Here is a 55681-nt window from a genome sequence, read left to right as displayed (position 1 = left end):
GCAGATGTTGCCTTTGGTCGGTCCGGACGAACGTAAACTGGCCGAAGCGCGCATAGCATTGCAGAAACGCCAACCCGGTGTGGACACCAAGGTGGCAGCAGTTCCAAAGTCTCTGGCGGATGCGCCCGGGCTGGCCTTCGATCGTTTTGTCTGGCGCGACAAGAAAGAACTGGATGACAGCGCCGTCGATCTGATGCTGGCACGCTCTACCGGGCCTGACGCCCTGGGTGAGCCTGACAAATGGGCCGAGGGACGGCGCCGTCTTGCACGGCTTGAGATGCGATCGGGCCATGCGGCGCGCGCATATGACGTGGCCGCCAATCATCACATGACCCCCGAAATGGGTTACGGCTATGCCGATCTTGAATGGCTCGCCGGTTTTCTGGCGCTTCGCAAACTGAACGATCCTGCCACCGCCGTTCGCCACTTCCAGAACTTTTCGGACGCCGTGAAATCTCCGATCTCGAAAGGCCGTGGTGGCTATTGGCTTGGGCGCGCTTACGCGGCATTGGGTGACGCGGACAAGGCGTATGACGCCTATGCAATGGGGGCCGATTACCAGACCTCATTCTACGGTCTGTTGGCCGCAGAACGGATCGGACGACCGTTTGATGCGGAACTGGCCAATCCGCGTCGCGCGCCGCATTGGCGGCAGGCGGAGTTTGCCGATTCCAGCGTTTTGGAGGCCGGATTGCTGTTGTTGAAAGCCGAAGAAGCAAACCTGTCCGAGCGGTTCCTGACCCATCTGGTCGAAAGCCTTGATCCAGTGCAGGCCAATCAATTGGGCGACCTGGTTATCGAACTGAAACAGCCGCATCTGGCCGTGATGATCGCCAAACGGGCGGCAACCACGGGCACAGTTCTGCCCGCAGCCTATTACCCGGTCCATCCGGTGGCAGATATGCGATTGCCGATGGCCAAGGAAATGACATTGGCCATCGCGCGCCGCGAAAGCGAGTTCGACCCGGTTGTCGTAAGCGGTGCGGGCGCGCGCGGCCTGATGCAGGTAATGCCCGCCACGGCCAAGTTGGTTGCGGGCGAGCTGGGCATTCTCAGCGGCCATCAGACGGGACGTTTGACCACGGACTGGCAATACAACGCAAAGCTTGGGGCCAACTATCTTTCTGGTCTGGCGGCCGATTTCAACGGCAACGTTGTGATGATGGCGGCGGGGTACAATGCGGGGCCAAGGCGCCCGATCTCGTGGATGGAACGCTATGGTGATCCACGCACAGGCGAGGTCGATATCGTCGACTGGATCGAGACGATCCCGTTCAGCGAAACGCGGAACTACGTGATGCGCGTGACCGAAAGCCTGCCGGTCTACCGTGCCCGCCTGGGGCAACCCGCCCTTCCGATTCCGTTCTCGCAGGAGCTGATCGGATCATCTCTGGCGGCGTTCGCGCCATAAGGTGAACAAACCTGCGGCTACGACGATGGTTGCGCCCGCCACGACTTCGGGGCGCAACGTTTCGCCAAAGATCGAAATACCCAGGATCGCGCTCCAAACCAGGTGGAAATATGCAAAGGGTTGAACCGCACTGGCTTCGGCCACTTCGTAGCACTTGATCAGCAACCAATGCCCGAACACCCCACTGACGCAAAGCAGCGCCATCCAGAGCCAGTCGTCGTGCGCCATCGGCTCCCAGAACCACATGCCAAACACGGTCATCGCCACGGCACCGGCGACACCGGTCCAAAAAAAGCTGGTCGCCGCGCTGTCCTGGCGGGCGACATATCGCGTCAAAAGACCATAGATCGCAAACAGCAATGCAGAAATCAAAGGTATGACAGCCCACGGGTTGAAGACCCCGGCGCCCGGTTGCAGGATGATCAGAACGCCGATGCAGCCGACACCGATCGCAGCCCATCGCCGCCATCCAACCTTTTCGCCCAGCACCGGCCCGCTCAGCGCGGCGACAAGCAAAGGATAACAGATGAAAACCGCCATACTGTCGATCAGGCCAAGGACCGTAAAGCCGAACACCGCGATGCAGATCTCGGCCGCCAGCAACAAGCCCCGCAGGATCTGCAAACCCAACTGATTTGTCTTTGTGGCCGCCTTCAGCCCACCGGGGGCCCGCGCGGCCAGAGCGATAACAAAAGCCGCAAAGAACCAATAGCGGATCATGACCACCATGTAGGTGTTGTAGGTTCCGGCCAGATGGCGCGAGATACCGTCCTGCAACGCAAAGACAATTGTCGCGCCCACCATCAAAGCGATGCCCGCGCCGACATTGTTCTTCTGGGTCATGCTTTGTGTGCCCGTGTCATGTGCCGCTTGCGACCATAGCCGGGCATGCGGGTTACGTTGAAACCTGCACTCTCAAGTCCCCGGCGCACGAAACCCGCGGCCGTATACGTGGCCGCGGTACCGCCCGTGACAGTGTGGCTTGCCACGTCCTGCAACAGGTCCGCGCCCCACAATTCGGGGTTCTTGGCTGGTGAAAACCCGTCGAGGAACCAGGCATCTGCCATTCCGTCCCAGTTCGGCAATGTCTTGCGTGCATCGCCGATCACCACCTCAAACCGAAGCGAATCCAACATACATGTGCGCCCTGTCCAATGCGCCAAAAACCGGCTGCTCCACGGATGCAATTCGGGAAAGGCCCCAAGCGCGCGCTGCATGTCGTCCGGTGCCATGGGAAAGGCTTCGAAACTGGTAAAGCGCAATGGCCCTTTGTGACCGGATGCCTCCCATTCCGACCAGGCGGTCAGCAGGTTCAGGCCGGTGCCGAAACCCAACTCGGCAATATGAAACCCCGGTGCAAACCGCGCAGGCAAATCATTTCCCGCCAGAAACACATGGCGCGTCTCTTCCAGCCCGTTCTGCAACGAGTAATATGGGTCGTCGAAGCGGTCCGAGACCGGTATCTGATCTTCGGTCCACGTCAATTCGGCGCGCTGGTCTGCCATTGGGGAATCCTGTAGCTAAGCGGCGCGACACTGAACAAGGAAAAGGGAATTGGCAATGGTCGATGTGACGGTTCGCGGCGCAGGAATTTTCGGCCTGTCCATCGCCTGGATTTGTGCGCGCCGCGGTGCGAAAGTGCGGGTCGTCGATCCGTCCGGTCCCGGCGCCGGGTCCAGCGGAGGTCTGGTCGGCGCATTGGCCCCGCATGTGCCGGAAAACTGGAACGCCAAGAAAGCATTTCAGTTCGACAGTCTGATCATGGCTGAGCCATTCTGGCGACAGATCGAAGACACTGGCGGGGTTTCCCCCGGCTATGGCCAGCTGGGCCGCCTGCAGCCGATCCCGGACGCGCGTGGTCTGGAACTGGCCCGCCAGCGCGAAGGCACCGCAGATGAGCTTTGGCAAGGCCGGGCGGAATGGCGTGTCATCACCACGGCCCAAGCGGGTTCTTGGTGCCCACCCAGCCCCACAGGCTTTGTCATTCGCGATACGTTGACGGCACGAATGCACCCCCGGCGGGCCTGTGCCGCGCTGGTCGCAGCCCTGGAGGTCATGGGCGTTCACATTGTCAGTGAAGCCAGGGACAAGGGGCAGGTCATCCACGCCACGGGCCTTGCAGGATTGCAGGAACTGAACGACGCCTACGGCAAGACCGTCGGAAATGGTGTCAAAGGGCAGGCCGCCCTGTTGCGCTTCGACGCGGGGGAAGTGCCGCAACTATTCGCCGACGCGATTCACATTGTCCCGCATGCTGACGGAACACTTGCGATCGGATCGACCTCGGAACGGAATTATGAGAACCCGACCAGCACGGACGAAGCTCTGGACGACGTGATAGACCGCGCCACGCGCGTCCTGCCCCTGTTGCACGGGGCCGAGGTGATCGAACGCTGGGCTGGTGTGCGCCCGCGCAGCAAAAGCCGTGCGCCGATGTTGGGCGCCCATCCCCTGCATCAGGGGCAGTTCATCGCCAATGGCGGGTTCAAAATCGGTTTCGGCATGGCCCCCAAAATCGCCGAGGTCATGGCCGATCTTATGCTTGAAGATCGGGATACGATCCCTGATGAGTTCCGGCCCGAAGCCTCATTGTGACTGCGCGACGGCTTGCATGCATTGCCGCCCGTCAGGGCCGCGCACCCACATGTTTTCACCCCTCCGACACAACTGGGCAGTTTCGAAATGCATCAATGGCGAAGTCGCGCGGAACGAAAACGAGGCGAGCGGACCGATCAGGTCAACCGCGAAAAGCATCAGAAGCTGCGCCAGAAGCGGCCCGTGCACGACCAGCCCGCCATATCCTTCAACATCGCGCGCATAGTCCAGATCATAGTGAATACGGTGGCCATTGAAGGTCAGGGCCGAGTATCGAAACAACAACGTTGAATCGAACCCGACTTCGCGGGAATCGGTCTCATCAGTGCGCGCTCTGGGCGGTTGGGGCATTGCAGCATCCGGCGCAGGATCTTCGCGATAGACGAGATCCTGCCACTCTGTCACGCGCAACTGACCGTTCTGCCAGATCTCGTGCCGCAAAGTGACAAAGCCCAACGGGCCGGACCGCCCCACCTTGGCGCTTTGACTTTCAAGAACCGATTTCTTTTCGGCGGTGATCCCTGCGATCAGAGGAACGTGAAAGGTCAACCGCCCGCCGGCCCACATTCTGCGCGGCAATCCCATATCCGGGATCAGGCCCCCAACCTTGGGATGCCCATCCCGACCCAATTCGGCGGCCGGTTGCGGGGTCCAGAAATAAAGCTGATGGAAGAAGGGCGGCAATTCCGAACCACTGGCGATCGTTGCCACACCGCCCAGCGCCACCTGAAATGCCGCCGCGCGGGCCGGATCCAAGAGATCGGTCTGTCGCTCTTGCGTCATTTGCCTGAACCGCGATCAGAAACCGGCCTCGGCCCGGAGTTTCTGCATCAAGTCATGCAAAGACTTTTCGTACCGGTCCGAACGCAGCTTTCCCTGATCGTCGAATTCGTTCGAACTGTTCGCCAGATGGATTTCGGGCCCTTGCAGGATGCGCGGCTGAAATGGAACCATACAGGCCCGCAGGATCATCTGCGCCCGTTCCCCGCCTGCACGACCAGCGGCCGCCGACATTACCGCAACCGGTTTGTCGGCCCATGGATTGCCTTGCGTTCGGCTGACCCAGTCCAGCGCGTTTTTCAGAACGCCTGATGGACCCTTGTTGTACTCAGGTGTCGAAATGATCACCGCATCGGCCTGTGCGATCTGATTGGCCAGCGTATGAACCGCCTCGGGAATCCCTTCTCCGTCTTCCAGATCACCATCGTAGAGGGGCAGGTTCAAATCCGCTTCGACAAAGCTTGCCGGATCGAACAACCGTGCCGCCTCGCGCAGAAGCTTACGGTTGGTCGCGTTCTGGCGCAGGGAACCGGACAGGCCAAGAAGGGTCGGTTGGGACATCGGGAAAGCTCCGTTTCTGTGTTTCCCGCAAGTTAGACCGAGATCACCCCGATCCAAACCCCATTTGACGCACAGTCATTGCGCAAACCGAGCCGCCCATCGGGCGGCCCCGCTGTTCACGCCGCGCAGTGGTTACGCGTTCCCGCTGGGCACCACGACAATCTCGACACGCCGGTTTTGCGATTTTCCTTCGGGCGTCAGGTTGGACGCGACAGGGTTGTTTTCGCCCTGCCCGATCGTGCGAATGCGGTTGTAGCTGACACCATTGGCCTGAAGGATATCGGCCACGGCATTCGCGCGACGCTCTGACAGGCCCTGATTGTAGGTTGCGTCGCCGTCGCTGTCAGTGTGCCCGATGATCTGCACGTTCGAATTCGGGTAGTTGACCAGGTTCTGGCCCACTTTCACCAGGTCAGACCGCAACGCCGGGCGCACGGTCGAACTGTCGGTGTCAAAGGTGATGTCATTCGGGACCGTCACAATCAGGCGATCGCCTGCGTTGACGATTGTAATTCCGTCATTTGCCAGTTGTTGACGCAGCTCCGCAGCCTGCTTGTCCAGTTGATTGCCGATCACGCCGCCCCCAGCAGCACCGATTGCAGCACCGGCCAGCGCGCCCAAACCGGGGTTCGAATTATTGGCAATCGCCCCGATTCCAGCGCCGACCAGCCCACCCAGAACGGCGCCCTGTTTGGCGTTCTGGTTCGGGTCGTCTTGTACTGTCAGCGTGCCCGGGTCGGTACAGGCCGCCAACACAAGGGCTGAACACAAACCTGTGGCCACGAAAAACTTGGAAATCGTCATGATATCACCTTCTGCTCCAGCACCCGTTATTCGGGCGTGCTTCGTTTTCCTCAGTATATCACTGTGCAGGCTTGGCGGCTCAAGCAACAATGCGGTGAAGTCGGCGAATACCCGCCAAACACGTATTCAAACCGCTTCAACGAACGTTTCTGCATTCTGCTGTTCCTGCCAGAGCTCGCGCAACGACCTGCTTTGTCCTGAAAAGCTATCTTCGGTGCATTCACTGGACCAGATACGGTCGGTGCGGAAATGGCGAAACCCGTTACGCAATTCGCACCAGCCTGCCAGCATCGTGCATTCGATGTGATAGATCAGCGCCAAAGGGCGCACGACCCGAACCGTGCGTTCGCCTTCGCCATCTTCATAGGTGATACGGATTTTCCGCTCTGCCCTGATGGCTTCGCGGTAATGCGCGATCGAAACGCAACCCTTGTTTGGATCATCCGCCGGGGCACCCCATGGGGCAACCTGCAACCAATCCGCTGGGCAATGCAATGCGTCGATCTTCTGGCATATCCGGCTGGCGGCCCTTTGCAGGTGACTGTCGCCGGTACGCGCAAGAAGAGACAGGCCAACCCACAAGGCCTCAACTTCTTCTGCATCGAAATTGAGCGGCGGCAGATCATAGCCGCGCCGCATCACGTACCCGATGCCGGCCTCACCTTCGATGGGCGTCCGTTGCGCCTGCAACTCGGCAATATCCCGATAAACCGTGCGCACGGACACCTCCAACCTTGCGGCCAGAGCCTCTGCCGTGACCGGAGCGCCCGCAGCCCGCAGGATCTGGATGATTTCAAACAATCGGGTCGAACGGCGCATTGCATCCTCCTGTCACCATGCTGACACCCTAGCACACCCCACTGACAAGAGGGTGTCAGGAGTGATGGGCCAGATTGGAATGGCATCGAAAGAAGGAGCACGAAAAATGCCATATCTCGACACCCATGTCATGATGACACTCAGGCTGGGGCAATGGTCTCAGGACCATACCCTGCGCGCCTTCGAGATCGAGCGCGAAATCGCCATGGCCCGGCAGTGCAAACAGCCCGTTTCAAAGAAACGATCCAGACGTTTTTCGTTGGGAAATCTGAAGATGCTCTGGACCAGCACGGCCTGAGATCAGAACTCGGGCCGGGCCCGAAACTTCAACGAAACCCCACCTTCCGGGTGTTTCAGACGCAGTTCTTCTGAATGCAGCATCAATCTGGGGAAGTCCTGCGCATCGCCTGTCGCATAGAATGGATCGCCCAGGATCGGGTGGCCCAGCGCCTGCATATGAACGCGAAGTTGATGAGACCGGCCCGTTTTGGGAAACAGACGCACGCGCGTCGTATCGCCTTCGGTCTTCACGACACGCCAGTCCGTCACGGCAGGTTTGCCCGTCGCGTGGCAAACCATCTGTCTGGGCCGGTTGGGCCAGTCCACGATCAGAGGCAAGTCTACGGTGCCGGTCTTGGGTTCCAGCTGCCCCCAGACACGGGCGATATAGGTTTTGCGGGTCTGACGCTGCTCGAATTGCATGCTCAGGTTGCGCTGTGCGTGCGGCGTCTGGGCAAAGACCATGACACCGGACGTGTCCCGGTCCAGCCGATGCACCAGTAGCGCTTGTGGAAATGCATCCTGCACCCGGGTCAACAGACAATCTGACAGATGCGCGCCCCGCCCCGGAACCGAAAGCAGGCCCGATGGTTTGTTCACCACGATCAGCTGTGCATCTTCATGCAACACATCCAGCGGGGTTTGAGGGGGTTCATAGGTGTCGCTCATGCAGGGTGCCTATCGCAGCTCGTGACCTCCCGCAACGTCGTCCTTGCATGCCCGCCCATGTTCGGGGACCTTCTCTCCAAAAGCGGAGGAGATGCCATGCACCCGACAATTGAACGCATGCAAGAGGTTGTCGCAAAGGGCGATGAGGCCTTGATCCATCAGCTCCTGGCCGAAGATGTGCAGTTCCTGCCGCCCACATACTACAGCACCTGGACAGGGCGCGCACCGGCCGCTGCCGTTCTGGGGCATGTCGGGCAGGTGTTTTCAGACTTTCGTTATCGGCGCGTCATGGGCGACGGGAAAGACTGGGCATTGGAGTTTCAATGCAAAGTCGGTGATCTGGATGGTATCGGCGTGGATCTTGTTACGTTGAACGACGATGGGTTGATCCAGGTTTTCGAGGTCGTCATGCGCCCCTACAAAACGGTAGGTGCCTTGCGCGATGCCATGATGGCGCGGGTCATGACAGACGCTCGTTTTCTGGAATTCAAAAACGCGCTGAGCTGACAATGCCTCGTTCACTGGCTGCCGATCAGATTTTGCGGGTTCCGTTGCTTCCGGTGCTTGCCGCGCAGGGCCTATCGGTGCGACGGAACGCGCAGCTGCTGCCGGAACCGACTGGCCCGCGCGAAGGCCGCACAGGGCGCGGGCCGCGTCTGCGGCTTCTGATCACCGGTGACAGCTCGGCAGCCGGAGTGGGCGCAGGCACGCAGGATCAGGCGTTATCCGGCCATCTGGTCAACCGTCTGGCCGGGCACTATGCGGTCGAATGGCGGCTGGAAGCGACAACCGGGCACACCACCCAGGACACGATCGACCGTCTTTCGCAAATGAAAGGCGAATTCGATGCTGTCGTTACGGCACTCGGAGTCAATGATGTCACCCGGGCTGTGACACGCCAGCAATTTGCGCGCCGCCAAACCCGCCTTATCCGCTTGCTTTCAGAAAACCTGGGGGCTCGTCGCATCGTCGTAACCGCAGTCCCGCAGATGAACAGGTTTCCAGCCCTGCCTCAGCCGCTGGCCTGGGTGCTTGGATGCCAGGCTGCGCGCCTGGATCAAGGGTTGCAAGAGGTTGCGGCTGCATTTTCGCATGTTCAACACCTGCCACTCGACCTGCCGGACGACCCGGCGTTGGCTGCACCGGATGGCTATCATCCCAGCCCCCGGGCGTATGCGCTTTGGGCGGATGCAGCCGCGCGCCTGTTGCTTCAGGCCTGACCGCGCGCCTGCCGGATCATAGGGATCGAGTAAACGACCAGAGCCGCCCAGATCAGTGGGAATGCAATCATCCGGCCCGTGTCTATCTTCTCGCCGAACAGGGTTATCGCTGTAATGAAGATCATGGTCGGTGCGATGTATTGCAGGATGCCCATCGTGGACAGGCGCACCAGTTTGGCGCCGTTTGCATAGACCAGCAATGGTACCGCCGTCACGACCCCTGCACAGGACAACAACAAGGTGTCCGACATCGCGACACCGAAATGACCAGTGCCCCGCACACCCAGAAAGGTGACATAGACCAGTGCCGGAATCAAAAGGATCAGGACCTCAAGCAGGAAACCCTGGTTCGGCCCAATCGGCAGCGAGCGCTTGAAGAACGCGTAGAATCCCCAGCTGATCATCAACCCAAGAGCCGCCCAAGGCAAACGACCGGCCTCCACCACAAGTACCACCACACCCAGCGCGGCCAATCCGACCGCGAACAATTGTGTCCGTGTCAGGGGCTCCCTCAACAGGATTGCCCCCAGCGCGATACTGAATAGGGGGTTGATGTAATAACCCAACGCCGCATCCAGTGCGTTGCCCGTGGAAATGGCCCATACGTAAATCGCCCAGTTCACGGAAATAAGCGCAGCGGTCAAAGCGGCCATACCCAACATCTTCGGATTGCCAAGCGCGGCCTTCAGATCCCGGGTTCGGCCCAGGACAACCAGCAACAACCCGGCCACAGGCACTGACCAGATAACCCGGTGCGCTACAACCTCAACCGCGCCCATATGATCCAGCGCTTTCATGTACAGAGGCAAGAACCCCCACAGGACATAGGCCGTGACTGCCAGCGCAAGCCCCTTTGGTGTGTCCGTGTTCTGTGAAGGTAGAAGCGTGTCTGCCACATCGGGTCTCCGGTTGATACCGGTTCGGTTTAAGGCAGAAATGAACGGGTTGGAAACTCTGAAAACAGTGAAGTGTCACATAACAATGTTTGATGAGTTGTCAGACCACGCTTTTTAGGTGAGGTCTGAAATGCGAGGCTCTGCCTCGCGCTCCGGGATATTTGTGGCCAGATGAACAAGGGACCCGCTCTTCATGTGGCCGAAAACATCCCGGGGGAGTCGCCGAAGGCGGCGGGGGCAGCGCCCCCACCAAACCCCGTGGTCACACCTTCACCCGTTCGGATTTCGGGTCATACATCGGCTTGAGCGACGCCTCGGCCCGAACTTTCGTGCCACACACGTCGATTTCGTAGGTCGAGGCCAGAACGTCGGCGGCCTTTTCACCTTCGCAGGGCACGTAACCCAGACCGATGGCTCCGCCCAGCGTGTGGCCATAGTTGCCCGAGCTGAGATAGCCTACATACTCGCCATCGCGGACGATCGGTTCATTGTGGAACAGCAGCGGCTCGGGATCGGTCAGGCGGAATTGCACAAGGCGCGATTTCGGGCCGCTTTCCTTGCGCGCAATCACCGCCTCGCGGCCGATGAAGTCGCAGCCCTTGTCCACCTTGACGGCAAAGCCCAGCCCGGCGTCCACCACGTGATCTTCGCAGGTGATGTCATGGCCGAAATGGCGGAAGCCCTTTTCGATCCGGCAGCTGTCCATCATGTGCATGCCGCACAGCTTCAGCCCCATGTCCTGCCCCGCCTCGTGCAGCGTTTCAAAGACGTGGCCCGCCATGTCGGATGAGACGTAGATCTCCCAGCCCAGCTCACCCACATAGGTGACGCGGTGGGCGCGGGCGAGGCCCATGCCGATCTCGATTTCCTGCGCGGTGCCGAAGGGGTTTGCCGCGTTCGAGAAGTCGTTGGGCGAGACTTTCTCCAGCAAGGCCCGCGCATTCGGACCCATCACCGCCAAAACGCCTTCACCCGCCGTGACGTCGGTGATGACCACGTTGAAATTGCCCGCATGGCGCAACATCCACGTCTGGTCCGCCAGGCGCGTCGCCGCCGGGGTGACCACCAGATAGGCGGTCTCGGAAAGGCGGGTGACGGTGACATCCGCCTCGATCCCGCCGGAACGGTTCAGAAACTGCGTGTAGACGATCTTGCCATTGGGCACGGCATAGTCGCCGCCACCGACATAGTTCATGAACTTCTCGGCATCGGGGCCCTCGACCCGGATCTTGCCGAACGAGGACATGTCGTACATGCCCACGTTTTCGCGCACAGCGCGGTGTTCGGCGGCCGAGTTCTCGAACCAGTTCTGGCGCTTCCAACTGTAGTTGTATTCGCGTTCCTGCCCTTCGTTGGCGAACCAATTGGCGCGCTCCCACCCGGCCAGTTCACCGAACACGGCACCGTGTTCATTCAGGTGGTGGTGGAATGGCGTCCGGCGCACGCCGCGCGCGGTGGCTTTCTGGCGATAGGGGTAGTGGTCGGCATAGAGCAGGCCCAGCGTCTCCTTGGACCGTTCGAAAAGATACTGCTTGTTGCCCTGGAAGGGCTGCATCCGGCTGATGTCCACATCGCCCAGGTCAAAGGGTTTTTCGCCTGTGTCCATCCATTCGGCCAGCGCCATGCCCGCGCCGCCCGCCGACTGGATCCCGATCGAGTTGAAGCCGGCGGCGACCCAGACATTGTCCATCTCGGGCGCGAGCCCAAGGTGATAGGCGTCGTCGGGCGTGAAGGACTCAGGGCCGTTGAAGAAGGTGTGGATGCCCGCCTCGGCCAGCATCGGCATGCGGTTGCAGGCGGCTTCGAGGATCGGTTCGAAATGGTCGAAATCCTCGGGCAGCTGGTCGAACTCGAAGCTGTCGGGAATGCCGTCCATCGCCCAGGGCTTGGCGTTGGGCTCGAAGGCGCCCAGCAGGATTTTCCCGGCGTCCTCCTTGTAATAGGCGCATTCATCCGGCACCCGCAGCACCGGCAGCTGCGTCAGGCCGTCGATGTTCTCGGTCACGATGTAGAAATGTTCGCAGGCGTGCAGCGGGATGTTTACGCCCGCCATTCGGCCAACTTCGTGCCCCCACATGCCGGCGCAGTTGACCACCATGTCACACTCGATATGGCCCGAGGCGCTGCCGTCATCGGCCACCCAGTCCACGCCGGTCACGCTGCGGCCCTGTTTGACGATATCGGTGACCTTTACCCGTTCCTTGACGATGGCGCCGCGCTGGCGGGCGCCCTTGGCCAGAGCCAGCGCGATGTTGGCCGGATCACCCTGCCCGTCCAGCGGCAGATAAACTGCACCCTTGACGCCCTCGAGATTGATATGCGGATACAGTTCCTGCACGCGCTCATTCGAGATTTCTTCGACCTCGACGCCAAACGCCCGCGCCATCGCAGCCTGACGATAGATTTCCTCTTTGCGTTCCTCGGTCAGCGCCACGGTGATCGACCCGCAGCGCTTGAAGCCCGTGGCGACACCGGTTTCCTCTTCGAGTGAGCCATACAGCTCCTGACTGTACTTCGCCAGCTTGGTCATGTTTGCGGTGGCGCGCAGCTGTGCGATCAGACCCGCTGCATGCCAGGTGGTGCCACTTGTCAGCTGCTTTCGTTCAAGCAACACGACGTCTTTCCAACCCTTCTTGGTCAAATGATAAGCGACCGAGCATCCGATGACGCCACCGCCGATGATGACCGCTCGGGCCTTGCTGGGAAGATCAACCATCCTGAAATCTCCGCTGTGTCAGGTTTGGCATAGGTTGCCACGGAAGATCGACAACAAATGCACCAAAAGCGTCACGAAATCCGCAGTTTTCACCGATGTGATGCCGCTCGCTTTTGCCGACGTACGACAAAGGGCGTGACCCCGAAGAAGCTTTTGTAAACAGACGAAAATCCGTTCGGAAAACCACAGGCCAATCCAATTTCGCGAACGCTCATCGTGGTGTTCAGCAACAGGTTATTTGCCTTGGCCAGTCGCATTTCCCGGTAGAATCCGTTGGGAGTGGTTCCAAAAAAGGTTTTGAACTTACGCTCGAGGGACCGGTTCGACAGGTGCAGCGATTCGACGATCTGATTGATCGGCAGGGGGTCTTCGATATTGGCCTGCATAAGCTTTATGCACTGATCCAGCTTCGAATCGCCTGTCGCAGTCAATTTGGCGCCCGAGAATGGCTGCATCGAAGCGAAATCGCGGATGTTCTCATGCAGCATGATGTCGGCCACGGTCATCTTCGCAGGCCCCGAGATATGGCGCCCGATCACCGCCAAGGCGATATCCGTCGTGGCCTCCATCCCGGCACATGTCACAACCGCGCCCTGTTCGGTTGCGATCGACAGTTTGGCTTCGAACCGGGCGCCGCGTTCCCGCAGGAACGATGCGTTTTCCCAATGGGTTGCCAGGTCGGCCGTTCCCTGCTCGTCGATATAGCGGCTGGCGGCTTCGGCCAGCAGGAACACCTTGGCGTCCCGGAAGGTATAGTCCGACACCACCCGCCCCAACGACAAATCCGGATGGTCCGGGTCTGAATTGCCGATTACGAACAGGTAATCCGCCCTTGGCTGTGACGGCACCGCTTCTGTTTGAACCACGGCGTCACTGCTGCTGGCAATCGGGCCACCCTTGAGCGAGCGATAGGTGAAGGTGAACGGAGGGCTTGGGCATACGCGGTTGGCCAGCCTCAACACCTCAACCAACGACGCCAGCTCCAACAGCACGAAACCCGGCGCGACAAGGATGTCGAAATGCCGGATGGCCTGTTTTGGAGCGTCCGAAGTAGATTTTGCCGCCATTTTCTTCAAACGATGTTGTGACCGGCGGCCCGCAACCGGTTCGCCAGTTCTTCGATATGATCCGGCCCGATTTCGCAGCATCCGCCCACAATCGTTGCCCCCTGATCGATCCACCGCATCACCTGATCCGCATAAGCCCTGGGGCCAAGGTCATGCCGTTCTTGCAGGGCATCCACGGTCGGCGCATCCTGAAGGAAATCATCCGAAATATGCGTAAAGCCATTGGCGTAGGCCCCATAGGGCCGACCCATGCCGGACAGAACTTCCAGCGCTGCCGGAATCGCCTCGGGGCACGAACAGTTGATCAACACGGCATCGGGCGAAAACTCTTCCACCAGCACAGCAATGTCCGCCAACGGTTCGCCGGACCTGAGAAGGCTGCCATCGTCATCATTGACCGACAGGGACAGCCAAACCGGTTTTCCGCATCCGGCCGTGCCACGCAATGCGCCCTCGGCCTCTTGCACCGAGGACACGGTCTCGATCAAAAAAAGATCGACCCGCGCGGCCATCATGGCCACAAGTTCGGCGAACTTTTCAGCCGCATCCGCAGGGTCCGGGTTGAGGTCGGGGCGATATGAAGCGAGCAATGGCCCCAGTGCACCCGCAATCCGCCCCCCGGTTGCCGCGCGGGCACGTTCGGCCTGTGTCAGGGCGGTGTCGATCAGGGTAGGCATCTGATCCTCCATCCCCACCCGCACCAGACGAGAGCGATGCACGGCATAAGTATTGGTTGTTGCGACCGTCGCACCCCGGCTGAAATAGTCGCGGTGCACTTCCGCGACCAAATCGGAGTGATCGATCATCACGCGCGTCGACCACAGCGGTGTCGCCTGATCGCCACTGCGTTTTACCAGTTCCTGCCCGATAGAGCCGTCCAAAAGAGTGATATCTGCCATGTCACTACTCCTCAGGGTACCAATACCAGTTTTCCCGGAAGGGTCTTCGACTGAAAGTCAGCCTGTGCAACGCCAATATCCTTCAACGGATAGGTCCGGGAAACCAGCGGCTTGATCCGTCCGGTGTTCACCAGTTCCACAAGACGGGCAAAGACTTCGGGCGCCTGGTGCGTGCACCCATGTATGGTGATGTCGCGCAGATATATGTCCCGCAGATCAGCTTCGACAATCGGGCCTGCTATTGCCCCCGAAACGGCATAGTGCCCGCCGGGTTTCAGGGAAAGGATCAGCGATGGCCAGGCCGGGCCACCCACAACGTCGATTACCACATCGAACATATCCTGCGGAAGCGGGTCGTTCCGGTCAAACGTATTCTCGGCCCCCTGGGATTTCACGATCTCGGCTTTCGTGCCCGCTGTTACAGCCCAAACCGACGCCCCGCGCAGCGCGGCGAGTTGCACCGCCGCCAGACCTACGCCGCCCGAGGCGCCGGTGATCAGCACCTTGTGCCCGGCCGTCACGCCTGCGCGGGTCAGCAGGTTTTCCGCAGTCCCGAAGGCGCAGGGAATGGCGGCGATTTCCACATCCGAAAGGGGCGAGGCGCTGACGTCATAGAGATCATCGGCTTCAACCAGACAATACTGCGCAAAAGCCCCGTCAATCTCGGAACCCAGCGCAATGAAGCCCTGCGGGTTTCCCGGGCGCGTGCGCGGCAGGTTTATCGGACAGGTCACGCGCTGCCCGGGTTTGAAGGCAACACCCGGCCCAACCTGTTCCACGATGCCGCAAAGATCTCCGCCCTGAATGCGGGGAAAGTGCAATGCACCGCCCCAACCGCCCGCTTCGACCTTCTGATCAACGGCATCCGTCGCGCCGGTGACGTCCGAGGAATACCAACCGACCCGTGTGTTGATATCCGTGTTGTTCACGCCTGCGGCGGCGACCCGAACCAGAACTTGCCCTGCCCCGGGTTCAGGAACCGGGATATCATCTCGCCATTCCAGAACTTCGGGGCCACCGTGACCCGTCAGATAGACACCGGACATCGTCTTTGGAGCATTCATTTCGCTGGCTTCTCAGGTCTGGTCGTCGGGATGGGGCGGAACCGGTCCCATCGGCACGATGTCATATCGGGTATTCAGGTCGGCCATCTTGGCCTCGTCCTCGAAATCCGCCGGGGTCATGGTCGCCAGTTCCGCAAGGAAACCATCAAACCCGGATGGTTGAAAGATCATGAGCATCCGTGCCGGTTTGTTGTCGGCAACCCGGCAGGCATGCGGCACACCCGCCGGAACATGCATGGTGGTGCCCGGCGTGCACAGGTGCCAGTCTCCGTCGACATAGAAGTCCACGGCGCCCTCCAGGAAATAGAACGTCTCGGCATGGCTGTCGTGGCGATGAAGGCCAAGCGCGAAGCTGGCCTTCAAGTTGTCTTCCATCAGTGTGTAGGCTCCGCCCGTGTCCTGACCGGAAACCTTCACGAAGGTATGGTCGTTTTCCCAGTCATAGTTGGGACCTTCACCAGGTCCCATCTTGGAATATCGCGGGCGCATGGGGGCCTCCTTTTTGTCAGGCGCGCAGCCGCTCATTTGCGGGATCCCACAGCGGCTGATCCTCCTGTACCACGGCGCGGCACTTCTGGCCGTAGATTTCCACCTCGAGCTCGGTACCAGGGTTTGCAAGTTCTGACTTGATCATGCCCAGCGCGATGGATTTGCCGACGCGGTACCCCCATGCGCCCGAAGTGGTCTCGCCCACGATCTGATCGCCCTGCCAGATGCACGACATGTAAGGCGCATCGCAATCACCTGCGTCGACAGTCAGGGTGACGAACGACTTTTTCACACCCTGCTGCTTTTCGTTCAGGATAGCGGCCTTTCCGGGGAAGTCCTGTGGCTTGTCCAGTTTGACAAACCGCTCCAAGCCCGCTTCCAGCAGCGAGTAGTCGGTGCTGAGGTCGCCCTTCCACGCGCGATAGCCCTTTTCGATGCGCAGAGAATTCAGCGCATACATGCCGAACGGCTTGGCCCCGGCGGCGAGGATCGCGTCATAGATCGCGGGCATGTGCTCGTTCAGCGCATGCACCTCCCAGCCCAGTTCGCCGGCGAAGGACACGCGGATCAGGTGGGCGGGCTGTCCGGCCACGGTGGCCGCCTGATGGGTCAGCCAGCCCAGCGAGAGGTCGGCATCGGTCAGGCCCGACAGGATCTCGCGCGATTTCGGCCCGGTCACGATCAGCGTGTCGCGGGTGGTGGTCACGTCCTCGACGGTGACGCCCGCGGGCATCGCGTTCACAAGGATGTCGCGGTCATGCCATTGCGCGGTGGCGGCGGTGATCATCACGAAGTCATCCTCACCCAGGCGCATGCAGGACATCTCGGTCAGGATGCGGCCGCGATCGTCGGCGATGTAGACCAGGTTGATCCGCCCCACCTTGGGCAGACCACCGGTGACCAGCCCGCGCAGCGCCTCGGCCGCGCCGTCGCCCTTGACGACGAAGCGCGAGAAACCCGGCAGGTCGAGCACGCCGCAATGGTCACGCACGGCTTCGCATTCCTCCTTGATCCGCTGCTCCCACGGGCCCGAGCGGCCCCAGGTGTGGGTGCTTTCCTCGGAGGTGTCATCGCCCGGTTGCGCGAACCAGTTGGCGCGCTCCCAGCCATTATAGGCCCCCATGACACCGCCCAGTTCCTTGACCTTGGCATGCACCGGCGACAGCTTCTTGTCACGCGCGGCAGGCCATTCGTGATGGGGGAAGTGCATGGCGTATTCGTTGCCGTAAACTTCCATGCCCTTCTGGTTGCAGTAGTCCTGATCGGTGTAGTCGGTATAGCGGCGCGGATCGACGGCCCACATATCCCATTCGGTGGCGCCATCCACGATCCATTCGGCCAGTACCTTGCCCGCGCCGCCGCCCTGGGCGATGCCAAAGGTAAAGGTATGCGCCTCGAAGGCGTTCTTGACGCCGGGCATCGGACCGATCAGCGGCAGGCCATCGGGCGCATAGGGGATCGGGCCGTTGATCACGCGGCCCACGCCCGAGGTCGCCATCAGCGGCACCCGCTCCATCGCGTCGGTGACGATGTCCTCGATCCGGTCCAGATCGTCGTTCCACAGCTGAAAGCTGAAATCCTCAGGCATCGGGTCGTCCTCGGTCATCCAGTGGCCTTTGCAGTTGGGCTCGTACGGGCCGAGGTTGAAGCCGTGCTTTTCCTGTCGCAGGTAGTAGGAGATATCCACGTCGCGCAGCAGCGGCAGCTTGCCACCGTTTTCCTTCGACCAGGCTTCGACCTCGGGGATCTCGTCGGTCAGTAGATACTGGTGGCTCATGACCATCGCCGGCACGGTGCGGCCACCATATGGCTTGAACCATTCACCCACACGCTGCGCGTAGTAGCCGGCGGCGTTGACGACATAGTCGCAGTCTATATCGCCCTTTTCGGTGTGGACGGTCCAGGTGCCGTCGTCATGCTGGCTCACGCCTGTGGCAGGGCAGAACCGGATGATCTTCTGGCCCATGTCACGCGCGCCCTTGGCCAGCGCCTGCGTCAGCTGCGCCGGGTCGATGTCACCGTCGGTCGGGTCATACAGAACTCCCTCAAGATCATGAGTTGCCAGGAAAGGGTAGCGTTCCTTGGCCTGCTCCGGCGTCCACATCTCCATCGGAATTCCCTGATAGCGGCCCATCGACATGGCCCGCTGGAACTCCTGCATCCGTTCCTTGCTGTGCGCCAGACGGATCGACCCCGAAACATGGTAGTTCATCGGATAGTCGACCTCTTCACCCAGACGCGAATACAGCTCGGTCGAATAGCGCTGCATGTTCATGATCGCCCACGAGGTCGAAAAGGTCGGAACGTTACCGGCCGCATGCCAGGTCGAGCCTGCGGTCAGTTCGTTCTTTTCCAGCAGAACGCAATCGGTCCAGCCTTTCTTGGCCAGATGATACAGCGAGGAAGCCCCCACCACACCGCCACCGATAATGACCACGCGGGCTTTTGTCGGAAAATCACTCATGTGTCTTGGTCCCTGTTACTGTGCCCGTTGGGGCAGATCGTCCGTGATGTCGTAATAGTCGCCCTTGTCAGCCACAAAGATGTGCTTCGAGAGCTTTTGGCCCGTGGGCGCGTCGAACGCGCCCATGGCAATCGAAATCGTGTCCTCTTCGGTATGTTGCCAGAAGAGAAATGAGCCGCATTTGTTGCAAAACCCGCGCCGTGCGATGTCTGATGCGCGAAACCAGTTCAGCGTGTCGCGGGCCGAGAAACTCAGATTGTCCTGATGGGTCGTGGTCGAGGCCCAGACATGGCCAGATTGCTTTCGGCACTGCCCGCAATGGCAGACCGAAGGCGGAGAAAGGTCTCCGTCGATGGTGAAAGCAACTGAACCGCAAAGGCAGGACCCTCTGTACATAAGATTACCCCCTTGCCGCAGGCGCGGTGCTGGTTCCCAACAACACGCCGTAGATTATGAAACAGGCCGCCATCACCCGGCGCACCCGGATGTTGAACACTGCGCCCAGCGCCGCCTTGCCCATCAAAGCGCCCAACACGGTAAAACCGGTATAGCTGAGCGTTGTGATGAAAAGTGCGGTTGGCATGATCACGACCATCTGCTGCCAGATCGGCACGTCCGGCTGCACGAATTGCGAAAACGCGGCCAGATAGCCCGCGACGCTTTTTGGGTTGATCGTGGCCACTGCCAGCGCGTGCAGATAAACGTGCCGGGCCGGGCGTTCCGAGACCGGAGCGGGCTTGCCGGCATTCATCCATCCCCGCACGCCCAACCAGATCAGAAAGCCCGCGCCGACCAGCTTGGCCACGAAAAACCCGGTCGGAGAAGCGGCAATCAGGGCTGTGACGCCCAGCGCGGACAGAATCAAAAACATGCTGGCCTGCGTCAGTATGGCCAATACACCCATCATGGCCTTTGGGAACGGCAGGCTCATCCCGTTCGAGATGCAGTTGACCGCGTTCGGCCCCGGTGTGGTGACGAATACCACCCAGAACAGCGCGAATATGGTCCAGGCCTCGAAGCTCATCAGTACACCGGCGGAGCAATGACCCAGATGGCCACAGCAGGCTCTTCATAGGGGTTGGCCCATTGATAAGGTTCATGTTTGATCCGAAAACTGTCGCCTGGCCCCACCAGGAATTCACGCGACCCGATCGTCAGGTTCAATCGACCTGAAATCATATAGCCCACTTCCTGGGTCGGGCGGTTGGCCGGTGTCTGCATACGTGAATTTGGCTCGAACGTGGAATGCACCATTTCGAAATCATCGGTCAGATCCGGCGACAGCAACTCTTCGATCAGCCCTTCTTCGCCCGACCCCATCGGGCGACGCGACCCGGCGCGCACGACGTAGCCCTGTTCGTCTGCTGGGGCAGCGGAATGCGCAAACAGCATCGACATTGGCACGCCAAGGCATTCTGCAATCTGGCGCAGGTCCGAGATTGAAGGCTCGGACAAATCGCGCTCTACCTGGCTCAACCAACCGACAGAGCGATCCAGCCGAGTTGCAATCTCGGTCAGGGTCAACCCTCTGGCCTTGCGCAAGGCCCTCAGGTCAGCACCAAGGGTTGCGCTTTGGGGGGCTTGGCTGTTCACAGGCCGCTCCGAATCTCGTGAAATTCTTCCTTCGTTTTTCACGATGGAGCAAGCTGGTGAAATTTCCAAGCATTTTTTCACGCTCGGTTTCATTTGGGTGTCGATCATCATCGTGTGCGAAAGATAGAATTGAGGACCAGCAGGCGCACAGGCCCCTGAAACACCAGAAAAACCGCAGGGGTGCAGCAGCCGAATTTCAGTTTTTGCCGTACAAGGACTTCATTTCAAAAAGACAGCACATATCGCTCCCCCGTGGCGCTGCGGCGACATGGGAAAACCTTCGCGACAGAGGCAGATCTGGAAAAGCCTGAATCGTGCAAAGCCCGCCTGGCTTTAGAGTTGAAGGCCGGCAAAAACCTTCACTTCATCCAACACATGTTGAGGCCAACGACGGGTGAAACTGTCGGCGATCGTTTCACGCTTTTCCGGCTCCAGCCCGGCAAGCAAGCTGGGAAAGCGGCGGCGATTTCTGGGCAGCGTCCACATTTCGATGCCGTTTTCGAAACAGTAACGGGCAAAACGCACGTCGACGAACTTCTCGCTGCCTTCCATGTATTCCAGTGTCGGGAACAGCGACCCGGACACCATGACGGTTCCGGTTCCCAGCTGGTGTACCCTGGTCGAGTAGGTCAGCCGTTGGTTCATACGCAACAACGTGCGCTGCCGTATCGACCTGGGCGTCGGGTTTGTGAACGTCGTGGCATGATAGCCGAAGACACGTTTTTCCAGTCCGACCCCCCGCGCCCGGCGTATGGTCTGACGGACATAGTTGTCCGCATATTCGATATCATCGTCGACCAGAAAAACGGTATCTGCCGGATCCGGCTGGAAAATGAACTTGCCGACATCCTTGTAATCCCGGTCAGGGATCACGGCGGTGACGTTGTCGAACTCGCCCAGAAAATCGGGAACTTCCTGATATTCGTTCAGGCAGATGAAAACTCTGTCGACCTGATGCGCGATGCTTGCCACCGAATGGGGCAATACGCCGATGCGATCCGGGAATGTCGCCATATGGGCGCGTCTGATCCCTTTTGGAGGCGCTTCATCCGCGACCGTCGGATTGATGTCAGACTCTTGCATCCCTGAGAAACACCCCAAAACGAAACTTCGCTAAGGATTTTGATAGGAGATCGCTTCGAAGCCTGCAAGACGAAGTCAGCCGGGCCGTTCAATCGCCCGGGAATCCCTTGGGTTGATGCACATCCGCAACGACCGCAACGGTCAGTGCCCGGCAAACACGGCGGTCAAAATGCCTTCCAGATTTCGCGCATCCTGTTGCGTGAAAGCATCCGGCTGGTCGCTGTCAATGTCAAAAACGGCGATGACTTTTCCCGACGAATCCCGCACGGGCAGAACCAGTTCGGACCGAGTTGAACTGGCGCAGGCGATGTGACCCGGAAACGCATCGACATCCGGCACCAGTTGCGTTTCGCCCGTTCTTGCCGCAGCACCGCAGACGCCCCGTTCGAACGGGATGACCAAACAACCATGCCCACCCTGATAGGGGCCGATCTTCAGAACGCCCGGTTCGGTGACACGGTAAAACCCGGTCCAGTCAAAACGATCGTCGGAATGGTGAACCTCGCAGGCGACTGTGGCCATAAGAGCAACCTGGTCCGTTTCGCCTTCGGTCAGGGCCGCGATGGTTTTGGCAAGCGTTTCATAATCGGCAGTCATTGATTGCAACCCCTTCGGATGGTCGGGGGCACGGCCCCCGAACCCCCCGGAGTATTTGGAAAAAGATGAAGGGTCAAACGCGTTCGATGGCAATGGCCGTGCCTTCCCCCCCGCCAATGCAGATCGCCGCGACGCCCCGTTTGAGGTTACGTTTTTCCAGCGCATTCAACAACGTAACGATGATGCGGGCACCAGAGGCACCGATGGGATGGCCCAGGGCGCAGGCGCCGCCATTCACATTCACCTTGTCACGCGGAAGGTTCATCTCGTGCATGAATGCCATCGGGACAACCGCGAAGGCCTCGTTCACTTCCCACAGGTCAACGTCATCCTTGCTCCAGCCTATGCGTGACAAGAGCTTCTGCGCCGCCGGAACCGGAGCCGTCGTGAAAAGGCCGGGCGCCTGAGCATGACTCGCATGCCCCAAAATCCGGGCCCGAACCGTCATGCCCTGCGCTTCGGCGGTTTCTGCCGACGCAAGAACCAGCGCCGCCGCGCCGTCCGAAATCGAAGACGAGTTGGCCGCCGTCACCGTACCGTCCTTGCGGAACGCAGGCTTCAGCGTCGGTATCTTCTCGGGGCGGGCGGATTTTGGCTGCTCATCTGACTCCAGCAGAATTTCACCCTTGCGCGTCCGGACGGTAACGGGCGTGATTTCCTGATCGAATGCACCATTTTCCTGCGCAGACAGCGCGTTGGACAAAGATTGCAGCGCGTATTCATCCTGTGCTTCACGGGTGAACTGATACGCCTCGGCACAGTCTTCGGCGAAAGTCCCCATCAGGCGGCCTTTGTCATAGGCATCTTCAAGGCCGTCGAGGAACATGTGATCAACCACCTGGCCGTGGCCAATGCGGGCACCGCCGCGCATCTTTGGAAGAAGATAGGGCGCGTTGGTCATGCTTTCCATGCCGCCCGCAACCATCGTATCTGCGTGACCCAATGCAATTTGGTCAAAGGACATCATAGCGGCCTTCATCCCTGAACCACACATTTTGTTCAGCGTCGTGGCGGGAACCTCTTCGCCCAATCCCGCCGCGAATCCGGCCTGCCGCGCAGGTGCCTGACCCTGCCCCGCCGGCAAAACGCAGCCCATCAGCACTTCGTCGACCGTCTGCACCCCTGCCTGCTGCAAAGCCGCGCGGATTGCTTCGCCCCCGAGGTCAGCCGCAGCAACACCGTCAAACATGCCTTGAAACCCGCCCATCGGTGTACGGGCGGCCCCTGCTATAACAACGTCTCTCATCCGGGTTTTCCTCCTGCTTTCGGGCTCTTGAATACCGAATGGTAAGAATTGCCGTCTAGCGTATTTCTACGACTCAATTTCAGTTTGGAAGGCGGCAGGATCATGGGGCTGACCAGCAAGACAACCGGCGAAACTCAGATCATCACCGTTCATGCCGACCGGATCGATGCTGCAATGGCCATTCAGTTCAAGGAAGACATGCGCGCCAATACCGAGGACAGCGCTCATCGCGTTGTGCTGGATCTGTCCGATGTCGAGTTCATTGACTCCAGCGGTCTGGGTGCAATCGTTGCCTCCATGAAACAGCTGGGCAAGGACCGGAGGCTTGATCTGGCCGGATTGCAGCCAGTGGTCGAAAAAGTTTTTCGCCTGACACGCATGGATACGGTTTTCAGGCTTTTTGAAACACTGGATGACGCGTTGTTAGAGACAGACGCCTGACGGCAGCAGGGGATAGATGGCGTGGAGCCGATTGAAAACAAGACCTGTCTGGAATTGACCTTCCCTGCGACGGAATCAGAGGCCAGCGAGGGCATTGCAAAGCTCAGCGTCGGTCTGGCGGAACGGGGATTGCCCCCGCATAAAGCCGGTGATGTGAAGATTGCTTTGGCTGAAGCCATCAACAACGTCGTGGAACACGCTTACAATGGCATCGCCGCGGCCAAGGTTCAGGTCACCTGCAGATTGGACAGGGATCTTCTGGACATCTTGATCTCGGATACAGGGCGCCCGCTGCCTGGATACCGACTTCCGGATGGCACCCCTGCTCCGATTGGAACGGATCTGCAAGACCTCCCCGAAGGTGGGTTCGGCTGGTTCCTGATTCATCGCCTCACCAGCGATATCCGATACGAGCGGCGCGGGGGATGCAATCGTCTGTCCCTGCGGTTTAACTTTGAACCCAACGGGTGATCGACCACAATTGGTCACAATAAGGTCATTTTCGAAACATTGTCGCGCCGCAAACAACCACCATACAGTGACTCGTAGCTCAGATAGCTTCCCTCGGCGCCACATATCACAGCCCCCACCCAGTGAATGGCGCCGAGGAACTTCCCATCCTGAAATCGCTGGACAATCGCTGATCAGTGAATAGCTTTCTCTTGTTCCAACGAGAGAGAATTCGCCATGCGTGATCTGCATAATCCGGGCCGATCCGAAGTTTTTGCCACGCAAGGCATGTGCGCGACGTCGCATCCGCTGGCGGCCAAAGTGGCCATCGATATCTTGGGCCAGGGCGGCAACGCGATGGATGCCGCGATTGCCGGGGCTGTTCTTTTGGGGATTTGCGAACCTCAGATGACCGGATTGGGCGGCGATTGCTTCGTTCTGTTCAATCGCGCCGGCGAAAGCAGGATACGCGCGCTCAACGGATCGGGTCGCGCACCGGCTGCCGCGCATTCCCAGGTGTTGCGGGATCAGGGCCTGTCATCCGTACCTTTGAATGGGCCGGATGCCGTGACCATTCCCGGAGCCGTCGATGCCTTCTGCCGCCTGGCCCAGACCGAGGGCCGCCTGGGGTTGGGCGCGATTTTGAAACCGGCGATTCATTATGCTGAAGCGGGTGTTCCGGTGGCTCCTCGGGTCGCTTTCGATTGGAAATCGGGTGCCGCAACACTTCAGGGCGCCGCCCGCGATCACTATCTGATTGACGGGCAAGCCCCGTCGATCGGGCAGGTTTTCCGTGCGCCGGGACAGGCGGAGGTATTGTGCCAGATCGCGGCCCACGGGCGCGACGCGTTCTATTCAGGTGAAATCGCCGACGATATGATCACCGCGCTTTCGGAAAGGGGTGGTGTCCATTCCGCTGAGGATTTTCATCACACGAGATGTACTGAAACGCAGCCGATACATGGGGCTTACAAAGGTGTGGATCTGGTGGAACATCCGCCGAACGGCCAGGGCGCAACCGCGATTTTGCTGCTGAATATCCTCAAGCATTTTGACATGGCCTCGATGGATCCATTCGGAGCGGAGCGTATTCATATCGAAGCCGAGGCCACCAAACTGGCCTATGACGCTCGAAACCGGTTCATCGCGGATCCCGACCACATGGCAAGAGTGGAGCGCTTTCTGGATCCGGATATCGCTGCCAGACTGGCTGCTTTGATCGATCCCCAAAAGGCGATGCCTGCTGCGGCGCCTCTGACCGAAGCGGTTCACAAGGACACGGTTTACATCACAGTCGTCGACCGCGACCAAATGGCTGTTTCGTTGATCTATTCGATCTTTCACAGCTTTGGGTCCGGTATCGCGTCGGAAAAATACGGCATATTGCTGCAAAACCGCGGGGCTGGATTCACATTGCAACCCGGCCACCCCAACGAACTGGGCGGCGGCAAACGCCCGATGCACACGATCATTCCGGGAATGTTGGCGCAGAACGGTCGGGTCACGATGCCGTTTGGTGTCATGGGCGGTGCCTATCAGCCAACCGGACACGCGCGTTTCGTGTCAAATCTTACCGATTTCGGGCTTGGGTTGCAGGAAAGCATCGATGCGCCGCGCGCTTTCTTCGACGGATCGGTTCTGAAACTGGAACGTGGGTACAGCGAGGCAATCGCGAAACAATTGTCCGATATCGGCCACAATATTGAAGTGCCGGAAACACCTCTTGGCGGAGCGCAAGCGATCCGAATCCGGAACGACGGCGTTTTGGAAGGCGCCAGCGACCCACGCAAGGACGGCTGTGCGCTTGGATATTGATCTGCGGCAGACCTATGCCCGCCGGTTCGGCTCTGCTAGTTCAGGTGGAAATGCAGGGGGTATGAACCATCTTCGAACGGTCCGAACATATTGGGAATATCCGGGTGCTCGACCGGTTCGCCTGAATAGTCTGCAACCAGATTTTGTTCTGAAACATAAGCAACATAGAAGGATTGGTCGTTCTCGGCCAGCAGATGGTAGAACGGTTGCTCTTTCCTTGGGCGGCTGTCTTCCGGAATGGCCTGATACCATTCTTCGGTATTCGAAAACTCGGGATCCACGTCAAAAATCACCCCTCGAAAAGGGTGTTTCTTGTGACGAACCACCTGGCCCAAGCCGTATTTTGCACGTGTCTTTAGCATTGTATCAGCCCCCAACGCTTTTTTTACCCGTTTCCGGGCGGAAAAGCCAATCATTGATGTGAAAATCAGGGAAACAGTCTGTGAACCTTATACTGACAGTGTTCGAAATCGTGGCGCCGGTTTTTCTGTTGGCGGCTGTTGGTTTTACATGGGTTAAGCTGGGTTTCGAATACCGCCTGCAATTCGTTACCCGCTTTGCAACGATGCTGGCAATGCCCAGTCTGATATTTGTTGCCCTGATGCAAACCGAGATCCCGGGCAATGATCTGTCGCGCTTCACGATGGCGACACTGGTCGCAAATCTGCTGCTGGTGGTTGTGTTCTGGCTGATCGTTCGAGGGCTGAGACTGGACCCGCGAACATATCTGTCGCCTTTGATCTTCGGCAATACCGGAAATCTGGGCCTGCCGCTGTGTATCTTTGCCTTTGGTCAGATTGGTCTGGGATATGCTGTTGTCTTTCTGTCAGTTACCGCATTGTTTTCTTTCACTTACGGGATTTATCTGGTCGCCGGGAAAGGGGCGTGGGGACAGGTTGCGCGCCAACCAATGGCCTGGGCGACGATCCTTGGCGCAGTGTTTTTGTGGCAAGGATGGCAGACGCCGACATTTCTGACCAACACGCTGGAGCTTTTGGGGCAAATGGCTGTTCCGCTGATGTTGGTCACGTTGGGTGTGGCAATCGCCCGCCTGACCTCGCACAGCTTGGGGCGGGCGCTGTGGCTGTCAGCGCTGAAACTGGCGGTGTGCTTTACGCTGGGATGGGGAATCGGACGATGGTTTGATTTGGATACGATCGCATTTGGCGTTCTGGTTCTTCAAATCTGTACGCCGGTTGCCGTGACCTCTTACCTGTTGGCCGAACGGTTTGGGGCCGATTCCGACGCCGTCGCCGGCATGGTCATGGTGTCCAAAGTGCTTTCCGTAGCGGCGTTACCGGCTGTTCTGGCTATCATTTTATAGCGATTGTGATTTCCTCAGCGCTCAATCTGCGCTAGAATACACAAAAAAGGCACGAGGCACATGAGCAGAATTCTTTTCGTACTCCTAGGGGTGCTGCTTCTGGCATCCTGTGGGGGCGGCTCTAAACAGCCGCCCAGCAGATTAAACGATGCGTGCAGTATTGCGCGTGAAAAACCCGACTATATCAAAGCCTTCAAGAACACCGAGCGCAAATGGGGCGTTCCGGTTCACGTTCAGATGGCGACCATCTATCAGGAAAGCCGCTATCGGCACGATGCGCGCACTCCGCATAGATACGTATTGGGCGTCATCCCGATGGGTCGTCAAAGCAGCGCTTACGGCTATGGTCAGGCACTGGACGGCACATGGGAACAGTACCAGCGTGAAACAGGAAAACGCCGGGCCAAGCGCGATCGCATCCGCGACGCCTCGGATTTTATCGGCTGGTACATGAACAAAAGCTACGAGCGAAACGGTATCCACCCGGCAGATACGCGCAATCAATACCTGGCCTATCACGAAGGTCACACAGGGTACGCCCGTGGCAGCTACAACAGCAAATCCTGGTTGTTGAACGTTGCCAATGACGTAGACGCACGCGCACAACTATATCAGGCACAGTTGGCAAACTGCCGGTATTGACACATACAAGCGGGTCAGCGATTGCCTGACCCGCTTCTCTTTTTGTCCGAGAACAGCTTCTGATCAAGGCGACCGCCTTCATTCATAGCGCCCAGCAATACCGTTGTCTGGCTGCCCGCATTGTCGTGAATCACCCATTTGCGCAGCTCGACCGGATTGTCCGTGAACATCAGTTCGATCCGGCCCGCTTCGGGGTTCTTGGGATCCTGCGCGGTGACGACGGTGGCCGTGCCGTCAAAGCTGTGACCTACAACCATATTCGCCTGGCTCAGGTTCACGTTGCGCGCCAGCACGATGGACAGCGGCGTGCGCTTAAGTGGGTATTGCTCGGGCGGCTGGTTCGATTTCGGATCAAAGATCTGAACGCTTCCGGATCTTGCCAGCACCACGGCATTGTTGGGCGGGTCATATTCAAACCGCATCTTGCCGGGGCGCTGCATCCACAGCTTGCCGGTGCTCAGCGAGCCATCGTCATTCACCTGGGTGAATGTCGTCTGAACCGTCTTCAACCCGTTCAGGTAATTGGAAATCTGCGAGAGCGGCAGCTTCTCCGCCGCCCATGCGGCAGGTGCGGCCAGTGTCAAAGCAAGGGCAAAAGCAATCTGTTTCATGCCGTACAGATAGGTCTTCTGCCCTTGTTATTAAATATCCTATTGCTCGGGGATGAGGATTTCGCGTTTCCCGACATGATTTGCTGACGAAACAACACCTTCGTCTTCCATTTGCTCAACAAGCCGAGCAGCTTTGTTGTAGCCAATGGCAAGTTTTCGCTGAATATACGAGGTCGAGCATTTGCGATCCTTGATCACGATTGCCACCGCCTGATCGTACAACGCGTCCTCTCCGTTCGTATTGCCGCCAGTGTTCAGGCCCAAAACGGCATCGATATTGTCAGCCTTTTCCTCGGCCGGACCTTCGACGACACCGCCAATGTAGTCCGGCGGACCGAACTGTTTCAGGTGGTTGACGACTTCCTCGACCTCTTCATCTGAGACAAAGGGTCCGTGGCAGCGGGTAATCTTGGCACCCCCAGCCATGTAAAGCATGTCGCCCTGCCCCAGCAGCTGTTCGGCCCCCATTTCACCCAGAATGGTGCGGCTGTCGACTTTCGACGTCACTTGGAAGGAAATCCGCGTTGGGAAGTTCGCCTTGATCGTACCGGTGATCACGTCGACCGAAGGGCGCTGTGTGGCCATGATCAGGTGAATGCCCGAGGCCCGCGCCATCTGCGCCAAACGCTGGATGCAGGCTTCGATTTCCTTTCCCGCCACCATCATCAGGTCGGCCATCTCATCGACGATGACGACGATATAGGGCATCGCTTCGGGCGCGAATTCTTCCGTCTCAAATGTGGGTTCGCCGGTTTCATCGTCAAACCCGGTTTGCACCGTGCGGCTGAACATCTCGCCTTTGGCCAGCGCATCCTTCACCCGGCCGTTATAGCCCGCGATGTTGCGGACACCCATTTTGGACATCTTGCGATAGCGATCTTCCATCTCACCCACGACCCATTTCAGGGCGACCACCGCCTTTTTCGGGTCGGTCACAACGGGCGACAGCAGATGCGGGATACCGTCATAGACCGACAGTTCCAGCATCTTCGGGTCGATCATGATCAGGCGGCATTCATCCGGCGTCAGCTTGTACAGCAGCGACAGGATCATGGTGTTGATCGCCACCGACTTACCGGAACCGGTTGTACCAGCAATCAGTAGGTGAGGCATCTTGGCGAGGTTTGCCACGACGGACTCGCCGCCGATATCCTTGCCCAAGGCCAACGGCAGTGCCTGGTTGCCATCGCCAAAATCGCGGCTGGCCAGGATTTCGCGCAGAACCACCATTTCGCGGTTTTCGTTCGGTAGTTCGATGCCGATCACCGAACGGCCCGGAAGGGTCGAAACCCGCGCTGACAGTGCCGACATCGAACGTGCGATGTCATCGGCCAGGCCGATCACGCGGCTTGCCTTCAGCCCCGGAGCGGGCTCCAGTTCGTACATGGTGACGACCGGGCCGGGGCGAACGCTGACGATCTCACCCTTCACGCCGTAATCATCCAGCACATTTTCCAGCATCCGCGCGTTTTCTTCCAAGGCTTCATCGCTCAGATGGTGGCGCTGAATGCTGGCCGGATTCGACAAAAGGCCCAGAGGTGGCAGTTCGAAGTCCGAGTGCCGCTCTTCAAAGGATAATGCAGGCTGTGCCTCGGCCTGTGCGCGGCGAGACGGTTGCGGTGTGCGGCGTACCGGTTGCGCGACCACGGGCTTGCGCGGCTCGGCCACCGGGATTTTCATCGCCGGGCGTGGTTGCAAAACAGCTTCTTCGGCATCCTCGAATACCTCGTCCTCCAGATCCGGCTCGGGTGCATAGTGGTTCCGCATGGGTTCGGGCGCATTTTCAAACGGCGTGGATTCTTGCCAGTCTGGCATGTCACCCGCTGTTACGGGCGGCTCGGGCGGCAGTCCTGCTGCTGTCACCGGCGGCTCCATTGGCAGGTCATCCGGCTGACTTGCGTTCAGGATCAGCGGGCCAGGGCGACGACCACGGCCCTTGGTCAGCGGAAGGTTCGGGTCGGGTTCGGGTGTCAACTCACCCGTCGCCACTTTGCGATTGCGCACAGCGGCCGAGATTTTCGAACGGATGCGATCTTCACCCGGCATTTCGTCGAAACCCGCGATTGGTCCCGGATCGACCAGCTCTGGCTCGGGCATGGGATCGGGGCGCCTGATGAGTGACGGCATGCGCGCCAACAGACCGGACTTGACCGGAGGTTCGGGACTTTCCGGTTCAGGTTCTTCAAAGATTGGATCGGCATAAGCCAGATCATCCTCGAACACGGCCTCGGCCGCTGCGGTTCGCGCAAGTTTGCGCTCTTCCCATTGCGCGCGACGATCTCGCGCTGCCTGCGCAGCCGAGGCTGCACCACGGCCCATCAGGGTCATCAGCATATCATATGCCATCACAAGCCCCAGCAAGAAGGCCCGGAAACCCCGCTTGACATCGGATTTGGTGAAACCCAGCACAAAAATACCCAGCGCAATCATCCCGACCGCCATGGCCAGCGACATCAGCTTCACCAGAAAATGTGACGAAATCGGCAGCAGCGTCAGCAACGCGCCCATGACCGTATCGCCGAACAAACCGCCCAGACCATAGCTGTGGGTCGCGCGCCAGCCTGCATCAGGAACGAGGGTTGCGGCATACACCGAGACGACGGCGATCCAGATCGGCGCAAAAATCAGACGCGCAATGGCGCGATCTTCCCCGAAATGGCCCGCAAACCGAAAACCCCAACCGATCAGAACCAATGCGATGCCCCAGCTTCCCCAGCCGACGATCATGAACAAGGGTGCGGCGATCGAGGCCCCAATCCGCCCCATCCAATTTTGCACCGGCGCGTCGGTGGACACCATCCAGTTTGGATCATCGGGCGTGTAGGACCAGATCATCGCGGCCGCAGCCAAACCCAGCAGGATCAGGGCGATGCCAATCAACTCCTTGCTGCGTCGCTCAAGGGCTGCCTGCGTTGTGCTGTCCAGCAATGGATCGCGGTTGCGCGCGTTATATGATGCCATTTTGCCCTCGTACCTCACGAATAGATGCAGTCGCGGAGTGTGATCAGACCACGCTGCAACTCTGTTTTTGGGGCCACCAATGCAGCCCGGATAAATCCTGTGCCCGGGTTTTGCCCCGGATCGCCTTGTGAAAGATATGCGCCCGGCAGGACCCGGACACCGGTTTCCTTCCAGACTTTCAATGCGGTGTCTTCACCATTCTCGACCGGCAGCCAAAGAAAGAATCCGGCCTCGGGCGGCATATAGCCCTGCACGCCTGCGAATACCTCATCCGCAATGGCGTATTTTTCCTGATACAGCGCGCGGTTTTGCCGAACGTGTTCCTCATCCGCCCAAACCTTTGCGGCGGCAGCTTGCAAGGGCAGAGGCAGAGGCGACCCTGCATAGGTGCGCAACTGCTTGACCTGTTTGATCGTCTTTGGGCCACCGGCGACAAGCCCCGACCGCAAGCCGGCCAGATTCGAACGTTTGGACAGCGAGTTGAACAGCGTGATCCGTTCAGGATCAGCGCCCAGCTCCTGCGCGACAGTCAGAATACCTGTCGGGGCTTCTTCACGGTAAATCTCGGAATAACATTCATCCGCAAAAATACGGAAATCGTACTGCTCGGCCAGACGGATCAGGTCAGCCCAATACTCGCGCGAGGCAACGGCCCCCTGCGGATTGGCGGGTGAACAGATATAGGCCACGGCGGTGCGGTTCAGCACGTCCGCAGGCAGGCCGGCATAGTCCGGCAGATGGCCTGTCGCGGCGGTGGCGGGCACAAAATAAGGCTGCGCGCCCACCGACAGCGAGGCGACCATGTAGACCTGATAAAACGGGTTCGGGCACAGGATGATCGGCTGCTGACCGTTCTTCTGTTCCGGGCACAAAGCCATGGCCGCGTTGTATAGCCCCTCGCGCGTGCCGTTCAGCGCCATCACGTTGGCATCAGGGTCCATCTGAACCCCATATCGCCGCTTGATCCAATCCGTGATCGCCGTGCGCAGGTCATCCGACCCTTCGTTCGGAGGATATCCCTGGAACCCGGCGGCGTTTTCCATGATGACATCCGTCACCCAAGCCGGAAAATCATGTGTCGGTGCACCAATGGTCATGTGAACGACATCACCGCCCGGCTGGTGGTGATCCAACAGGGCGCGCAGACGCGGGAATGCATAAGCCGGTAGGTTCGAAAACCGCTCGGGGAAAACCATGGTACTGCCTCAATATCGGGGTCATTGGCGCCCCGTTTTTTTGGCAGATTACAGTCCGTGCGCCTCTTCGTCCAGACAAAGAGGTTCCGAATCAGGGGATTGTGGCATTCAGGCCAGCACCGTTTCCGCTGCCGAACCCAGCCGCAACAACGCCTCTTCCGAGCCGGGATAGCCCAGCATCATCAACCCGCAGCCGGGCGTTCCGGTGGGCAGGCTCAGTGCCGCCAGCCCCATCAGATTGCCAATCCGCGTGTTCCGCAAGGCCAGAAGATTCTCGGTTACGTAATAGTCGTGATCGCTGAGCAAGCGCTCCAGATTGGGCGGCAAAATCGGCGCTGTCGGCGCCAGAACCGCGTCAAACCCGGCGGTTGCCGCGTCCCAGGCGCTGCGGCATGCCTTGAGTTTGGCCCAGGCCGCCACATAGTCGGGGCCCGAATAGCCCATGCCAATGCGGAAGCGTTCGAGAATCTCGGGATACATTGCCTCGGGATTGGCTTCGATGACATCGCGCCACAGCCCATAGGCCTCGGTCGTGTATACGATGCTGGTCAACGTCATGGCCTCGTTCAACTCGGGCACTTCCAACGGCACGATCTCGGCCCCTGCGTCGGCAAGTTTGGCCACGGCTTCGTCATATGCTTTGCGCGGTGTGTCGCGCAGATCGTCCTTGGCAATGTTCTGCAAATCGGCAAAACGACGCCCTTTCAGCGAAGCACCACGCAGATCGGCAGGTGTTCCCCCCTCGAGCAGAGCCAGCACATGCGCTGCGTCCTCGACCGAACGCGCCACAGGTCCAACCGTGTCGAAACGCAGGCACAGCGGCACCACACCTTCCAGGCTGAGCCGCCCCGCAGTGGTTTTCAGCCCCACCAGATCATTCCAAGCCGCCGGGATACGCACCGAACCGCCCGTGTCCGAGCCGATGCCACACGCTGCCAACCCCCAGGCGACCGAGGCCGCCGCCCCCGAAGATGACCCCCCGGGCACTGCTGCCTCGTCATGAATGCAGGGCGGGGTTTCGGTGATCGGATTCAACCCAAGGCCGGAAAAGGCCAGCTCGCTCATATGCGTCTTGCCCAGGCAAACGGTGCCCATCTGAGTCGCATTGCGCAGCACCAGCGCATCCGCATCCGGCACGCGATCCTTCAGCAGAGCCGAACCCGCCTCGGTCACGGTGCCGGCGGTGTCGAACAGATCTTTCCAACTGATCGGGACCCCGTCCAGCAGCGACCAGCGCAGGCCCAGTTGCGCGCGTTGCCGAGCGGCTTCAGCCTCAGCCCGCGCGCGGTCATGGGTGACGCGGGCATAGATGCGGTCCCGATGCGGATGAGCGTCAATAGCGGACAGGTAGGTTTCCGTCAGTTCGACGGGATCGATCTGACCCATGCCAATGCCACGGCCCAAATCACACGCGGTCATTGTCAACCAATCCTGCATCTTGCCCCTCCGGAATTTTCGGCTTTGGGTGACGGTAGCGACAGGACTGCACATGGACAATCCCGAAAGGGCGCGCATATTGCAGGGCATGACACAGGCTTCTGACATTCTGATCGTGGGCGGCGGGTTGAACGGCCCTGCTTTGGCGCTGGCACTGGCACAAACCGGTCATTCGGTCACGGTGATCGATGCGCTGGCCGAAAAGGTGCGCAAGAACGCGGCATTCGACGGGCGCGCCTATGCGCTGGCTCTGGCCTCACAGCGGTTGTTGGATGCCATCGGCATTTGGGACCGCGTCGCGCAGCACGCCCAACCGATGCTGGAAATCAAGGTCACAGATGGCCATGCCGGAACAGGGCCATCGCCTTTTTTCATGCATTTCGACCATGCCGAAATCGAAGAAGGCCCGATGGGATATATGGTCGAGGATCGCCACCTGCGCCGTGCTTTTCTGGACGCGATGGCCGAAGAACCGCGCATCACCCAGGTAAGCGGCAAATCCGTCGTTTCGCAACAGGCCGACGCGGCCCGCGTGACCGTGACGTTGGATGACGGCACAACCCTGGGCGGCAGCCTGCTGGTTGGCTGTGACGGTCGCCGCAGCGGAACCGCGTCACGGGCCGGCATCAAACGCACCGGTTGGGATTACGGCCAGACGGCATTGGTCTGCGCCATCGAACATGAGCTGCCACATAATGGCGTTGCACATCAGTTTTTCATGCCACCCGGTCCGCTGGCGATTCTGCCGTTGACCGGCAATCGCAGTTCCATCGTCTGGAGCGAACGCACCGACACCGCACAGCACATCAACGCCCTGCCCGAGGACGACTACGTGCAAGTGCTGCGCCCGCGATTTGGCGATTTTCTTGGTGAAATCAGTCTGGCGGGTGATCGTTTCACTTATCCGCTGAACCTGACCATCGCCAATTCCTTCATCAGCGATCGCATGGCGCTGGTCGGGGATGCCGCGCACGGAATGCACCCCATTGCCGGTCAGGGCCTGAACGCTGGCCTGCGCGATGTCGGCGCTCTGGCTGAGGTTCTGACTTTGGCGGGACGGCGCGGCGAGGATATCGGCTCGTTGATGGTACTGGAGCGCTATCAGGAATGGCGCCGTTTCGACACGGCCTCGCTGGCGATGGCGACGGATGTCTTCAACAAGCTGTTTTCCAACGACAACCCGCTGCTGCGGCTTGGACGTGACATTGGCATGGGGGTTGTCGGCGCTTTGCCCGGCCTCCGTCGCGGTTTCGTTCGCGAAGCGGCCGGGCTGACCGGTGATCTGCCCAAGCTGTTGCAAGGGCGCCCGATTTAATCCAGCTGCCGGGCCTCATCGACCAGCATGACCGGAATGCCGTTGCGGATGGGAAAAGCCAAACCCGCCGCTTTTGAAACAAGCTCTCGCTTTTCGGCGTCATAGTGCAGGGTCGTATGCGTCTGAGGGCAGATCATCGCCTCGAGCATGTGGCGATCAAAGGCGTGTTCAGGATCGGTCATTGCAGTTTTTCCTCGTTTGATCCGCCGCGCAAGGCGAACTCAATCAGCGTCACCAACGTTTCGCGCCGGGTGCGCAGGCAGGGGGCTTCCAGCAGGGCCTGTTTGTCCTCGGGGTCGAAATCCAGAAGCATCGACAGGGAATTCACCAAGAGTTCATCCTCTGCGTCCTTGAGCGAATCCCAGTCGGTGGACAATTGACGGGATGAAAAGAAACGCTCCAACAATGTCAGGAACGCGTTGCGGTCAAACCCGTTGTCTTTCTCGGCCTTTCCCAGATCACGGTCGAACCCGTCCCACGAGACCGCGCACCTCCGGTAGGGCGTGAACGAGTCCAGCTCTGACATGACCCTGAACCGGGATATACCGGTCAACGTGATCAGGTACCGGCCATCTTCGGTTTCCGAAAACTGCGTCACCCGCCCTGCGCAACCAATACGGTGCAGCTTGTCTTCGTCATTGACCGAAGGATTCGGCTGAACCATTGCGATCAACCGTTCCTTGGTTTTCAGCGCGTCGTCCAGCATCTGAAGATAGCGCGGCTCGAATACGTGAAGCGGCAAGCGCGAACGCGGGAGCAGCAGCGCCCCGGGCAAGGGAAAAACGGATACCGTTTCCGGCAGGTCGGCGGGATGCATCATGTTCCCGACTCTAGCTCTGATGAGAGATTAGGCAAATATCATCGAACTGAGTTTGCGACGTCCGTTCAGAACAATCGGGTCATTGGGCTTGAGCGCATCGAAGATGGTGAAAAGCTGTGTCTTGGCTGCACCTTCATTCCATTCACGATCCCGGCGGAACAGTTCCAGCAATTGTGCCACGGCTTCATCCACATTGCCGTTCGCGTGCAGCGCCTGCGCCAGATCAAAGCGGGCCTGATGGTTGTCCGGATCCGCCTCGACCGCTGCCATCAGCTCGGCGACGGGGCCGGCATCTGCCGCCTGCTTGGCAAGCTCCAGCTGCGCATGTGCGGCCTCCAGCTCGGCCGATGTGGAGATCTCGGCCGGAGCGCCGTTCAGGATCGCTTCTGCCTGCTCCAGATCACCGGTGGCGATATGCGCCCGCACAAGCCCACCGTACGCCGCGGCGTGGTTCGGATCTTCGCCCAGAATTGCGGCAAAGGTCTGAGCCGCGTCCGCAGCCGCGCCTTCGGCAAGCATTTCCTCGGCAGCCTGCACGGCATCATCCAGTTGGCCCCCCGGGCTTTCACCACCAGCGGCTTCGATCACACGGTCGACGAAAGCCTTGATTTCGGATCCCGGCAACGCGCCTTGAAACCCGTCCACAGGCTGGCCCTTGAAAAAGGCATAGACGGTCGGGATCGACTGGATGCGCATTTGCGCGGCAATTGTCTGCGCCTCATCGACATTGATCTTGACCATCTTCACCGCGCCTTTCGCGGCTGTCACGGCCTCTTCCAGCATCGGCCCAAGGGTTTTGCACGGGCCACACCAAGGTGCCCAGAAATCGACGATCACAGGTGTTTCCTGCGAGGTTTCGACCACATCGGCCATGAAAGTGGCCTCGGTCCCGTCTTTGATCAGATCGGTTGCTGGGGCGTTTCCGCCGTTCAGAAGGTCCATGGCAATCACTCTTTCGTTCGAACTTGCGCCCTATATGCAGCCGCTTGCCGCGGAAACCAAGGGCTGAGTTGCGGATCAGACGTCGAAACTGGCAAAGACCGGAGCGTGATCGCTGGGCTTTTCCCACCCACGGGCGTCCCGCAGAATGCGGCTGGAATGGCCCGCGTTCGAGATATCGGCCGTGGCCCAGATATGGTCCAGCCGGCGCCCCTTGTCCGCCGCATCCCAATCCCGGGCGCGATAGGACCACCAGCTGTAAAGCTGCCCTTCCGGGATGTCCTGACGGGTGATATCGACCCAGCCACCTGCTTCCTGTGTCTCGGCCAGATGCTCGACCTCGATGGGCGTGTGCGAGACGACCTTCAGCAGTTGTTTGTGTGACCACACATCATCCTCACGCGGAGCGATGTTCAGGTCGCCGACAAGGATGGATTTAGCCGGCTTTTCCGCACGGAACCAATCGCGCATATCAGTGAGATAGTCGAGCTTCTGGCCGAATTTCTCATTCACTTCTCGGTCCGGCACGTCGCCGCCCGCCGGGACATAAAAGTTGTGGACAGTGACACCATTTTCCAACCGCCCGGCAATATGGCGGGCATGTCCGAGACCCGCGAAATCCCTGTCGCCCACCTCTTCCATCGGCAGGCGCGACAGGATGGCGACGCCGTTGTAACCCTTCTGCCCCCGCGCGATCATGTGGGTGTAGCCCAGTTCGGAAAACCCTTCGGTCGGGATTTTCTCAACCGGTGATTTGCACTCTTGCAGGCACAATACATCAGGGGCTTCTTCTTGCAGCAATTTCAGCACGATAGGCTCGCGCAGGCGAACAGAATTGATGTTCCAGGTGGCAAGGGTGAAAGGCATATCGGGGATTCCTTTGTCGCGATTGGCGCAGGTTAGCGTGGCACAACGCCAGTTGCCACGAGAAAAGGCGGCCCGATGCCAGGACCAAAGGCCGGCAGTTAGGCGGGCGTCATATTCATGCTTTCCCTTGCCCTGATATCTCGCCTGATGCAGACTTGTCTGCGAATGAGGAATGTCTGTTTCACCGCTGGGTCTGTTCGCGAACAGACCGGCCCGGCACCATGCTTTGGGAGGAGTGTGTCATGGCATCCGAGACCGCAGGTTCCACGCCACCGGAGAATCTGACGCCGCAGCAGCGGGACATTCCGCAGGTCAACAAGATAACGACGGATGACATCAGGGCGTCGCTGAAAGCCGGGTTTTCCGACTTTCTGGCCCGCCCTGTCCTGAGCGGCTTTTTCGGTCTGTTCTATGCAGTATTCGGAATTCTGCTGGTTTGGGCTCTGATCTGGCTTGGCCAGATCTGGATGATCATTCCCGCCATTGTCGGTTTTCCGCTGGTCGCGCCTTTCGCCGCAGCGGGGCTTTATGAAATGTCGCGCCGCTTGCAGAAAGGCGAAAGCTTTGGCTGGGCTGAAATCCTCAGCGTCATGGCCAATCAACGCAAACGCGAATTGGGCTGGATGGCCTTTGTCACACTTTTCATTTTCTGGGTGTGGATCTACCAGGTCCGGCTTTGGCTGGCGATCATCCTCCAGAACGCATCCTTCTCGGATTTCGACGGGTTTTTGAACACCGTTTTCTTCACGCCGCAGGGTTGGATCTTCCTTGCCGTTGGCACCTGTATCGGCGCGTTCCTGTCAGCGGTACTGTTTTCGGTGACCGTCGTCGCCATGCCCTTGCTGCTGGACCGGGAAACCAACTTCATCTCTGCCATGTTGACCTCTTTGCGTGTCGTATCCGAAAGCCCGGCGGTCATGCTCAGCTGGGCGGCGATCATCTCGGTCACCATACTGTTGTCGCTGGTTCCAGCGTTTCTGGGCCTGATCTTTACCCTTCCGATCCTTGGTCACACCACGTGGCACCTTTACCAGCGCGCCGTTGCCCCGGCGGAAGGGTGAACGCGGCAGAACTCACCTCCATCATTGGTCGAATATCGGTCAGTGCTGCTGTCTGCCTTCTGTGGAAACCACCCCTCAGCAGCGAAAAAAAGCCGGGCCATTCGGCCCGGCAGTCCAACAGGGAGGTACATGTCATAACCCGGACATGCACGGGTTGGGAGTAACCTAATTATGAGTGCAGAGTATCACTTTGATCCACATCAATCCACAACCAGTTAAGACACGAGCCTATATCCACCCGATTCTGTGACCAAAAGGCGCGCATTGGACGGATCGGGCTCGATCTTCTGACGCAGGCGATAGATGTGGGTTTCCAGCGTGTGGGTCGTGACCCCGGCATTGTATCCCCACACTTCGTGCAACAGCACATCCCGTGCCACGACACCGTCGGTTGATCGGTACAGGAACTTGAGGATGTTGGTTTCTTTCTCGGTCAGACGGATCTTGCGGTCTTCTTCCGTGATCAGCATCTTCATCGCCGGCTTGAACGTATAGGGGCCAAGAACAAATACCGCGTCCTCGGATTGTTCGTGCTGCCGCAACTGAGCGCGGATCCGGGCCAGCAATACCGGAAATTTGAACGGTTTGGAGACATAGTCATTCGCGCCGGCGTCCAGGCCCAGGATCGTATCGGCATCGCTGTCATGACCGGTCAGCATCAGAATCGGGCTTTTGACGCCCTGTTTGCGCATCAGGCGGCACAGTTCCCGCCCGTCGGTATCCGGCAAACCCACATCAAGAATAACCAGATCATAGATCGCTTCGCGTGCGCGCTCCATCGCGGACTGGCCGTCTGAAGCTTCGAAAACGTCAAAGTCTTCGGTCATGACAAGTTGCTCGCTAAGCGCCTCGCGCAGATCCTCGTCATCGTCCACCAACAGGATTTTCTTGAGTTGAGCCATTTCCCGATCCTCCAAACGCTTTTCCATCACTTGCGCGCGGAATATGCAATCAACAAGATTTGCTGCAACGGTTTCACGCCTTCGTGTCAGAGTTGGCAGAAATGTTTCACATTTCCTTTCGAAACAGCTAGGAGAAGGGCTGAGCGTTATAGGGTAACATAGATGAGCCTCATCCCCGATATCACCGAACTTCTTGCCCGGGCCCGGGCCGATCTGCGCATGGGCGTTCCAGTGGTGCTGACCGATGACAGCGGCTTTAGCGTTTTGGCGATCTCTGCGGAAACGCTCAACCCGCAACGCCTGGCCGATCTGAAAAAGCTCGGAGACCCGGTGGTGGCCATTACCGGGCGGCGGGCCGAAACACTCAAGGCGCGGGCCTATGACGGCGATCTCGCGCGCGTTTCGATTCCCGCCGATGCAGATATCACTTGGGTGCAGGCGGTTGCTGATCCCTCTGACGATCTGAACGCGCCGATGAAAGGTCCGTTGATGACCGAGCGCCACGGCAACGCCAATTTGCACCGCATCGCGATTGCGTTGGCCAAGTCCGCGCGCATTCTTCCCGCCGCGGTCGTCGTGCCGGTCGAAGACGGTCGGGCCTTTGCCGTATCGCACGGCCTGACCTGCATTGACCACACGCGCGCCGCCCCGCATCTGGCGGACCGCAGCGCCCTGTATGAGGTGGTTGCCGCGCGTCTTCCGATGGAAGTATCCGAGGCCGGCCGCCTGCATGTTTTCCGCCCCGAAGATGGCGGAGAAGAACATTACGCAGTCGAAATAGGCCGCCCGGATCGGGACAAACCAGTGCTGGCCCGATTGCATTCCGCCTGTTTCACGGGCGATCTGATGGGCAGCCTGAAATGCGACTGCGGTCCGCAATTGCGCGGCGCGCTGGCACAAATGGGGGCCGAAGGGGCTGGCGTTCTTCTGTATCTGAACCAGGAAGGGCGTGGTATCGGGCTGGCCAACAAGATGCGTGCCTATTTTCTTCAAGATCAGGGTTTTGACACGGTAGAAGCAAACCACAGGCTGGGTTTCGAGGATGATGAGCGCGACTTCCGACTCGGGTCGGATATCCTGAAATCTCTGGGTTTCAATTCGGTGCGCCTGCTGACGAACAACCCTGCCAAGATCTCGATGATGGAACGCACGGGGATCGCCGTGACCGAGCGCGTTCCTTTGAAAGTGGGTGAAACCGCGCACAACCGCGGATACCTGGCCACGAAAGCCGCGAAATCTGGGCACCTGTTGTGACCCCAAACGATCTTGTGCTCACCCCGCGTGGCGTTCGCTTTCTCGGCAGGACGTTCCCCTGTTCGATTGGCAAAGGCGGATTGAGCAACACGAAACACGAGGGTGATGGGGCGACACCTACCGGATGCCATCGAATCGTCGGCATGCTCTACCGGCCCGACCGGCTGGTCGCCCCCAACTTCTGGGCAATCCCGATTGGGCCGCAGGACTTGTGGTCGGATGACGTCGAGGACAGCCACTACAATCACATGGTGCCGGCCCCTTATGCGTTCAGTCATGAAAAACTGCGCCGGGCTGATCCGCTTTACGATCTGGTCCTGTTGACTGATTGGAACTGGCCGAATGCCGTTCCCGGCAAGGGATCGGCTATTTTTCTGCACCAGTGGCGCAGGCCCGGCTACCCCACCGAGGGCTGCATTGCCTTCCGTCGGGACCATCTGCATTGGATTGCAGGGCGAATTTCCCTTGGAACGCGCCTAATCATCCCTGAGGTTTGACCCGCTCGCCGAAAATGGCCGACCCGATACGAACATGGGTCGCTCCCAAGGCGATGGCCTGCTCGAAATCACCGCTCATCCCCATCGACAACCCCTCAAGCCCATTGCGTGCGGCAATCTTGGCCAAGAGGGCGAAATGCAAAGTCGGTTCTTCATCGACCGGCGGGATGCACATCAACCCGCGTACCGGCAGGTCCAGCGATCGGCATTCCGCGATAAACCCGTCCGCATCCGCAGGAAGAACGCCTGCCTTCTGCGCTTCTTCACCCGTATTGACCTGAATGAACAGGTCGGGGCAGTGTCCCAACTCTTGCGCCAGCCGCGCCAGGGTTTTGGCCAGTTTGGGGCGATCGACCGAATGGATCGCATTGCACAGTTCCATCGCCTGCCTGGCCTTGTTGGTCTGCAACGGGCCGATGAGATGCAGATCGACGGCATCGAATTGCTCTTTGAAAGCGGGCCATTTGCTGGCCGCCTCCTGTACGCGATTCTCACCAAAACACCTGTGCCCCTGCTCAAGAACGGCCTGAACCCGCTCATTCGGTTGTACTTTGGATACAGCGATCAGTTTGACGGAACCGGCAGGGCGGTCCGATCTGGCTTCGGCATTTGCAATGCGTGAGGTGATTTCTTGCAACGACATGGGGCCCTCAATCTGTCTTTGGCGCAGAAAAACACCAAGTCGGCACAAAAGAAAAGGGCGAGTCCGAAGACCCGCCCTTAAACTTTACGGTTCAGATCAGCTTAGAAGTTGAACTGAGCACCGAAGTCGGCACGGATTGTGTCGCTTGCGCAAGCGTCACAGTCGTCACGGCCGATACCACCGCGCAGCGATGCACCGCCGCCCAGGTCGTAGATCGCACCGATAGCAACCTGCTGAGTGTCAGCAGAGGCGTTACCGTCACCGTAGGTGAACAGCAGGGTGGTTGCAGCGCCCAGGTTGTAGGCAGCCGACAGACCCCATGCAGTACCGTCGGTCGCAGCAACTTTGGTTGCGTCGTCCGCGACAAACAGAGTACCCGAGAAGTCACCCCATTCGCCACCAAGGGTCAGAACGGTCAGGCTCGGATCGCTGCCTGCACCTGCGTCGGTCTGACCATAGGCCAGAGCGGCAGTGATGTTGTTGAAGGTGTAGGTTGCGCTGATGTCCCAGCGGTCTGCATCGGTGAAGGTTGCCGGACCGGTCGGAAGGCCACCAGGAGTTGCAGGAACTGTAGCCAGTGTCGCTTGGTCGTACGAAGCGCCAAACGAGAAGTCGCCTACAGAGTACTGGAAGAACACAGCGTTCGAACCCGAACCGGTCGACGAGTATGCCAGGAAGCTATAGTCAACACCCGAGTACTGACCTGCGAACAGTTCCAGACCTACTTCGTTACCGTAGTAGTTTGCCAGGTTGTCAAACGAGCCAGCAACGTTGCCCGCGTCAACACGCAGACCACCGTAGATGACCGAGAAGCGCGCGCCGTTCAGGCCGGCCGAGTTTGCTTCACCGTTGTTGTTTTCGTCGGCTTGCAGACGAACACGGCCTTCAAAGCGAACGCCGCCGTCGGTTTCTACGATGCCGTCGATGTTCAGACGGAAACGCGAGACCAGGATAACGTCGTCGGTTTGAGTCGCAACGCTTGCGTTCGAAGTCTGAGTAACGACTGCGGTGCCGCCACCAGCAGTGCTAACAGTGGTCGGTGTGGTGCGAACAACGTCGTAGCTGCCTGTACGGTCTTCAACGTAGCCAATACCAAAACGGCCGTAACCGCTGAAGTTAACTTCAGCTGCTGCAACGCCTGCGGTCGCGATCAGCGCCGTCGATGCGAAGAGAACTTTTTTCATCTTGTTTCCCTCGGTTTCATTCAAAAGAGTTATCTACTCGACACATGCCTCGGCATATGTCTCAGCACGGACACCGTTTCGCTCTTTTTGCCCCCATTGCGCAAGCTTGGCATAAACCCGGTCACGTCATTGGGGTCAGATTGGTGCAAGGATGCCACAGTTCGTTTTTGCCCGGATCAGGCTGACACGCTTACATTTCAGAAGAATAGGCTTGTTGCAGCGAGGGTCCTTGGCTAGGAGTATGCCCTGAATACTGCACAACAAGTGAAACAGGACCTGCTGACAATGCGCCTGCCTACGATTTTGGGATTAATCATGCTGACCACCACTATTGCGGCATGCGGGCAGAATCGAAGCACTTCGACTTATTCCCCCAATCCCGCCAGCGGTAATTCCGATGAACGCGAGTTGAACGACCCTGAACGTACCACGCTTTGGGACATTTTCGATCGCAGCACGGCCGAGCAGACCACCAATGTAAACCGGTACTTGTGGGCAGCTTCTCTGGACATATTGAACTTCTTGCCTGTGCAGGAGGTCGATCCGTTTACCGGAGTGATCGTAACGGGTTACGGCACTCCTCCGGGCGGAGGACGGTCATACAGGGCGACCGTACACATCAGTGATCCGGCGCTTGCGGCGCGGTCTTTGTCCGTCGCCCTGCAATCCAGCGGAGGCGCCCCGGTAAGCGCGGCAACAACCCGCGCGGTGGAGGATGCGATTCTGTCCCGCGCGCGTCAGCTGCGCATCGCGGACAACAAGTTCTAGCACTCCGCCGAAAATCACACTAATACCACGCCGGGTTCCTACCCGGCGTTTTCATTCACGAAGGACCGCACAATGTCGCGCTATTCGGCCACCGAAATCGAAGCAAAATGGCAAGAAGCCTGGGACAAGGCAGGAATCTTCACCGCCAACCACAAGGCGGACAAGCCGAAATACTATGTGCTTGAGATGTTCCCCTACCCGTCCGGCCGAATCCATATGGGGCATGTGCGCAACTATACGATGGGCGACGTCATCGCGCGGCACAAGCTGGCCACCGGGCACAATGTTCTGCACCCCATGGGCTGGGACGCGTTCGGAATGCCGGCGGAAAACGCTGCCATGGCGATCGGCGGCCACCCCAAAGAGTGGACTTACGGCAATATCGCCGACATGCGCGCCCAGATGAAGCCGCTGGGCCTGTCGATCGACTGGTCCCGTGAATTCGCCACATGTGATCCGGAATACTATGGCCAGCAGCAGGCGCTGTTCCTCGACATGCTCGAGGCCGGGCTGGTCTATCGCAAGAACGCCGTGGTCAACTGGGATCCGGTGGACATGACCGTTCTGGCCAATGAACAGGTGGAAAACGGGCGCGGCTGGCGCTCGGGTGCGCTGGTGGAACGGCGCGAGCTGACGCAGTGGTTCTTCAAGATCTCGGATTATTCCGAAGAACTGCTGAACGCTCTGGACACGCTGGAAAACTGGCCCGCCAAGGTTCGGCTGATGCAGGAAAACTGGATCGGCAAGTCGCGCGGCCTGCAATTCGGGTTCGAAAGCACCGATGGTGGGGAACCGATCACTGTCTACACGACGCGCCCCGACACGCTGCTGGGCGCGTCCTTCGTGGGGATTTCGCCCGATCACCCGATCGCCAAACAGCTTGAGGCCGAAAACCCGGAAGTCGCTGAATTCGTTGCCGAATGCCGCAAGGGCGGCACCACGGAAGAAGCCATCGAAACTGGCGAAAAGCTGGGTTTCGATACCGGCATCCGCGTCAAGCACCCGCTGGACCCGAACTGGGAACTGCCTGTCTGGATCGCCAATTTCATCCTGATGGATTACGGCACCGGTGCGATCTTTGCCTGCCCGGCACATGACCAGCGCGACCTTGATTTCTGCCGCAAATACGATCTGCCGGTGATCGATACGTTCTTTGCGCTGGACGACGACACGCCGGTCGACAAGATCGCCTTTGTCCCGCCAAAGACCGAGAAAGTCCGCTGGGTGAACCATTTCGCAGGCTTGACCGAAGCAACCGGAGAAGAAGCGATCAACACCACCATCGATTTCGCCGAAAAAGCCGGTTGGGGCGAAGGGGTCACGAAATATCGCCTGCGAGACTGGGGCTTGAGCCGTCAGCGCTATTGGGGTTGTCCGATTCCTGTCGTTCACTGCGAAAGCTGTGGTGTGGTCCCTGAAAAGAAAGAGAACCTTCCGGTTCGCCTGCCCGATGATGTCACCTTCGACAAACCGGGCAACCCGCTGGACCGCCACCCGACCTGGCGCGACTGCGCCTGCCCAAACTGTGGCGCCCCTGCCAAGCGCGAGACCGACACGATGGACACATTCGTGGATTCGTCATGGTATTTCGCCCGATTCACCGCTCCGCGAGCGGAAACGCCCACCGATCTGGCCGAGGCGGAATACTGGATGAATGTAGACCAGTATATCGGCGGGATCGAACACGCGATTCTGCACCTGCTGTATTCGCGGTTCTTCGCCCGCGCGATGAACATCACCGGGCATTTGCCGGACAAAGCCATCGAACCCTTCGACGCGTTGTTCACGCAGGGCATGGTGACGCACGAGATCTACCAAACCCGCGATGCCAACGGTCGTCCGGTCTTTCACCTGCCCGAGGAGGTCACAGACGGAAAACTGGCTGACGGCACACAGGTCGAGATCATCCCATCGGCCAAAATGTCAAAGTCCAAGAAGAACGTTGTCGACCCGGTCAGCATCATCTCGGCCTTCGGCGCCGATACCGCGCGCTGGTTCGTGCTGTCCGATTCGCCACCCGAACGGGACGTGGAATGGACGGCTGCGGGGGCCGAGGCCGCGTACAAGCATCTCAACCGTGTCTGGAATCTCTGCGACAAGATCGGCGCCATGGACCCGAACGCCACGGGTGAAGGCGATGAGGAACTGCTGCGCGAGATGCACAAAACCATCCGCGATGTGACATTGGGTGTTGAAAGCTTTGGCTTCAACGCGGCCATCGCCAAGCTTTATGCCTTCACCAACACGCTGGCGAAATCCAAGGCAGGTGCTGCGGCCCAAAAGCAGGCCATCAAAACGCTGGCACAGCTGATGTCGCCGATGACACCGCATCTGGCGGAAGATATTTGGGCCCATCAGGGCGGCGAAGGCCTTGTGGCCGTTGCGCCATGGCCCGTCGCCGACGAGGCAATGCTGGTTGATGACACTGTCACCTTGCCGATTCAGATCAACGGCAAGCGTCGCGCGGAAATCAGCGTGGCCAAGGATCTGGACAAAGCCGAGGTTGAAAAAATTGCGCTCAGCACCGAAGCTGTTCAAAAGGCGCTGGAAGGGAATGCGCCGAAGAAAGTGATCGTCGTTCCGGGCCGGATTGTGAATGTTGTCGTTTGATCGCAGAACGTTTTTGCTGATGCCGCTGGCGCTGGCCGCCTGCGGCTTTGAGCCCGTCTATGCACCTGGCGGATCGGGTTCGGCCTTGTATGGCCGCGTCGAGGTGTCGGCGCCCAACACCGTGGAAAGCTATTTGCTGGTCCAAAATCTGGAACAACAACTGGGGCGAAGCGCCGGGTCGGTGAACGATTACAAGCTGGATGTTCAGGTTTCGACCGTAACGCGTGGCGCAGCAATCACCACCACAAACGAAACGCAGCGCTACACCATCGACGGAAGCGCACAATACAACCTGCGGTCCAACGCAACCGGTCAGATCATCGCCTCGGGCTCGGTGGCGGATTTTGTGTCATATTCTGCCGCAGGATCGACCGTTTCCACATTGGCGGATGAGCGCGATGCCAAGAGACGGCTGATGATGATTCTGTCGGGTCAGATCATGAACCGACTTTACGCCACACCGGATCTGGCCGCATGAAGCTGAGCCCGCGCGAGGCTGAGGGGTATTTTGCCAAGCCGGACGCGGACAAGACCGGGCTGCTTATCTATGGCGCGGATGCAATGCGGGTTGCGCTCAAGCGGCAACAGGTGCTGGCCGCTCTGCTTGGCCCCCAAGCCGAAGAAGAAATGCGCCTGACCCGCATGCCCGGTGGCGATCTGCGTGGTGATCCCGCCCTGCTGCTGGACGCGGTCAAGGCGGTCGGCTTCTTTCCCGGCCCACGTGCCGTTTTCGTGGAAGACGCAACCGAAACCGCGGCGCTGGCAATTCTGGCCGCGCTCGAAGATTGGGCCCCCGGAGACGCCCAGATCATCGTGACCGCGGGGCAATTGAAACCCAGCTCGAAGATCCGCAAGGCGTTCGAAGGCCACCCTGCCGCCTATGCCGTCGGCATTTATGACGACCCTCCCTCACGCGCCGAAGTGGAACGGGTTCTTGCCGAGTCGGGTATGAAAAACGTGCCCCGAGATGTCATGTCTGCAATCAGCGAATTGGCCGTCAGCCTCAGCCCCGGTGATTTCGCTCAAACGATTGAAAAACTGTCTCTTTACAAGCGCGGTGACAGCTCTGATTTGACGATCGAAGATATCGAGGCCTGCGCTCCGCGCTCGACCGAGGCGGCGCTGGATGATGTTCTCAACGTCGTGGCCGAAGGCCGCGCCGGTGAGATCGGGCCGCTGATCCGGAGGTTGCAGGCGCAGGGCACCAATGGCGTGACTCTGTGCATCGGAGCGATGCGGCATTTTCGGACACTCTATGCCTGCGCGTCCGATCCCCGTGGTGCTGCGCAGGGCATCGGCAAGCTGCGTCCGCCGGTTTACGGCAAACGGCGTGACCGTATCCTGCGACAGGCACAAGGTTGGGGGGCGGCCAAGCTGCAAACCGCGCTGACGGTTCTGACCGATACGGATTTGGCGCTACGGTCGGCCGGGCAGACGGCCCCCGCAATGGCGCTGGTGGAACGCGCGATGATCCGTTTGGCGATGTTGGCGCGATCCCGCTAGGTCACTCAGCCTTTTCCAACCAGTCGGCGGCAGACCGACCGGCCCAGCGCCCGGTCGCCAGGCAGGCCGTGAGCAGATAGCCCCCGGTTGGGGCTTCCCAATCCAGCATTTCCCCAACGCAAAACACACCCGGTAGGGCCGTCAGCATCAGCCGGTCATCCAGCGCTGTCCGTTTGACACCACCTGCGGTCGAAATGGCTTCGTCCATCGGGCGAAGGCCGGCATGCCGGATAGGCAGCTTTTTCAACATGCTCACCTGTACGGGTTGAGAGTGTCCGCCGCGTTTTGCCATTTCATGAAACAGGGCGATTTTCTGAGCAGACAAGTTCAGCGATTTTCTCATCCACTGGGACAGCGTTGTTTTCGACCGTTTCGCGGACAACCGCGCCAGCAGAGCCTGTTGGTCCAGATCAGGCGTCAGATCAGCAAACAATGGCTGCCCCGCGCGCAACGCCGGTGTCAGCGAGTACAGCCCTCCGCCTTCCAGACCGGTTCTGGAAATCGCAGCCTCTCCTCGGCTTTCCAAATCGCCTGCCATCCATCGGATCGATTTCAATGCGGCCCCGAAATGGGGCTGCATATGTGGGCTCCAATCAACGGAAATGGCTGAGTTCGCGGGTTCAAAGGGTGCTAAAGCCACGTCTTTTCCGGCCAATATCTGCGCCCAGTGACCGTCCGAGCCAAGGCGGGCCCAGCTTGCACCGCCCAGTGCCAGCACGGTGACATCCGTCGAAACACTGCGCCGCCCGTCCGGAGTGTCGAACACCGGCGCATCACTTTCCCAGCCAGTCCAACGCCAGCGGGTCCTGATCTCGACCCCGGCCTTGTCCAATCGTGCCAACCAGGCCCGCAACAAGGGCGAGGCCTTCATTGCTTCGGGAAACACGCGCCCCGTCGAGCCGACAAACAACGTCTGCCCCAACCCGCGCGCCCAGTGCTGAACAGCTTCGGCATCAAATTCAGACATGATCGGACGCAACCAATCTGCCGCTTCACCATAGGCGCGGATCAGGTCGTCAAGCGGCTCGTCCTTGGTCAGGTTCAGCCCCGATTTCCCGGCCATCAGGAGCTTGCGCGCGACCGAAGGTTTGGCCTCGGCCACCAACACGGAATGCCCGGCTGCGGCCAGCTGTTCGGCCGCCATCAACCCGGCGGGGCCTGCTCCGATCACCACTGCATGCGCCATTCGCACCCTCTTGCCTTCGCCCCTCACAGGCGCAAGTTTCACATCATCATGACGAACAGCGATCCGATCTGCCCGCTTTGCGGCCGCCCGATCCCCAATGGGGGTGGCAGCCTGCATCATCTGATCCCAAAACTCAAAGGAGGCAAGGGCGGACCTACCGTTCTGCTGCATCAGATCTGCCACAAAGAGGTGCACGCCACCCTGACCGAAGCCGAACTGGCACGCTGTTTCAACACGGTCGAGGCCCTGCGTGCGCATCCAAGGCTCGAGAAATTTCTGACTTGGGTCCGCAAACGCCCACCCGGGTTTCGTTCGAAAGTTCCGGGCAAGCGGCGCGGGCGCTGATCAACCCGGCAGGATCTGGCCGCCGACAATATCCGTCAGTGGTTCGGACAGGCCTTCGATCTCGATACCCTGAAAGTCTGGTACATGGGCGAATTGTGCGCCCGCAACATGCTGGAATTCCAACGTCGTATAGGCGCGTTTCCACAGCCATTCGCGGTTTTCAACAGCCCAAAGGTCAGGATTGGGCGGGGTTTCGTCGGTAAACGCATAGAAGTGCAGGTCAAAGCCGTAAGGGGCGACCTCCTGCATCGACAGCAACGACATGCCCCGGGCGCGCCAGAACGCGTCTTCGGAGGCAATATCGCCGGTTCGAAGGGTAATCTGACCGATCCGAGCCTGCGCAAAAGGCGCGTCGGGGTCCGCTGCATACGGCGGCCGGTTGCCTTCGAAATCATGTTGCAGCAGTTCGATGACGAACCCTTCGGGATCCGCAAAATGGCACATGTAGCCGATGTCCAGAAACTGGTTCGGCGTGCTCACTGGAACGTCGAACCTGCGCAGATGAGCCTCCGCAAGATCGACATCCGGCACAGTGATTCCTATCTTCCAGTAGCGCTGCCCCTTGTCATGGGAGTACCCTCCTCCACCCGGCAGCAACAAAATATCTGCGTCTGCACTGTCATAGCCGACACGGTAGCCGGTTTCTGCTGGGCCGACGGACATGCCCAGAATGTCGCGATAAAACGCGGCCAGCCGATCCGGGTCGGCGACCCGCAGGCGCAGTGCAGACAGCCTCATGAGCACAACCTTGCGATTCCCGCCGCGATCTCGGGGTCGGCGTTCACGCTGTCGGCCACCAGATCGCGTGCGGTTTGCATCAGGTGATCGGGATCGACAATCCGGTCCACCAGGCCAAATTCATACGCCTCCTGCGCGGTGATTTTCTGACCCGCCAAAAGGATCAACTTGGCCCTTGCCGGTCCGACCAGAGCCGCCAGCCGCGCGGGGTCGGACGGTTGTGGCAGAAACCCCAGCTTCATCACCGGATAGAAGAACTTGGCCGATGGCACGGCAATGCGCAGATCGCAGGCCAGTGCCATACCGTTGGCCCCGCCTGCCAAAGTGCCGTTCAGTGCGGCAACGGTCAGACAGGGCAACGCGGCAATGGCGCCGGACAGCCTTTCCCAGACATCCGATTTGGCCAGACCGGCGCGCGCTTCGTCCAGATCTGCCCCTGCGCTGAACACTTTGCCCGCGCCGGTCAGGATCAACGCCTTGGCCCCTGTCGCGGATTCGGCGATCTCGGCCAGTTCCGCGAGCATGGCCCCGGTCAGGGCGTTCGCCTTGCCGGGATTGTTGATCGTGACGGTCCACAGGCCGCCTTCTTTGGTCAAATCGATCATATCAGCCCGGCCCGTTTGCGAATGTCTTCAAGCCGCAGCGATATTTCAGTGCCAAGAAACTCATCGGCATCATCCGAGCACATCCACAACAGCGCCCGTGCGGGCCAGTCCGCGGGAATATGCACATCCCAGTCCAGCTGACTGACGGGATTTATGCCGCTGGCCTTGATCGACCGCTGCATATCGGTGGCCACCGTCCCCGGTGACAGGCCCATGGCGCGAATACCATTATGGGCTTCTTCCAGATGCAGACATTCCGTGAGCATCTTGGCCCCGGCCTTCGAGGCGCAATAATGGCTCCAGGCTTCGACCGGGTTCGATGCTGCACCGGACGAGATCGTCAGAATGCTCCCTCCTCCCGCAGCCCGCATCACCGGCAACGCCGCGCGCATCCCGTAGAAAATACCTTTCAGGTTGATGTCGATGGCCTTGCTCCACGCCTCGGTGTCAGCATTCGAGAGATGAAAAATCGGATCGATCACACCCGCGTTGCCGATCAGAACATCCAACCCACCGAACCGGTCCACGCATGTGGCCACGGCTTGTTCCACCTGCGCGAAATCGCTGACGTCACAGGCCAATGCGATGGCCTGATCGCCCAATGCGGCCGCCAGAGCGTCAATCTGATCCTGGCTACGAGCCACCAATGCGACATTGGCGCCGGCTGCGGCAAAAACGCGCCCTGCCTCGGCCCCAATTCCTCGGCTGGCCCCGGTTATGAGAACAGTTTTTCCCTGCATTTGCCCTTCCTCACGCATTGCAATCTCTGTCGGCTACAGCCGTAGCGCGTAAACGGGGAAAGGGTCCAGCCCTTGCCCCCTTGACGATACCCGCCACAAAACCGACCATGCGCCACAAATTGATCAAGAAGGGTTACCTTATGTCCGTTTTCCTTCGCCGCAGCTGCGGCGCTGCCCTGGCTTATGCCGTTGCCACCCAAGGGGCGTTTGCCGATCTGTCGGCCGATGACGTCTGGTCCGATTGGCAGAGCTATTTCACCTCGATGGGTTACACCGTCACAGGAGACGAAAGCACCTCGGGCGACGTCACCACGATTTCCAACATGACACTTTCAGTTGCCCTTCCCGAAGAGGACGGACAGTTTCAGATGGTCATGCCGGAAATGACACTGACCGAAAATGATGACGGGACCGTTACCATTGACCTGCCGGAAAGCTTTCCCATGGAAATCACCGGTCAGGCCGAAGACGAAAACTTCGCAGCCACTGTCACTTATTCCCATAGCCAACTTAACATGGTCGTGTCAGGTACACCGGACGACATGACCTATGACTACAAGGCTGACAATCTGGGCGTGAAACTGGATTCGATTGAAGTCGATGGTGAGGCTCTGCCCAAGGATGTGTTTGGTATCGATGTCCAAGCAAGCGATCTGTCCGGCAGCTCGCGGATGCAGATCGGTGACAATCGGAACATCAGCCAGACGTTCAACGCAGCCACGTTAACTTATGATCTGAACTTTCAGGATCCTGAAAGCGGCGAAAGCGGGTTGATCAACGGTCAACTCGATCAACTGGCATTTGAGGGCAACAACGTGGTCCCGCCGGATTTTGACTTTTCGGACCCAGAAGCCTTTTACAAAGCCGGTTTTTCGTTTGACGGCACCTTCACCTATGCCGCGGGCAGCACGGATCTGAGCGGGACCAGCGAAGGTCAGGCGTTCTCGATGAACAGCACGTCCGAAGGCGGGCGTTTTGCAGCCAGCATCGATGCAGAGCGTATCGTCTATGACATTGACCAGAACAGCACGAAGATGGCCGTTACCACGGCGGGCCTGCCGTTCCCGATCGAACTTTCGATGGCCAAGGCGGGCCTGAACTTCGAATTCCCCATCCAGCAATCGGACGAGGTTCAACCCTTCGGCTTTGGGCTGAACCTGACCGATTTCACCATGTCGGACATATTGTGGGGCATTTTCGATCCTGCGGGCGCGTTGCCGCGTGATCCGGCGACGATTGCGCTGGATGCGACGGGAACCGCGAAAGTGCTGATGAATATCTTCGATCCTGAAATCGACGTCGAATCCGACGAAGCGCCGGGGGAATTGCACTCGCTGAAGATCAACGAACTGCTGGTTTCGCTGGTTGGCGCCAAACTGACCGGTGACGGTGATTTTGCTTTCGACAACACCAATACCGAAGAGTTTGATGGCCTGCCCAGCCCAAGCGGCGTGGCGAACCTTCAGCTGGTTGGCGCCAACCAGTTGATCGACACCCTGATCGGCATGGGAATCATCTCGGACGAAGACGCGCTGGGTGCCCGCATGATGATGGGTCTGATGGCAGTTCCGGGCGAAGAACCTGACACACTGAACTCGAAGATCGAGTTCACCGAAGACGGCCAGATCCTGGCGAATGGTCAACGTATCAAGTGACAATCAACGGAAAGGGCCGCGCAACATGCGGCCCTTTCTCTGTCCTGCCAACCCCTGCCCAAACCTCTGAAACGGCACGGGTTCACCGCGATCCTCAACGCACAATCTGGTCACAGGTCTTGCGAGACGGGCAGTCCAAGGCTAGGTCCTTGGCAATCAACCCGGAGGCCTCATGACCTGCTCACCAGAAGAAATCAGCCATCACTTGCTTGACGTGGCCCGCAAGTCAGGCGCGGACGCGGCGGATGCCATCGTTATCGACGGATCCTCTGTTTCCGTCGAAGTGCGGGGCGGCGCGCTGGAACATGCCGAACGCTCGGAAGGGACTGATTTGGGATTGCGGGTGTTTCTGGGCAAACGATCCGCCATTGTGTCCAGTTCCGACAGCCGCCCTGAAACCTTGCGCGCCATGGCGGAACGAGCTGTCGCAATGGCCAGAGAGGCCCCCGAAGATCCGTTTTCCGGGCTGGCTGACACGGACCAGCTGGTCACAGACTGGAACATAGAGTCACTGGAATTGTCAGACCCCGCCCCGGCCCCGTCTGCCGAAGCCCTGATGCAGGATGCTCTGACGGCCGAGGCCGCAGCACTGGCCGTCGCCGGCGTTACCCAGGTGTCGGATGCGGCCGCAAGTTACGGAACCCACCATGTGCATCTGGCCGCGACAAACGGGTTCACCGGCGGGTACGCGCGCAGCAGCCGGTCAGTTTCCTGTGTTGCGATCTCGGGCGAAGGCACCGGGATGGAACGGGACTATGACGGCGACAGCCGGACGTTCCAATCCGACCTGCGCAGCGCGGAAGAAATCGGGCGCACAGCAGGCGAACGCGCCGTGCAACAGGTTGGTGCGCGCAAACCTGTGACGGGAAGTTTTCCGGTGCTCTTCGACGAACGGATCTCGTCCTCGCTCATCGGCCACCTTCTGGCCGCAAGCAATGGCGCGGCGATCGCACGGGGCGCATCCTGGCTCAAGGATAGCTTGGGGCAGGACGTTCTGCCTGCGCATCTGTCCCTGGTCGAAGACCCACACCGCCCGCGCATTTCGGGCTCGCGTCCCTTTGATGCCGAGGGTCTGCCGACACAACGCCGGGCAATCGTGGAAAACGGCGTTCTGACCGGCTGGACGTTGGACCTGTCAAGCGGGCGAAAACTGGATATGGCGTCCACGGGAAATGCCGCTCGTGGGGTCTCGGGCCCGCCATCGCCCAGCAACTGGAACCTGAGCCTGACACAAGGTGACCAAAGCCGCGCCGACCTGCTGCGCGATATGGGTACCGGGTTGCTGGTCACGTCCATGATCGGATCGACGATCAACCCCAATACCGGTGACTATTCAAGGGGTGCATCGGGCTTCTGGGTCGAGAATGGCGAGATCACGCATCCGGTCAATGAATGCACCATCGCGGGCAATCTGCGGGACATGCTGCGCCGGATCATCCCGGCGAACGATGCCCGCCCATACCTGTCGCGCGTGGTTCCGTCACTTCTGATCGAAGGAATGACACTTGCCGGCAACTGATCTGCCCCTGCTGATCGAGGCGGCGCTGGAGGCCGGCAAGATCGCCACGCGCTATTCCGGCACGCAAGCACAGCGCTGGGACAAACCCGATGGCGCCGGCCCAGTGACCGAGGCAGATCTTGCCGTGAACACGATGCTGGAGGAGCGGTTGTGTTCGGTGCGACCGGGCTATGGCTGGCTCAGTGAGGAATCCGAGGATTCCACCGACCGGCTGGACCGTAACAGCACTTTCATCATCGACCCGATCGACGGCACCCGGAGCTTTGCAGAAGGCGCGCGCACCTGGGCACATTCCATAGCCGTCGCCGATAACGGCGTGGTGACGGCGGCGGTCATTTACCTGCCGATGCGGGATTTGCTGTACACGGCGGCACAGGGTCAGGGCGCCACTCTCAATGGTA

58 protein-coding genes (2 of these 58 cut by a window edge) are annotated in these 55681 nt (G+C 59.5%); 22 read left to right on the top strand and 36 right to left on the bottom strand.

Annotation, left to right across the window (positions count from 1 at the left end; translation table 11 throughout):
* Positions 1-1411, top strand: the 3' portion of a protein-coding gene (locus GS612_RS18020) for a lytic transglycosylase domain-containing protein (RefSeq protein ID WP_171642206.1). It extends 563 nt beyond the left edge of the window; only the last 1411 of its 1974 coding nucleotides appear in the window; the start codon falls outside the window, past its left edge; its stop codon occupies positions 1409-1411.
* On the opposite strand, the gene GS612_RS18015 is transcribed toward GS612_RS18020, so the two are convergent.
* Together GS612_RS18015 and mnmD are read right to left on the bottom strand one after the other, a co-directional pair.
* Entirely contained in the window at positions 1385-2254 is an 870-nt protein-coding gene (locus tag GS612_RS18015; RefSeq protein ID WP_171642204.1) for a DMT family transporter, read from the bottom strand. The two genes, GS612_RS18020 and GS612_RS18015, sit on opposite strands and share 27 nt — an antisense overlap.
* Positions 2251-2916 (bottom strand): tRNA (5-methylaminomethyl-2-thiouridine)(34)-methyltransferase MnmD, encoded by a 666-nt coding sequence (mnmD, locus tag GS612_RS18010; RefSeq protein WP_171642202.1) that lies wholly within the window; start codon positions 2914-2916, stop codon positions 2251-2253. The genes GS612_RS18015 and mnmD overlap by 4 nt, the downstream gene beginning before the upstream one ends.
* A gap of 55 nt (positions 2917-2971) precedes the next feature.
* Between mnmD and GS612_RS18005 the strand changes: the two genes are divergently transcribed.
* Complete coding sequence (locus GS612_RS18005; RefSeq protein ID WP_171642200.1) at positions 2972-4006, top strand: FAD-binding oxidoreductase; 1035 nt, start codon at positions 2972-2974, stop codon at positions 4004-4006.
* Here the strand turns inward: GS612_RS18005 and GS612_RS18000 are convergent.
* From GS612_RS18000 to GS612_RS17985, 4 genes are all read right to left on the bottom strand, one after another.
* Positions 3998-4789 carry an acyl dehydratase gene (locus GS612_RS18000; protein ID WP_171642198.1) on the bottom strand — a complete coding sequence of 264 codons (792 nt, stop codon included), beginning with the start codon at positions 4787-4789 and terminating at the stop codon, positions 3998-4000. The genes GS612_RS18005 and GS612_RS18000 overlap by 9 nt on opposite strands.
* Before the next feature lie 15 nt (positions 4790-4804).
* The gene (locus GS612_RS17995; RefSeq protein ID WP_171119885.1) at positions 4805-5347 is read right to left on the bottom strand and encodes an NADPH-dependent FMN reductase; all 543 of its coding nucleotides are present in this window, start codon (positions 5345-5347) and stop codon (positions 4805-4807) included.
* Positions 5348-5479: 132 nt separating this feature from the next.
* On the bottom strand, positions 5480-6151 hold the full coding sequence (locus GS612_RS17990; RefSeq protein WP_152459228.1) for an OmpA family protein: 672 nt from the start codon (positions 6149-6151) through the stop codon (positions 5480-5482).
* A gap of 126 nt (positions 6152-6277) precedes the next feature.
* Positions 6278-6970: a YafY family protein gene (locus GS612_RS17985; RefSeq protein WP_171642196.1), complete on the bottom strand. Its 693-nt coding sequence runs from the start codon at positions 6968-6970 to the stop codon at positions 6278-6280.
* 106 nt (positions 6971-7076) lie between these two features.
* Here GS612_RS17985 and GS612_RS17980 point away from each other — a divergent pair, with 106 nt between their 5' ends.
* Complete coding sequence (locus GS612_RS17980; RefSeq protein ID WP_170345624.1) at positions 7077-7268, top strand: hypothetical protein; 192 nt, start codon at positions 7077-7079, stop codon at positions 7266-7268.
* Positions 7269-7270: 2 nt separating this feature from the next.
* On the opposite strand, the gene GS612_RS17975 is transcribed toward GS612_RS17980, so the two are convergent.
* On the bottom strand, positions 7271-7918 hold the full coding sequence (locus tag GS612_RS17975; RefSeq protein ID WP_171642194.1) for an RluA family pseudouridine synthase: 648 nt from the start codon (positions 7916-7918) through the stop codon (positions 7271-7273).
* 96 nt (positions 7919-8014) lie between these two features.
* Here GS612_RS17975 and GS612_RS17970 point away from each other — a divergent pair, with 96 nt between their 5' ends.
* Positions 8015-8425: a nuclear transport factor 2 family protein gene (locus GS612_RS17970; protein WP_171642193.1), complete on the top strand. Its 411-nt coding sequence runs from the start codon at positions 8015-8017 to the stop codon at positions 8423-8425.
* Between the two features lie 2 nt (positions 8426-8427).
* A complete protein-coding gene (locus tag GS612_RS17965) occupies positions 8428-9138 on the top strand; it encodes an SGNH/GDSL hydrolase family protein (RefSeq protein ID WP_171642191.1) in 711 nt (236 codons plus the stop codon).
* Here the strand turns inward: GS612_RS17965 and rarD are convergent.
* The 13 genes from rarD to GS612_RS17900 all read right to left on the bottom strand — a co-directional run bounded on the left by rarD (position 9129) and on the right by GS612_RS17900 (position 23252).
* Complete coding sequence (rarD, locus tag GS612_RS17960) at positions 9129-10034, bottom strand: EamA family transporter RarD (RefSeq protein ID WP_171119891.1); 906 nt, start codon at positions 10032-10034, stop codon at positions 9129-9131. The genes GS612_RS17965 and rarD overlap by 10 nt on opposite strands.
* 262 nt (positions 10035-10296) lie before the next feature.
* Positions 10297-12750, bottom strand: coding sequence for an FAD-dependent oxidoreductase (locus GS612_RS17955; RefSeq protein ID WP_171642189.1), 2454 nt, complete (start codon positions 12748-12750; stop codon positions 10297-10299).
* A gap of 89 nt (positions 12751-12839) precedes the next feature.
* A complete protein-coding gene (locus tag GS612_RS17950; protein WP_152459236.1) occupies positions 12840-13817 on the bottom strand; it encodes a GlxA family transcriptional regulator in 978 nt (325 codons plus the stop codon).
* Positions 13818-13822: 5 nt separating this feature from the next.
* On the bottom strand, positions 13823-14716 hold the full coding sequence (locus GS612_RS17945) for a homocysteine S-methyltransferase family protein (protein WP_171642187.1): 894 nt from the start codon (positions 14714-14716) through the stop codon (positions 13823-13825).
* An 11-nt stretch (positions 14717-14727) separates the two neighbouring features.
* Positions 14728-15780 (bottom strand): alcohol dehydrogenase family protein, encoded by a 1053-nt coding sequence (locus GS612_RS17940; protein ID WP_171642185.1) that lies wholly within the window; start codon positions 15778-15780, stop codon positions 14728-14730.
* Positions 15781-15792: 12 nt separating this feature from the next.
* The gene (locus GS612_RS17935) at positions 15793-16269 is read right to left on the bottom strand and encodes a cupin domain-containing protein (RefSeq protein WP_171233771.1); all 477 of its coding nucleotides are present in this window, start codon (positions 16267-16269) and stop codon (positions 15793-15795) included.
* Positions 16270-16285: 16 nt separating this feature from the next.
* The gene (locus tag GS612_RS17930) at positions 16286-18733 is read right to left on the bottom strand and encodes an FAD-dependent oxidoreductase (RefSeq protein WP_171642183.1); all 2448 of its coding nucleotides are present in this window, start codon (positions 18731-18733) and stop codon (positions 16286-16288) included.
* Between the two features lie 15 nt (positions 18734-18748).
* Complete coding sequence (locus GS612_RS17925; RefSeq protein WP_152459241.1) at positions 18749-19129, bottom strand: GFA family protein; 381 nt, start codon at positions 19127-19129, stop codon at positions 18749-18751.
* Positions 19130-19133: 4 nt separating this feature from the next.
* Positions 19134-19757 carry a LysE family translocator gene (locus GS612_RS17920; protein WP_171642181.1) on the bottom strand — a complete coding sequence of 208 codons (624 nt, stop codon included), beginning with the start codon at positions 19755-19757 and terminating at the stop codon, positions 19134-19136.
* On the bottom strand, positions 19757-20326 hold the full coding sequence (locus GS612_RS17915; protein WP_152459243.1) for a helix-turn-helix domain-containing protein: 570 nt from the start codon (positions 20324-20326) through the stop codon (positions 19757-19759). The genes GS612_RS17920 and GS612_RS17915 overlap by 1 nt, the downstream gene beginning before the upstream one ends.
* Positions 20327-20659: 333 nt before the next feature.
* Positions 20660-21409, bottom strand: a complete 750-nt coding sequence (locus tag GS612_RS17910; RefSeq protein ID WP_171230614.1) for a hypothetical protein — start codon at positions 21407-21409, stop codon at positions 20660-20662.
* A 141-nt stretch (positions 21410-21550) separates the two neighbouring features.
* Positions 21551-22006, bottom strand: coding sequence for a GAF domain-containing protein (locus GS612_RS17905; RefSeq protein ID WP_171205288.1), 456 nt, complete (start codon positions 22004-22006; stop codon positions 21551-21553).
* A gap of 73 nt (positions 22007-22079) precedes the next feature.
* On the bottom strand, positions 22080-23252 hold the full coding sequence (locus GS612_RS17900; RefSeq protein ID WP_171331730.1) for an acetyl-CoA C-acyltransferase: 1173 nt from the start codon (positions 23250-23252) through the stop codon (positions 22080-22082).
* Between the two features lie 102 nt (positions 23253-23354).
* Here GS612_RS17900 and GS612_RS17895 point away from each other — a divergent pair, with 102 nt between their 5' ends.
* From GS612_RS17895 to ggt, 3 genes are all read left to right on the top strand, one after another.
* Positions 23355-23693: an STAS domain-containing protein gene (locus GS612_RS17895; protein WP_171642179.1), complete on the top strand. Its 339-nt coding sequence runs from the start codon at positions 23355-23357 to the stop codon at positions 23691-23693.
* A gap of 21 nt (positions 23694-23714) precedes the next feature.
* A complete protein-coding gene (locus tag GS612_RS17890; protein ID WP_171642177.1) occupies positions 23715-24164 on the top strand; it encodes an ATP-binding protein in 450 nt (149 codons plus the stop codon).
* A 216-nt stretch (positions 24165-24380) separates the two neighbouring features.
* On the top strand, positions 24381-25958 hold the full coding sequence (gene ggt, locus GS612_RS17885) for a gamma-glutamyltransferase (protein WP_171642175.1): 1578 nt from the start codon (positions 24381-24383) through the stop codon (positions 25956-25958).
* Positions 25959-25993: 35 nt separating this feature from the next.
* Here ggt and hspQ read toward each other — a convergent pair whose 3' ends face one another.
* Positions 25994-26320 (bottom strand): heat shock protein HspQ, encoded by a 327-nt coding sequence (hspQ, locus tag GS612_RS17880; RefSeq protein WP_117872061.1) that lies wholly within the window; start codon positions 26318-26320, stop codon positions 25994-25996.
* 80 nt (positions 26321-26400) lie between these two features.
* Between hspQ and GS612_RS17875 the strand changes: the two genes are divergently transcribed.
* Entirely contained in the window at positions 26401-27282 is an 882-nt protein-coding gene (locus GS612_RS17875; protein ID WP_171642173.1) for an AEC family transporter, read from the top strand.
* Positions 27283-27342: 60 nt separating this feature from the next.
* Positions 27343-27924 carry a lytic transglycosylase gene (locus GS612_RS17870; RefSeq protein ID WP_152459251.1) on the top strand — a complete coding sequence of 194 codons (582 nt, stop codon included), beginning with the start codon at positions 27343-27345 and terminating at the stop codon, positions 27922-27924.
* 14 nt (positions 27925-27938) lie between these two features.
* On the opposite strand, the gene GS612_RS17865 is transcribed toward GS612_RS17870, so the two are convergent.
* From GS612_RS17865 to GS612_RS17850, 4 genes are all read right to left on the bottom strand, one after another.
* The gene (locus GS612_RS17865) at positions 27939-28535 is read right to left on the bottom strand and encodes an outer membrane lipoprotein carrier protein LolA (protein ID WP_171642171.1); all 597 of its coding nucleotides are present in this window, start codon (positions 28533-28535) and stop codon (positions 27939-27941) included.
* 39 nt (positions 28536-28574) lie between these two features.
* A complete protein-coding gene (locus GS612_RS17860) occupies positions 28575-31496 on the bottom strand; it encodes a DNA translocase FtsK (RefSeq protein ID WP_171642169.1) in 2922 nt (973 codons plus the stop codon).
* Positions 31497-31510: 14 nt separating this feature from the next.
* Positions 31511-32692: an aminotransferase class I/II-fold pyridoxal phosphate-dependent enzyme gene (locus tag GS612_RS17855; protein ID WP_171642167.1), complete on the bottom strand. Its 1182-nt coding sequence runs from the start codon at positions 32690-32692 to the stop codon at positions 31511-31513.
* Positions 32693-32800: 108 nt separating this feature from the next.
* Entirely contained in the window at positions 32801-34129 is a 1329-nt protein-coding gene (locus tag GS612_RS17850) for an amidase (RefSeq protein WP_171642165.1), read from the bottom strand.
* 52 nt (positions 34130-34181) lie between these two features.
* Here GS612_RS17850 and GS612_RS17845 point away from each other — a divergent pair, with 52 nt between their 5' ends.
* The gene (locus GS612_RS17845; RefSeq protein ID WP_253286216.1) at positions 34182-35444 is read left to right on the top strand and encodes an FAD-dependent monooxygenase; all 1263 of its coding nucleotides are present in this window, start codon (positions 34182-34184) and stop codon (positions 35442-35444) included.
* Here GS612_RS17845 and GS612_RS17840 read toward each other — a convergent pair.
* The 4 genes from GS612_RS17840 to GS612_RS17825 all read right to left on the bottom strand — a co-directional run bounded on the left by GS612_RS17840 (position 35441) and on the right by GS612_RS17825 (position 38070).
* On the bottom strand, positions 35441-35626 hold the full coding sequence (locus GS612_RS17840; RefSeq protein WP_171119907.1) for a Trm112 family protein: 186 nt from the start codon (positions 35624-35626) through the stop codon (positions 35441-35443). The two genes, GS612_RS17845 and GS612_RS17840, sit on opposite strands and share 4 nt — an antisense overlap.
* Positions 35623-36264, bottom strand: coding sequence for an LON peptidase substrate-binding domain-containing protein (locus GS612_RS17835; protein WP_171642163.1), 642 nt, complete (start codon positions 36262-36264; stop codon positions 35623-35625). The genes GS612_RS17840 and GS612_RS17835 overlap by 4 nt, the downstream gene beginning before the upstream one ends.
* A gap of 27 nt (positions 36265-36291) precedes the next feature.
* A complete protein-coding gene (gene trxA, locus GS612_RS17830) occupies positions 36292-37206 on the bottom strand; it encodes a thioredoxin (protein ID WP_171642161.1) in 915 nt (304 codons plus the stop codon).
* A gap of 75 nt (positions 37207-37281) precedes the next feature.
* Entirely contained in the window at positions 37282-38070 is a 789-nt protein-coding gene (locus GS612_RS17825; RefSeq protein WP_171642159.1) for an exodeoxyribonuclease III, read from the bottom strand.
* Positions 38071-38312: 242 nt separating this feature from the next.
* Here GS612_RS17825 and GS612_RS17820 point away from each other — a divergent pair, with 242 nt between their 5' ends.
* On the top strand, positions 38313-39131 hold the full coding sequence (locus tag GS612_RS17820) for a DUF2189 domain-containing protein (RefSeq protein WP_171642157.1): 819 nt from the start codon (positions 38313-38315) through the stop codon (positions 39129-39131).
* Between the two features lie 215 nt (positions 39132-39346).
* Here GS612_RS17820 and GS612_RS17815 read toward each other — a convergent pair whose 3' ends face one another.
* Positions 39347-40033, bottom strand: a complete 687-nt coding sequence (locus tag GS612_RS17815) for a response regulator transcription factor (protein ID WP_117872957.1) — start codon at positions 40031-40033, stop codon at positions 39347-39349.
* A 162-nt stretch (positions 40034-40195) separates the two neighbouring features.
* On the opposite strand from GS612_RS17815, the gene ribA reads away from it, so the two are divergent.
* Both ribA and GS612_RS17805 read left to right on the top strand, forming a co-directional pair.
* Entirely contained in the window at positions 40196-41287 is a 1092-nt protein-coding gene (gene ribA, locus GS612_RS17810) for a GTP cyclohydrolase II (protein WP_171642155.1), read from the top strand.
* The gene (locus tag GS612_RS17805; RefSeq protein ID WP_171642153.1) at positions 41284-41784 is read left to right on the top strand and encodes a L,D-transpeptidase family protein; all 501 of its coding nucleotides are present in this window, start codon (positions 41284-41286) and stop codon (positions 41782-41784) included. The genes ribA and GS612_RS17805 overlap by 4 nt, the downstream gene beginning before the upstream one ends.
* Here the strand turns inward: GS612_RS17805 and GS612_RS17800 are convergent.
* Together GS612_RS17800 and GS612_RS17795 are read right to left on the bottom strand one after the other, a co-directional pair.
* Positions 41768-42427, bottom strand: a complete 660-nt coding sequence (locus GS612_RS17800) for a YggS family pyridoxal phosphate-dependent enzyme (protein ID WP_171642151.1) — start codon at positions 42425-42427, stop codon at positions 41768-41770. The two genes, GS612_RS17805 and GS612_RS17800, sit on opposite strands and share 17 nt — an antisense overlap.
* 101 nt (positions 42428-42528) lie before the next feature.
* Positions 42529-43611: a porin gene (locus tag GS612_RS17795; protein ID WP_171642149.1), complete on the bottom strand. Its 1083-nt coding sequence runs from the start codon at positions 43609-43611 to the stop codon at positions 42529-42531.
* 285 nt (positions 43612-43896) lie between these two features.
* Here GS612_RS17795 and GS612_RS17790 point away from each other — a divergent pair, with 285 nt between their 5' ends.
* From GS612_RS17790 to holA, 4 genes are all read left to right on the top strand, one after another.
* A complete protein-coding gene (locus tag GS612_RS17790; RefSeq protein ID WP_152459265.1) occupies positions 43897-44379 on the top strand; it encodes a DUF3576 domain-containing protein in 483 nt (160 codons plus the stop codon).
* 72 nt (positions 44380-44451) lie between these two features.
* Positions 44452-46989: a leucine--tRNA ligase gene (leuS, locus tag GS612_RS17785; RefSeq protein WP_171642147.1), complete on the top strand. Its 2538-nt coding sequence runs from the start codon at positions 44452-44454 to the stop codon at positions 46987-46989.
* Positions 46976-47467: an LPS assembly lipoprotein LptE gene (lptE, locus tag GS612_RS17780; protein ID WP_152459267.1), complete on the top strand. Its 492-nt coding sequence runs from the start codon at positions 46976-46978 to the stop codon at positions 47465-47467. Before leuS ends, lptE begins: the two co-directional genes overlap by 14 nt.
* A complete protein-coding gene (gene holA, locus GS612_RS17775) occupies positions 47464-48492 on the top strand; it encodes a DNA polymerase III subunit delta (RefSeq protein WP_171642145.1) in 1029 nt (342 codons plus the stop codon). The genes lptE and holA overlap by 4 nt, the downstream gene beginning before the upstream one ends.
* Position 48493: 1 nt before the next feature.
* Here the strand turns inward: holA and GS612_RS17770 are convergent, their stop codons facing one another.
* A complete protein-coding gene (locus tag GS612_RS17770; RefSeq protein ID WP_171642143.1) occupies positions 48494-49678 on the bottom strand; it encodes a TIGR03862 family flavoprotein in 1185 nt (394 codons plus the stop codon).
* 48 nt (positions 49679-49726) lie between these two features.
* Between GS612_RS17770 and GS612_RS17765 the strand changes: the two genes are divergently transcribed.
* Positions 49727-50023 carry an HNH endonuclease gene (locus GS612_RS17765; protein ID WP_171642141.1) on the top strand — a complete coding sequence of 99 codons (297 nt, stop codon included), beginning with the start codon at positions 49727-49729 and terminating at the stop codon, positions 50021-50023.
* On the opposite strand, the gene GS612_RS17760 is transcribed toward GS612_RS17765, so the two are convergent.
* From GS612_RS17760 to GS612_RS17750, 3 genes are read right to left on the bottom strand one after another with little or no spacing between them, the layout of a single operon-like run.
* The gene (locus GS612_RS17760; protein WP_171642139.1) at positions 50024-50761 is read right to left on the bottom strand and encodes a VOC family protein; all 738 of its coding nucleotides are present in this window, start codon (positions 50759-50761) and stop codon (positions 50024-50026) included.
* Positions 50758-51366, bottom strand: coding sequence for an enoyl-CoA hydratase/isomerase family protein (locus GS612_RS17755; RefSeq protein WP_171642137.1), 609 nt, complete (start codon positions 51364-51366; stop codon positions 50758-50760). The genes GS612_RS17760 and GS612_RS17755 overlap by 4 nt, the downstream gene beginning before the upstream one ends.
* Complete coding sequence (locus tag GS612_RS17750) at positions 51363-52106, bottom strand: SDR family oxidoreductase (protein WP_171642135.1); 744 nt, start codon at positions 52104-52106, stop codon at positions 51363-51365. Before GS612_RS17750 ends, GS612_RS17755 begins: the two co-directional genes overlap by 4 nt.
* 140 nt (positions 52107-52246) lie before the next feature.
* On the opposite strand from GS612_RS17750, the gene GS612_RS17745 reads away from it, so the two are divergent.
* From GS612_RS17745 to GS612_RS17735, 3 genes are all read left to right on the top strand, one after another.
* Positions 52247-53761 carry a DUF2125 domain-containing protein gene (locus GS612_RS17745; RefSeq protein WP_171642214.1) on the top strand — a complete coding sequence of 505 codons (1515 nt, stop codon included), beginning with the start codon at positions 52247-52249 and terminating at the stop codon, positions 53759-53761.
* Positions 53762-53933: 172 nt separating this feature from the next.
* Entirely contained in the window at positions 53934-55280 is a 1347-nt protein-coding gene (locus GS612_RS17740) for a TldD/PmbA family protein (protein ID WP_171642133.1), read from the top strand.
* Positions 55267-55681, top strand: partial view of a 3'(2'),5'-bisphosphate nucleotidase CysQ gene (locus tag GS612_RS17735; RefSeq protein ID WP_152459276.1) — the 5' portion only. The gene runs 386 nt beyond the window's last position; 415 of the gene's 801 nt are visible here — the first part of the coding sequence; it begins with the start codon at positions 55267-55269; the stop codon falls past the right edge of the window. The genes GS612_RS17740 and GS612_RS17735 overlap by 14 nt, the downstream gene beginning before the upstream one ends.

Origin of the sequence: Ruegeria sp. HKCCD6157 (genome assembly GCF_013110685.1) — a bacterium.
Lineage (GTDB): Bacteria > Pseudomonadota > Alphaproteobacteria > Rhodobacterales > Rhodobacteraceae > Ruegeria.
Note: the sequence above shows the minus strand (reverse complement) of the source record. Positions and strands in the feature narration are given on the sequence as shown.

What these genes read in the sequence shown, in the direction of transcription:
- GS612_RS18015 (WP_171642204.1), bottom strand. Translation starts at nt 2,254, where the DNA reads ATGACCCAGAAGAACAATGTCGGCGCGGGCATCGCTTTGATGGTGGGC.
- mnmD (WP_171642202.1), bottom strand. Translation starts at nt 2,916, where the DNA reads ATGGCAGACCAGCGCGCCGAATTGACGTGGACCGAAGATCAGATACCG.
- GS612_RS18005 (WP_171642200.1), top strand. Translation starts at nt 2,972, where the DNA reads ATGGTCGATGTGACGGTTCGCGGCGCAGGAATTTTCGGCCTGTCCATC.
- GS612_RS18000 (WP_171642198.1), bottom strand. Translation starts at nt 4,789, where the DNA reads ATGACGCAAGAGCGACAGACCGATCTCTTGGATCCGGCCCGCGCGGCG.
- GS612_RS17995 (WP_171119885.1), bottom strand. Translation starts at nt 5,347, where the DNA reads ATGTCCCAACCGACCCTTCTTGGCCTGTCCGGTTCCCTGCGCCAGAAC.
- GS612_RS17990 (WP_152459228.1), bottom strand. Translation starts at nt 6,151, where the DNA reads ATGACGATTTCCAAGTTTTTCGTGGCCACAGGTTTGTGTTCAGCCCTT.
- GS612_RS17985 (WP_171642196.1), bottom strand. Translation starts at nt 6,970, where the DNA reads ATGCGCCGTTCGACCCGATTGTTTGAAATCATCCAGATCCTGCGGGCT.
- GS612_RS17980 (WP_170345624.1), top strand. Translation starts at nt 7,077, where the DNA reads ATGCCATATCTCGACACCCATGTCATGATGACACTCAGGCTGGGGCAA.
- GS612_RS17975 (WP_171642194.1), bottom strand. Translation starts at nt 7,918, where the DNA reads ATGAGCGACACCTATGAACCCCCTCAAACCCCGCTGGATGTGTTGCAT.
- GS612_RS17970 (WP_171642193.1), top strand. Translation starts at nt 8,015, where the DNA reads ATGCACCCGACAATTGAACGCATGCAAGAGGTTGTCGCAAAGGGCGAT.
- GS612_RS17965 (WP_171642191.1), top strand. Translation starts at nt 8,428, where the DNA reads ATGCCTCGTTCACTGGCTGCCGATCAGATTTTGCGGGTTCCGTTGCTT.
- GS612_RS17955 (WP_171642189.1), bottom strand. Translation starts at nt 12,750, where the DNA reads ATGGTTGATCTTCCCAGCAAGGCCCGAGCGGTCATCATCGGCGGTGGC.
- GS612_RS17950 (WP_152459236.1), bottom strand. Translation starts at nt 13,817, where the DNA reads ATGGCGGCAAAATCTACTTCGGACGCTCCAAAACAGGCCATCCGGCAT.
- GS612_RS17945 (WP_171642187.1), bottom strand. Translation starts at nt 14,716, where the DNA reads ATGGCAGATATCACTCTTTTGGACGGCTCTATCGGGCAGGAACTGGTA.
- GS612_RS17940 (WP_171642185.1), bottom strand. Translation starts at nt 15,780, where the DNA reads ATGAATGCTCCAAAGACGATGTCCGGTGTCTATCTGACGGGTCACGGT.
- GS612_RS17935 (WP_171233771.1), bottom strand. Translation starts at nt 16,269, where the DNA reads ATGCGCCCGCGATATTCCAAGATGGGACCTGGTGAAGGTCCCAACTAT.
- GS612_RS17930 (WP_171642183.1), bottom strand. Translation starts at nt 18,733, where the DNA reads ATGAGTGATTTTCCGACAAAAGCCCGCGTGGTCATTATCGGTGGCGGT.
- GS612_RS17925 (WP_152459241.1), bottom strand. Translation starts at nt 19,129, where the DNA reads ATGTACAGAGGGTCCTGCCTTTGCGGTTCAGTTGCTTTCACCATCGAC.
- GS612_RS17920 (WP_171642181.1), bottom strand. Translation starts at nt 19,757, where the DNA reads ATGAGCTTCGAGGCCTGGACCATATTCGCGCTGTTCTGGGTGGTATTC.
- GS612_RS17910 (WP_171230614.1), bottom strand. Translation starts at nt 21,409, where the DNA reads ATGCAAGAGTCTGACATCAATCCGACGGTCGCGGATGAAGCGCCTCCA.
- GS612_RS17905 (WP_171205288.1), bottom strand. Translation starts at nt 22,006, where the DNA reads ATGACTGCCGATTATGAAACGCTTGCCAAAACCATCGCGGCCCTGACC.
- GS612_RS17900 (WP_171331730.1), bottom strand. Translation starts at nt 23,252, where the DNA reads ATGAGAGACGTTGTTATAGCAGGGGCCGCCCGTACACCGATGGGCGGG.
- GS612_RS17895 (WP_171642179.1), top strand. Translation starts at nt 23,355, where the DNA reads ATGGGGCTGACCAGCAAGACAACCGGCGAAACTCAGATCATCACCGTT.
- ggt (WP_171642175.1), top strand. Translation starts at nt 24,381, where the DNA reads ATGCGTGATCTGCATAATCCGGGCCGATCCGAAGTTTTTGCCACGCAA.
- hspQ (WP_117872061.1), bottom strand. Translation starts at nt 26,320, where the DNA reads ATGCTAAAGACACGTGCAAAATACGGCTTGGGCCAGGTGGTTCGTCAC.
- GS612_RS17870 (WP_152459251.1), top strand. Translation starts at nt 27,343, where the DNA reads ATGAGCAGAATTCTTTTCGTACTCCTAGGGGTGCTGCTTCTGGCATCC.
- GS612_RS17865 (WP_171642171.1), bottom strand. Translation starts at nt 28,535, where the DNA reads ATGAAACAGATTGCTTTTGCCCTTGCTTTGACACTGGCCGCACCTGCC.
- GS612_RS17860 (WP_171642169.1), bottom strand. Translation starts at nt 31,496, where the DNA reads ATGGCATCATATAACGCGCGCAACCGCGATCCATTGCTGGACAGCACA.
- GS612_RS17855 (WP_171642167.1), bottom strand. Translation starts at nt 32,692, where the DNA reads ATGGTTTTCCCCGAGCGGTTTTCGAACCTACCGGCTTATGCATTCCCG.
- GS612_RS17850 (WP_171642165.1), bottom strand. Translation starts at nt 34,129, where the DNA reads ATGCAGGATTGGTTGACAATGACCGCGTGTGATTTGGGCCGTGGCATT.
- GS612_RS17845 (WP_253286216.1), top strand. Translation starts at nt 34,182, where the DNA reads ATGGACAATCCCGAAAGGGCGCGCATATTGCAGGGCATGACACAGGCT.
- GS612_RS17840 (WP_171119907.1), bottom strand. Translation starts at nt 35,626, where the DNA reads ATGACCGATCCTGAACACGCCTTTGATCGCCACATGCTCGAGGCGATG.
- GS612_RS17835 (WP_171642163.1), bottom strand. Translation starts at nt 36,264, where the DNA reads ATGATGCATCCCGCCGACCTGCCGGAAACGGTATCCGTTTTTCCCTTG.
- trxA (WP_171642161.1), bottom strand. Translation starts at nt 37,206, where the DNA reads ATGGACCTTCTGAACGGCGGAAACGCCCCAGCAACCGATCTGATCAAA.
- GS612_RS17825 (WP_171642159.1), bottom strand. Translation starts at nt 38,070, where the DNA reads ATGCCTTTCACCCTTGCCACCTGGAACATCAATTCTGTTCGCCTGCGC.
- GS612_RS17820 (WP_171642157.1), top strand. Translation starts at nt 38,313, where the DNA reads ATGGCATCCGAGACCGCAGGTTCCACGCCACCGGAGAATCTGACGCCG.
- GS612_RS17815 (WP_117872957.1), bottom strand. Translation starts at nt 40,033, where the DNA reads ATGGCTCAACTCAAGAAAATCCTGTTGGTGGACGATGACGAGGATCTG.
- ribA (WP_171642155.1), top strand. Translation starts at nt 40,196, where the DNA reads ATGAGCCTCATCCCCGATATCACCGAACTTCTTGCCCGGGCCCGGGCC.
- GS612_RS17800 (WP_171642151.1), bottom strand. Translation starts at nt 42,427, where the DNA reads ATGTCGTTGCAAGAAATCACCTCACGCATTGCAAATGCCGAAGCCAGA.
- GS612_RS17795 (WP_171642149.1), bottom strand. Translation starts at nt 43,611, where the DNA reads ATGAAAAAAGTTCTCTTCGCATCGACGGCGCTGATCGCGACCGCAGGC.
- GS612_RS17790 (WP_152459265.1), top strand. Translation starts at nt 43,897, where the DNA reads ATGCGCCTGCCTACGATTTTGGGATTAATCATGCTGACCACCACTATT.
- leuS (WP_171642147.1), top strand. Translation starts at nt 44,452, where the DNA reads ATGTCGCGCTATTCGGCCACCGAAATCGAAGCAAAATGGCAAGAAGCC.
- lptE (WP_152459267.1), top strand. Translation starts at nt 46,976, where the DNA reads ATGTTGTCGTTTGATCGCAGAACGTTTTTGCTGATGCCGCTGGCGCTG.
- holA (WP_171642145.1), top strand. Translation starts at nt 47,464, where the DNA reads ATGAAGCTGAGCCCGCGCGAGGCTGAGGGGTATTTTGCCAAGCCGGAC.
- GS612_RS17770 (WP_171642143.1), bottom strand. Translation starts at nt 49,678, where the DNA reads ATGGCGCATGCAGTGGTGATCGGAGCAGGCCCCGCCGGGTTGATGGCG.
- GS612_RS17765 (WP_171642141.1), top strand. Translation starts at nt 49,727, where the DNA reads ATGACGAACAGCGATCCGATCTGCCCGCTTTGCGGCCGCCCGATCCCC.
- GS612_RS17760 (WP_171642139.1), bottom strand. Translation starts at nt 50,761, where the DNA reads ATGAGGCTGTCTGCACTGCGCCTGCGGGTCGCCGACCCGGATCGGCTG.
- GS612_RS17755 (WP_171642137.1), bottom strand. Translation starts at nt 51,366, where the DNA reads ATGATCGATTTGACCAAAGAAGGCGGCCTGTGGACCGTCACGATCAAC.
- GS612_RS17750 (WP_171642135.1), bottom strand. Translation starts at nt 52,106, where the DNA reads ATGCAGGGAAAAACTGTTCTCATAACCGGGGCCAGCCGAGGAATTGGG.
- GS612_RS17745 (WP_171642214.1), top strand. Translation starts at nt 52,247, where the DNA reads ATGTCCGTTTTCCTTCGCCGCAGCTGCGGCGCTGCCCTGGCTTATGCC.
- GS612_RS17740 (WP_171642133.1), top strand. Translation starts at nt 53,934, where the DNA reads ATGACCTGCTCACCAGAAGAAATCAGCCATCACTTGCTTGACGTGGCC.